Below are 55625 nucleotides of genomic sequence, written 5' to 3' on the forward strand. Positions count from 1 at the left end.
TGCGCGACCGCCTGCGGCATGGCCGCGCCACCGCCGCCGATGTAGCTCAGGCTGCTGAGGTCGAAGGTCGCGAAGTTCGGGCTGCCCATCAGGTCGATCACCATGGTCGGGATGTTGGTCCAGCTGGTCACCTTGCGTGTGGAGATCAGCCGGCCAGCCACCTCGCGGTCCCAGCGCGGCATGACCACCAGCGTGGCGGCGCACAGGATGGCGGTGTGCATCATGCTCACTACACCGGTGATATGGAACATCGGCACCACCGCCAGCACCACCATCTCCGAGGAGCCTGCGCCCCACAACTGGCTCGCCACGGCGTTGTGCATCAGGCTCGAATGGTGGTGGATGCACCCCTTGGGCATGCCGGTGGTACCGCTGGTGTAGGGCAGCAGGGCCATGTCGTTGGCACCGACCGAATGCTCAGGCGGCACATCCGTGGTGGCCAGGGCGTCGACCCAGTGCACCACATGGCCATCGGCAAGCACGGGCAGCGGGTGGCGCGTGAGCAGCCAGTCGCGCCAGGCTGGCGCAGGCGCCTCGTCGCCGGAGATGTCGGCATCGAAGGCGTCGGTGAACTGGGTGACGATCAGGTGCGACAGCCGCTGTGCGGGCTCGAGCGCGTTGCTCGCCTTGGCCAGCTCGGCGGCGAGATCGCCGGTGGTGATGGCCACCTTCGCATCGGGATCGACGATGTAGTGCTTGAGCTCCTCGGCCCGGTTCATCGGATTGACCGGCACCACCACCGCATTGGCGCGCAGGATCGCAAAGTGTGCGATCACCAGCTGCGGGCAGTTCTGCATGTCGAGCACCACCCGGTCACCGCGGCGCACGCCCATGGCATGCAGCGCCGCCGCCAGGCGGTCGACCTGCGCGGCCAGCTCGCGGTAACTGGTTTCGCGACCGAAGAAAACCAGCGCCACCTTGTCCGGGTAGCGCGCTGCGGCAGTGGCGAGGTTGTGCCACAGCGAGGTGGCGGGCACGGTGATGGCGCGCGGCAGACGCGACGGCCAGAACTTGTAATGCGGACGATCCATGAACACTCCAGACGAGACCCGTCAGCCTACGCCGGGCGGCCCCGCTGCAGCATGGGGGAAGCACCCACGCCGTCACCTTGGGGACGCGCCCGAGGCACCAGAGGCACCCATAGCCCGCGCAGGCCACACCGGTGCCTGGCGGCACCGCTTTGGCGATCGTGTACGCCGCTTTGGTGCATCTGGCTTGCATACCAGCAGGCACGAAAACTGCTCGCTGTCAGGACAATGTCCAATCCAGCGTCCGAAATCAGTGCACGTATCGTCGAAGCGGTGATGGCGCGCAAGCTCGCACCGGGTGCGCGCCTGGGCGAGCAGCAGCTCGCCATGTTGTTCGATTGCAGCCGAACCATCGTGCGCGAAGCGCTCACGCGGCTGGCCGCGCGCGGCATCGTCACCGTCAGCGCACGCCGGGGCTGGTTCGTGATCGAACCCTCCGAGGACGAGGCGCGCGAAGCCTTCGAAGCCCGCCGCGTGATCGAGGTCGGCCTGATCCGCAGTGCGGCCGGCGGCATCGACAAGCAGGCGCTGCGCAAGCTCAAGACCCATCTGCAGCAGGAGAAAGCAGCCATCAAGGACACCGACGTCGGTGCACGCAGCTTTCTGCTGGGTGACTTCCACGTCTGCCTGGCCGAATGCCTGGGCAACACGCTGCTGGCAGACACGCTGCGCGACTTCACCGCGCGCACCACGTTGATCGCGATGCTCTACCAGAGCACGCATGACGCCGCCCAGTCGTGCGATGACCACGTGAAGATCGTCGAGGCGCTCGCGCGCGGCGATGCCGCCGAGGCCGAGGCGCTCATGGCCGCCCACATCGGCACCGTGCAGTCGGCGCTGCGCCTGCAGGTGCACACCGATCCGCTCGCCCAGCTGCGGGACGCGCTCGCACCGCTTCAGACCGCACCGCGCGCGGACAAGACTGCGGCACAAGACTTGCATACAAGTACGGCAAAGCGCCGGTCGCGGAAGGCACCAGCACCCGCATCGGCCACCCCCGACGAACCATCCACTTATCTAGGAGCTCTGTTATGACCTTGTCCAAACGCCACCTCACCCTCGGCCTGGCTTCGCTCGCCCTGTTCACCTGCCTGGGCGCCCACGCCCAGAACGCACTGGACAACGTCATGAAGTCGCGCACGATCAAGATCGCGGTGCCCACCGACTACCCGCCTTACGGCTCGGTCGACCGGAACATGACGCCCCAGGGCCTGGACATCGAAATGGCACAGCTCATCGCCACCAAGCTGGGCGTCAAGGTCGAACTGGTGCCCGTGACCAGCGCCAACCGCATTCCGTACCTGCAGACCAAGAAGGCCGACCTCGTGATCTCCACGCTCGGCAAGAACGCCGAGCGCGAGAAGGTCATCGACTTCTCGTCGGCCTACGCGCCCTTCTTCCAGGCCGTGTACGCCGCCAAGAGCATGAAGCTCGCGAGCTTCGCGGACATGGCTGGCAAGACGGTCGCCGTGACGCGCGGCGCCATGGAAGACCAGGAACTCAACAAGGTGGCACCGCCGAACGTCGACTATCGCCGCTTCGAGGACAACAACGCGACCATCGCCGCCTTCGTGGCGGGCCAGACGCAGACGATTGCCACCAGTGCAGCCGTGGCCGGCGACATGCTCGCCAAGAACCCGAAGGTCAGCGCCGAGTTCAAGCTGCTGCTCAAGGACAGCCCGTGCTTCGTGGGCATTGCGAAGAACGAGACGGCCCTCAAGGCCAAGGTCAACGAGATCATCGCCGCCGCCAAGAAGGACGGCACGCTCGACAAGATGTCGGTGAAGTGGCTGGGCAAGGCCGCCGGCGATCTGCCGGTCTGAGCCCTTCCCGAAGCGGAGAACCCAGATGGAATTCGACTTCGGCGCCGTGCTGGTCGATTGGCCGCTGCTCGCCAAAGGCGTGGCATGGACCATCGGCCTGACGGCGATCGCCACGCTCATCGGCATGGCCGTGGGCGTGGCCTGCGCGTGGGCGCGCACCAGTGGCGGGCTGGTGCTGCGCTGGGTCGTGGGCACCTACGTGGAGCTGATCCGCAACACGCCCTTCATCGTGCAGCTGTTCTTCATTTTCTTCGGGCTGCCGGCCGCGGGCGTCAAGCTCACGCCCGAGACGGCCTCGATCATCGCGATGGTGGCGAACCTGGGTGCCTATTCCACCGAGATCATCCGTGCGGGCATCGAGGCAACGCCCAAGGGCCAGATCGAAGCCGCAGTGAGCCTGGCGCTCAACAAGATGCAGGTATTCATGCGCGTGGTGCTGCCGCCTGCATTGAAGAAGGTGTGGCCGTCGATGGTCAGCCAGATCATCATCGTGATGCTGGGTTCGGCCGTGTGCGGCCAGATCTCGGTGGAAGAACTGAGCTACGCCGCCAACCTGATCCAGAGCCGCAACTTCCGTGCGTTCGAGGCCTTCATCATCGCCACGCTCATCTACCTGGCGCTGTCGGTCGGCTTGCGCCGGCTGCTGAACTGGGCAGGTCCGCGCTTTTTCTTCGGCCGCTGACCCAGGGAGCACACGAATGACCGATTTCTCCCTCTGGGACATTTTGCGCAACCTGCTGCTGGCGCTGCGCTGGACCGTCGTGCTGTCGCTCATCGCCTTCGTCGGCGGCGGGCTGGTGGGTGCGCTGCTGCTCTTCCTGCGGCTGCGTGCGGGCAAGGCGCTCGACCGGGCCATCGGGCTGTATGTGCAGCTTTTTCAGGGCACGCCGCTGCTGATGCAGCTGTTCCTGGCCTACTTCGGCATCGCGCTGCTGGGCGTGGACGTGTCGCCGTGGACGGCAGCCACGGTCGCGCTCACGCTCTACACGAGCGCCTTCCTCACGGAAATCTGGCGCGGCTGCGTGGCCTCCATTCCCAAGGGGCAATGGGAGGCTTCGGGCAGCCTGGCTCTGAGCTTTGGCGAGCAGATGCGCCACGTGATCCTGCCCCAGGCCGTGACCATCGCCACCGCACCCACCGTCGGCTTCCTGGTTCAGGTGGTCAAGGGCACCGCGCTGGCGTCGGTGATCGGCTTCGTGGAACTCACCAAGGCCGGCAGCATGATCTCCAATGCCACCTTCCAGCCCTTCGTGGTCTTCAGTTGCGTGGCACTGCTCTACTTTGCGCTGTGCTTCCCGATCAGCCTTTACGCCAAGCATCTCGAAAGGAAAGTCAATGTCCACCGTCGTTGAACCGCAGGCGCCGGCCGTCGCCGGCACCTTCGCACCGCCCATCGTCCAGATCACCGCGTTGCGCAAGTCCTATGGCACCAACGAAGTGCTCAAGGGCATCGACCTGACCGTCAAGCGAGGCGAGGTCATTGCCATCATCGGCAAGAGCGGCTCGGGCAAGAGCACGCTGCTGCGCTGCATCAACGGCCTGGAAGTCTTCCAGGAAGGTTCGCTCACCGTCGACAACAAGCCGCTGCTGCACGAGAGCGCCATGGCCATGCGCGAACTGCGCCAGCGCGTGGGCATGATCTTCCAGGGCTTCAACCTGTTCCCGCATCTCACCGTCGGCAAGAACGTCATGCTGGCGCCCACGCTGGTGAAAAAACGCGGCGCGGCTGAGACGGCCTCGCAGGCGCGCAAGCTGCTGCACCGCGTCGGGCTGGCCGAGAAGTTCGACGCCATGCCCGACCAACTGTCGGGCGGCCAACAGCAGCGCGTGGCGATCGCGCGTGCGCTGGCCATGGAACCTGCCGTGCTGCTGTGCGACGAAATCACCTCTGCGCTCGACCCCGAACTGGTGGGCGAGGTGCTGCGCGTGGTCGAGTCGCTGGCCGACGAGGGGATGACGCTGCTGATGGTCACGCACGAAATGAGCTTCGCGCGCAAGGTCAGCGACCGCGTGATCTTCATGCACCAGGGCCGCGTGCACGAGATGGGCCCGCCGGCCGACCTCTTCGGCAATCCGCAGACGCCGGAACTCAAGCAGTTCCTGTCGTCGTTGCACGACTGAAGCCCAGCGTCGCGCGCGCCCCAGGGTCACCTGAGGCGCCGCCGATCAGAAGTGAATGTCGGCGCGCAGCATGGGCGTCTTGGCCAGCGAGCCGGCCACGCTCGACGGGTTGCCGAACTTGTTGCGCCAGTACTGGTAACCCACGCCCACGCGGAACGCGTTCTTGCCCCAGCCCATCGGCGTGCCCACGTCGTACCAGAGCGCCGCATCGATGTTGGTTTCGGGCGCGGTCGGCCCGCCGTACTCGTTGGTGCCCTTGGACGCGATGTAGTTCATGAAGCCTTCGAACGAAAAGCCACGCCCGATCGGAATGCCCCAGGCGAGGTTGAGCATCGGATGCGTGTCGTAGGTGTAGCGTTCGGTCACGCCCACCGGACGATTGCTTTCGCGCAGCAGCAACAGGCTCGCGTTGAGGAAGCCCGGCACGTCCATCATGAGCGTCGGGCCGACCACCAGCATCTGCTTTCTCGATGCGTAGCCAGGGTCATTCTTGGTGTTCCAGTCGAAGCCCGCGGTCAGCCCCAGGCCGCGCACGGGGCCGAACTTGAAGTCCTTGCCGGTTACTTTGCCGAGGTCGAGCGTGTGGCGGTAGACCACATAGGCTTCCTGCGCATTGCTGTCGGTCCCGTCGGAATTGAGCAGATCGACGTTGAAGAAGTTCGTGCCGTACTGGTAGCCGTTGGAATAGGTGAAGTTGAGGATGTTCTTGCTGATGTCGCGGCCGTTGTAGGGCTCCTGGAACTGGGTTCCGTAGCGATAGCCGATGGAGGCGTCGCTCCATTCGACCGCGTGAGCGAACGGCAGGCCTGCGGTCAGGGCAATGGCAGCCAAGGCGCGCGCGGCGCCGGATCTGAATTTCATGGGGTTCTTTGTGTTGGGTTGAAATCGAGTTCCTTGCCGACGGGCCCTGTCTCCAACCCTCTTCGCTTCTTTGCTGCGCACCCATCGGCTGCCACTGCATCCTTTCGTTTGCAACGACGTGCGTCCTCTTGCAACATCTGTGCCGGAATGTCTGCGCCCGTGGGGGCCGTGCGCGGGGGTGGGGAACGAACCACGTGTGGCAAGCTCCCAGCGATATGACTCCACGCTCGACATCGCCCCTCCTGCCTTCGCGCCGTGCCACGCTGCTCGCGCTCGCCGGCATCGCCCTGGTGCAGGCGCCGCTGGCCGCCCGGGCGGGCTTCAACTTTTTCACCAGCGAGTACACCGTCAGCCGAGAGGAACTGCAGGCGCAGGTGGTGCGGCATTTTCCAGTGAGCCAGCGCTACGCGCAGATCTTCACGGTGAATCTGCGGGAGCCGCAACTGTCGCTCGATGCCGCGAACAACCGCGCGGCCATCACCGCGCTGATGACCATCGGCAGCGCGCTGCTGCAGCCTTCGTCCGTGGAGGGCGTGGTGTCGGTCAGCAGCGCCTTGCGCTACGACGCCGCCACCCGCGCGTTGCGGCTCGACAACCCGAAGGCCGACCGGCTCGAACTGCAGGGCATGACCGGACGCGACGCCGAGCGGCTCCAGCAGATCGGCGGCCTCGTCGCGCAGGAACTGCTGCGCGACTATGCGCTGCGCACCTTCACGGCCGAGGAACTCACGGTCGGACGCAAGACCTACGAGATCGGCGACATCACGGTGCAGCAACGCGACATCAAGGTGCAGCTCAAATGAAGCGCCGAGGGCCGGGAGCGGTCTCATAATCGGCCGCCATCTCCAACGAATCGATCGTGCCCTCCTTGTCTTCCTCTTCCTCCCCGTCCCCGTCCCCCAGCGGTGCCATCACCGACGTCGCCGGCATTGAAGTCGGTCATTTCAACGACACGCGTCGGCCGACCGGCTGCACCGTCATCCTCACGCGCGATGGCGCGGTCGGCGGCGTGGACGTGCGCGGTGCCGCGCCCGGCACGCGGGAGACCGACCTGCTCGCGCCCGGCAACCTCGTGCAGCAAGTGCACGGCATCATGCTGGCCGGCGGCAGCGCGTGGGGGCTGGCGGCCACCGAAGGCGCCATGCGCTGGCTCGAAGAGCGCGGCGTGGGCATGGACGTGCGCTTCGGCACCTTGCCCATCGTGCCGTCGGCCGTGCTGTTCGACCTGCCGATGGGCGACGCCCGCTTTCGTCCCGACGCCGCTTCGGGCTATGCCGCCTGCGAAGCGGCGTCGACCGCGCCACCGGCCGAAGGCAACGTGGGCGCCGGCGCCGGTGCGCTGGTGGGCAAGCTCTTCGGCGTCGACCGCGCGATGAAGGGCGGCATCGGCACCGCCTCGATCACCGTCGGCGGCATCACCGTCGGCGCGCTGATCGCCTGCAATGCGCTGGGCGACGTGATCGACCCCGACACGGCCCAGGTCGTCGCCGGCGCGCGCACGGCCGATGGCCTGCGGCTGCTCGACACCCGCCGCGCGCTGATGCGCGGCGAGCTGACCAAGCCACTGCTCGCGGGCACCAACACCACCATCGGCGTGGTCGCGACCGACGCCGTGCTGACCAAGGTGCAGGCCAACCGCCTGGCCATGACGGCGCACGACGGCCTGGCACGCAGCATCAACCCGGTGCACACCATGAGCGACGGCGACACGTTGTTCGCACTTGCCACCGGCCACGTGCCGCTGTCGGACGCCACACCGGGCATGACCGTGCTGTGCGCGCTGGCCGCCGAGGTCGTGGCGCAGGCCACGGTGCGTGCAGTGCGCGCGGCGCGCAGCGTGTCCGTGGGCGACCTGCACATTCCCTGCGCGGGCGACCTGGCCGCCCGCGGCTGAGGCCGTTCCCGCCACGGCCGCAGCCATGTCCATGCCCAAGACCCTGAAGCTCGTGCTGCTGTCGATCCGCGACCTCGTGGTCTCGCTCGGTCCGGTGGTGTTCCTCGTCATCGGCCTGCTGGTGGCAGCGTACTGGTGGCTTGACCCGCAACCGCCCCGGCAGGTGACGCTGGCCACCGGCCCGGCCGGCAGCGCCTACGCCGAGTTCGGCAAGCGCTATGCGCAGGCACTGGCCGCCGAAGGCATCACGGTGAACCTGCGACCGACCGAAGGCTCTTCGACGAATCTGCAGTTGCTCCGCAGCGGCGGCGCCGACGTGGCCTTCGTGCGCGGTGGCAGCGCCGATGCGGTGGTCGACGAGGCGGCGGGCCTGACCTCGCTGGGCAGCCTGTTCTATGAGCCGCTGTGGATCTTCTACCGCAGCGACGTCGCACGCCGGATCGACCGCAAGACCGGCACGCTGACGTCGATCGCACAGCTCAAGGGCCTTCGCGTGAACGTCGACCGGCCCGGCAGCGGTGTGCCGGAGATCGTTGACAAGATGCTGCGGGCCAATCGCATGGACGGCAGCGCGCTGCAACTGTCCAACCTGGAGCCGGCACCGGCCACGGAGGCCCTGCGCGCCGGCCTGCTCGATGCCATCGTGCTGGAATCGGCGCCGCAGTCGCCGCTCATCCAGCAGCTGCTGCGGGCCACCGACATCCAGCTGATGGAAATCGGTCAGGCCGACGCCTACACGCGGCACTTTCCCTTCTTCTCGACCGTGACCTTGCCGCGCGGCGTGATCGACATGGCGCGCGACCTGCCGCCCGCAGACGTACCCATGCTTGCCGCGACCACCTCGCTGCTGTCGCGCGACGGCACCCATCCGGCCTTGCGCCAATTGTTCGCGCAAAGCGCGCAGAAGCTGCACAGCGACGCGGGCTGGTTCAACCGGGCGCGCGACTTTCCCAACACACGCACCAGCGAACTGCCGGTGAGCCCGGAGGGCGACCGGGCCATCAACGGCACGCCGCCTTTCTGGCAACGCTACCTCCCCTTCTGGGCCAGCAACCTGGTCGAGCGCATGTGGCTGGTGCTCGGCGGCCTGCTGGTGCTCATGCTGCCCTTGAGCCGCGTGGTCCCGCCGCTCTACCAGTTCCGCGTGCGCTCGCGGGTGTTTCGGTGGTACGCACGCCTGAGGGACATCGAGCACCGGGTCGACGCCGGCGACGACGACCGCCAGGCGCTGGTCGAGGAGCTCGATGCGCTCGACCGCGTGGTCAACAAGGTGGCCGTGCCGCTGTCCTACGCCGACGAGCTGTACGCGCTGCGCAACAACATCCATTCCGTGCGCAACCGGCTGCTCGCACCCTCGGCGCCGTAAGGGCAGCGCACGTTCAATCGACCTTGATGTTGCTGGCCTTGATAAGCCGACCCCAGCGCTCGCGCTCTGCCTTGACATACGCCGCCATGTCCGCCGGACTGCCCGGCAGGCCTTCGACGCCCAGGGCAAGAAAGCGGGCCTTGACCGGGGTCGATTCGAGCGCATCGACCAGCGCCTTGTTCAGCCGCGCCACCGTGTCGGCCGACGTTCCAGCGGGCACCGACAGCCCCTGCCACGCATAGGCCTCATAGCCGGTCAGGCCCTGCTCGGCCAGCGTTGGCACGTCGGGCAGCGTGGCGATGCGCCGGGCGCTCGCCACACCGATGGCCTTGACCTTGCCGGCGAGGATGAACTGGTTGCCGCTGGCCGTGTCGACCAGCATGAAGGGCACCGAGCCGCCCAGGATGTCCTGCATCGCCGGTGCGGCACCGCGGTAGGCCACATGCGCCATCGGCAGGCCCGTGCGCTCACGCAGCAACTCGCCTGCCAGATGATGCGGACTACCGACACCTGCGGACGCGTAATTGACGCCACCGGGCTGCGCCTTGGCCCACGCGAGGAACTCCTTCAGGTTCGTGGCGGGTACCTGCGGACCGACCACCAGCACCAACGGAAATCGCGCCAGCATGCCAACGGGCGCCAGGTCCTTCTCGGCGTTGTAGCTGAGCTTGGAGAAGAGAAAGGGGTTGGCGGCCAGCGTGGCGAAATCCGCCGTGAGCACGACGTTGCCGTAGTCCCTGGAACGGGCCGCATAGTCGGCCGCGATGTTGGTCGCAGCGCCAGGCTTGTTGGTGATGACGATCGGCCGGCCCAGGTTTTTGGACATCGTCTCGGCCGCGATGCGCGCGACCGAGTCGGAGCCGCCGCCCGCCGCGTAGCCGACCACCCATTCGATCGGTTTGTCTTGTGCCTGGGCCAGCAAGCTGGCCGCCACCAGGGCGAGGCCGGCAATACCGGCGGAGAGAGTGCGAATCATGGATGGGTCTGCGTTGTTGTGTGTTTCGAGAGGAATGAGACGGTGCGCGCGGCTCAGCCGGGCCGGGCCGCATCGAAGGCCTGGCGCAGCACCGCAAGCGATCCCACATGGTTGGCCAGCACCAGGATCAGCCGCGCATTGAAGGCATGGCTTTCTTCGGTGGACAGGCCCTGGTGCGCCTCGATCAGCGCCTCGTAGAAATCGTCGGGTGCCACCAGGTTGGGCGTCGTGATCAGCGCGGTCTGGGAGGGGTGTGTCATTGCTGTGGGTTCCTCAGGCGTGGGCCAGCGCGCGATCCAGCGCACGGCGGATGTCGGTGGCTTGCGCCTGTCGCCAGCGGGCGCAGACGTGCTGGTCGGGCCTCAGCAGGTAAATGGTTCCTTCACGCGCGTCGTAGCGCTCCCGTGCCAACGCATGCGCGCCGTCGAGCGGCACGCGCACGACGTTGACCGCCACGCTGGTGCCGAGCGCCGCCTGCGCCACGGCCTGTGCGGCGCGATCCGACGCGTCGCCCGCGCCGAAGACCAGTGCGGTGAACCCGTCCCTGGCCGTCCGTTGCAGCAGCCAGCCCGCGACGCCTTCGGTCGACGTGAGCGGTGCATCGGCAGCCACGGCGCCAGGAACCATCCGGCCCTGGAAGTCGTCGGTATCGACCGTGTTCAGTACCGAGCCGTGCAACGTGGCAGGCACGGACAGCCGTCCGCTGTTGACCAGTGTCCTCGCAAAGGTGTGCCGCTTGGCGAGTTGCAGCACGGCGTCGCGGAACAATCGGCTGACGTCGCTCTTGGGCGTGATGAAATCGGTCGCGCGGGTCGAATGGAGAATGTTTTCGTCCGCGGCGTATTCACGTTCCTGTCCGTAGCTGTCGAGCAACGCGTCGGCTGCCCGACCCTGAAGCACGGCGGCGAGCTTCCAGGCCAGGTTTTCCGCGTCCTGCACGCCCGAATTGGCACCGCGCGCACCGAAGGGCGACACGCCATGTGCCGCATCGCCGGCAAAGAAGACGCGGCCTTGCCGGAAGGCATCCATGCGCAGGCAGGAGAAGGTGTAGACGCTCGCCCATTCGAGTTCGAACGGCGCATCGTCGCCCAGCAAGGCCTTGACGCGGGGAATGATCTTCTCGGGCTTCTTTTCTTCTTCGGGGTCGGCGTCCCAGCCGAGCTGGAAGTCGATGCGCCACACGTTGTCTGGCTGCATGTGCAGCAGCACGCTCTGGTTGCGGTGGAACTCGGGGTCGAACCAGAACCAGCGCTCGGCCGGACGGTCGAGCTTCATCTTCACATCGGCGATCAGGAAGCGGTCCTTGAACTGCCGGCCCTTGCTCTCCTGGCCCAGCAAACGCCGCAGGCTGGAGCGACCACCGTCGCAGGCGGCCACGTAGTCGGCCTGCAATAGGTAGGGCCCATCGGGGGTGTCCACGGTCAGCGTCACATGGTCGGCATGCTGCTCGATCGCGGACACGGCGTTCTTCCAGCGCACGTCGATCAATGGCAACTCAGCCGCGCGTTCCGCCAGAAAGCCTTCGACGTAGTACTGCTGCAGGTTGATGAAGGCCGGCCGCGCATGGCCGGCTTCGGGCAACAGGTCGAAGCTGTAGATCTGCTCGTTCCTGAAGAAAACCCGACCCACGTTCCACGACACCCCCTTGTTCACCATGCGCTCGCCGCAGCCCAGCCGGTCGAAGATTTCCAGCGTGCGCTTGGCAAAGCAGATCGCGCGAGATCCGGACGACAGGGCGTTGTCGTTGTCCAGCAGCACGACGGGGACGTCGCGCTGCGCGAGGTCGATGGCCAGCGCCAGCCCCACGGGCCCTGCGCCCACCACGACCACCGGCCGTCTGGCGGGGGCTGTGCGCTCCTGGTCCGCATGGCGGACATAGTCGAACACCAGCTTCTGGTAGTCGACCGCATCCCCCCTGCCCGCGGCAAGTTCGTTCAACTGCATCTTTGTCTCCGTTGGCGCTGTTTTTTTGGGGGTCACTGACCTTCGAGGGTCTTCCACATCTCCACATCGCGCTCGGCCGTCCAGATGCGCGGATCGGGGTACTGGGTCACTTCGTCGTAGCAACGCGTCACATCGAACGGCATGCAGTGGTCGAAGATCACCCAATGCCCGTACCGCGGCCGCAGCGCAGCGACCGTGTCCTGGTAGACGGCATGCAGGCCCTTGCCGGCGGCGACCCCCTTCTGCACATTGTTGTAGAGGTCCGCGATGAAGCCGCGCGTCTCACCCACGCCCTGGGCCACCTGCTCGGGCGTCGTCAACGCGGCACCGCGCCCGGGCACCACCACCTTGGGGCTCAGCGCCAAAAGGTTGTCGAGCGTCTGCGGCCAGTCCTTGAAGTACGCGTCGCCGGCATAGGGCGTGGCGCCGAACTCGACCAGGTCGCCCGACAGCAGCGCCTGTTCGCCCGGCAGCCAGACCACCGTGTCGCCCTTGGTGTGTCCACGTCCGAGCTGCAGCAGCTGCACTTCGAGCTTGCCCAGCCACAAGGTCATCTTGCCGGTGAAGGTCATCGTGGGCCAGGTCAGGCCCGCGGGCACCGACTCGACGTTCTGGAACAGGCGCGGAAAGCGGCCGATCTCGCTGGCCTTGTCGTACTCGCCACGCTCGACGATCAGGTCGCGCGTGTCCTGGCTGGCCAGGATGTGCTCGGCGCCGTAGGCACTGGCACCCAGCACACGCACCGCGTGGTAGTGGGTCAGCACCACGTACTTGATCGGCTTGTCGGTCACCTCCCGGATGCGGCGGATGACGTCGGCGGCCATGACCGGCGTGGCCTGCGTGTCTGCGACCAGCACCGCGTCGTCGCCGATGACGATGCCGGTGTTCGGGTCGCCCTCGGCCGTGTAGGCCCAGGCGTGCTCGGAGATCTGGCTGAAGGTGACCTTCTTCTCTTCGAGGTCGGCCTGGCTGGCGAATTTCTTGGTGGCGGCGGCGGTGGTCGTCATGGTCGGTCCTGCAACAAATAGGTTTGGCAATGGCAAATCTGTGGGCAGTATGCCCCTGTGATTTGCTATTTGCAAACTCATTTGCACCTAACGAACTTGGTGCTTTCCCTTAGCCCCGGTGCTCAGCGTGGGTGGCCATGCCTTTGCACGGCAGGTTTGGGAATGACAAAACGCTTTGCTCCAGACGAACTAGACTCTGAGCGCCTTCGGGCAGCGACCATGCAAACAGCCATTTCGGGAGAAGCAGCAGTGAAGGAAGAAAAAGAGCAGCGCGCCGTCCAGTCCATCGAGGTGGGCGGCCGCCTTTTGCTGGCACTGGCGAACAGCCCCACCCCGCTCACCCTGCGCGACCTCTCGAGCCTGTCGTCGCTGCCCGCGGCACGGGCGCACCCTTACCTGGTGAGCTTCGGCAAACTGGGCTTGATCGAACAGGAGGCCGACACGGGCCGCTACGCGCTCGGCCCCGCCGCACTGCAGCTGGGCCTGACCTGCCTGCATCAGCTCGATCCTGTGAAAGCCGCATGGCCGGTGGCGCAACAACTGGCGACCTCGACGGGGCACGCGGTGGCACTGGCCGTCTGGGGCAATTTCGGCCCCACCATCATCCGGATGATCGAAGCGGTGGAACCGCTGCATGTCGCCATGCGTGCCGGCACGGTGATGTCGCTGCTGGGCACCGCCACGGGCCGCGCGTTTGCAGGCGCGCTGCCTGCGGAGCGCATCGAGAAGGCGCTCACCGTGGCGTTGGGCGACATCCAGGCGCGTCCCGCCGCGCTGCTTCAGAACCAGGCGGAAGCGCTGGCAGAGGCGGTGGCCGAACTGCGCAGCCACGGGATCACACGCGCCAAGGGCAAACCGATTCCGGGGGTGAACGCATTCAGCGCGCCGGCTTTCAACCATGAAGGCGACGCCGTGCTCGTAATCACCGCGCTGGGCCACCAGGACCGCTTCGAAGCGCAGTGGACCTCCAGCATTGCACTGGCGGTGCGCGACGCGGCGAGAGACATCTCGACGCGCCTGGGCTGGCGCTGATATTCTGCCTTCACCCGGGCTGATCTTTTCGCAAGGGCCGCCGCGCCCGGCCGCCCGAAGCGGCCGGCCCGCCCCCGGCAGGGGGTAGGCGAAGGCCACACGCAGTGCGCCGCAGCCTGGGGGCGAGCCCTATTTCAAAGCCTTGTAGCGCATGCGCTTGGGCTTGGCGCCTTCTTCACCCAGGCGCTTCTTCTTGTCGGCTTCGTACTCCTGGTAGTTGCCGTTGAAGAAGGTCCACTGGCTGTCGCCTTCGGCCGCGAGGATGTGCGTGGCGATGCGGTCGAGGAACCAGCGGTCATGGCTGATGACCATCACGGTGCCGGCGAATTCGAGCAGCGCGTCTTCCAGCGCGCGCAGGGTTTCAACGTCCAGGTCGTTCGACGGTTCGTCGAGCATCAGCACGTTGCCGCCGGCAATCAGCGTCTTGGCCAGGTGCAGGCGGCCGCGCTCGCCGCCCGACAGCGTACCGACCTTCTTCTGCTGATCGGCACCGTTGAAGTTGAAGCGACCGGCATACGCACGGCTGGCCATCTGGAACTTGCCGACGTTGATGATGTCCAGGCCGTTGGAGATGTCTTCCCACACGGTCTTCTGGTTGGCCAGTTCGTCACGGTGCTGGTCGACGAAGGCAGCGCGAACGGTCGAGCCGATCACCACCTCGCCGCTGTCCGGCATCTCCTTGCCCGCCAGCAGCTTGAAGAGCGTGGATTTACCCGCGCCGTTCGGCCCGATGATGCCCACGATGGCGCCCGGGGGCACGGAGAAGCTCAGGTTGTCGATCAGCATGCGTTCGCCAAAGGACTTGCTGACACCATGGAACTCGAACACCTGCTGGCCCAGGCGCTCCGCCACAGGAATGAAGATTTCCTGCGTTTCGTTGCGCTTCTGGTATTCCATGTCGCTCAGCTCTTCGAAGCGGGCCAGACGCGATTTGCTCTTGGCCTGGCGCGCCTTCGGGTTCTGGCGCGACCATTCCAGTTCCTTCTTCAGCGCCTTGGCATGCGCTTCTTCGCTCTTCTGTTCCTGCGCCAGGCGCTCGCCCTTTTGCTCCAGCCACGTGCTGTAGTTGCCCTTCCACGGAATGCCGCGACCGCGGTCCATTTCCAGGATCCATTCGGCCGCGTTGTCCAGGAAGTAGCGATCGTGGGTGATGGCCACCACCGTGCCGGAAAAGCGCTGCAGGAACACTTCGAGCCACTCCACCGATTCGGCGTCCAGGTGGTTGGTTGGTTCGTCGAGCAGCAGCATGTCGGGCTTGGACAGCAGCAAGCGGCACAGCGCCACGCGGCGCTTCTCGCCACCCGACAGCAGCCCGATCTTCGCGTCCCAGGGCGGCAGGCGCAGCGCGTCGGCGGCGATTTCCAGCTGGTGCTCGGAATCGGTGCCGGCGGTGGCGATGATGGCTTCGAGCTCGGCTTGCTCGGCGGCCAGCGCATCGAAGTCGGCGTCTTCCGCGCCATAGGCGATGTAGACCTCTTCGAGGCGCGCCTTGGCCGCGAACACCGCGCCCATCGACTCCTCGACCGATTCGCGCACCGTATGCTCGTTGTCGAGCTTGGGTTCCTGCTCGAGGTAACCGATGGTCATGCCGGGCATCGGCAGTGCCTCGCCCTCGTACTCCTTGTCGACGCCGGCCATGATCTTGAGCAAGGTCGACTTGCCCGAGCCGTTGAGGCCGAGCACGCCGATCTTGGCGCCGGGGAAAAACGAGAGCGAAATGTCCTTCAAGAGCTGCCGCTTGGGCGGCACGGTCTTGCTGACGCGGTTCATCGAATAGACGTATTGAGCCATCTGTGCGTGTTTGCTTTTCTGGTGAGGTTGACGGTGCTCGGACGCCCCGGCACCAAAGTCGGTGCGGGACGCGGCAGACACCCGATTATCCGCCGAGTTCGATTCTCCGCATCTCGTGCGACAATACGCATCGTTGCCAGGTCCAGTTGCCTGCGACAGCGGCTTTCTGCCGGGGACAAGATAGCTCCAGCAAGTGCACACCCTGCACCTGCCCGGAGCTCTCGGCTCCCATCCCTGATTTCATCAGCCTTTACTGGCCTGGTCGCTTCAACAAAAAGCGCCACGGCGGGCCGATGCCAATGCGCCATGGAAGGCGCTCGATTCTTTCAATGACCTTTGATGATTTGATGTTGGCCCCGGCCATCCTGAAGGCTGTGCACGAGTACGGCTACGACACCCCCACCCCGATCCAGGCCCAGGCCATCCCGGTCGTGCTCGAGGGGCATGACCTGCTGGGCGGCGCTCAAACCGGCACCGGCAAGACGGCCGCTTTCACCCTGCCGCTGCTGCACCGCCTCACCATGGGCCGCAGCGCGACCAACAAGTTCGGCGGCACCGGCATTCGTGCCCTGGTGCTGACGCCCACGCGTGAACTCGCCGCCCAGGTCGAGGAATCGGTACGCACGTACGGCAAGTACCTGCAGCTGACGTCCACCGTGATCTTCGGCGGCGTGGGCATGAACCCGCAGATCAGCAAGCTCAAGAGCGGCATCGACATCCTGGTGGCCACGCCCGGCCGCCTGCTCGACCTGCAGCAGCAAGGCATGCTCGACCTGTCGCACGTGCAGATGCTGGTGCTCGACGAAGCCGACCGCATGCTCGACATGGGCTTCATCCATGACGTGAAGAAGGTCCTGGCGCTGGTGCCCAAGGAAAAGCAGAGCCTGCTGTTCTCGGCCACTTTCAGTGACGAGATCCGCGACCTGGCCGCCACGCTGCTCAAGAACCCGCAGAGCATCCAGGTGACGCCGCGCAACACGACCGTGCAGCGCATCACCCAGGTGATCCATCCGGTGGGCCGCGGCAAGAAGAAGGCGCTGCTCGCGCACATCATCAACGAACACAGCTGGAGCCAGGTGCTGGTGTTCACCCGCACCAAGTTCGGCGCCAACAGCGTGGCAGAGTTCCTGACGAAGAACGGCATCCAGGCGATGGCGTTGCACGGCAACAAGAGCCAGAGCGCCCGCACGCAGGCGCTGGCCGGCTTCAAGAGCGGCGACATCCGCGCGCTGGTGGCCACCGACATCGCAGCCCGCGGCATCGACATCGACGAGCTGCCGCACGTCGTGAACTACGAAATCCCCAACGTCAGCGAAGACTACGTGCACCGCATCGGCCGCACCGGCCGCGCGGGCAACAGCGGCGAAGCCGTGAGCCTGGTCTGCCTGGACGAAGAAGGCTTCATGCAGGAGATCGAGCGCTTCACCAAGCAGCAGATCCCGGTGAAGGTCGTCGAGGGCTTCGGCCCCGAAGAAGGCGAACGCGCCGAGCCGATCGCCATGGGTCGCCAGACGATCTGGGGCGGTGCCGGCCGTCCGCCGAGCCGCGACGTGATGCAGGCGGCCGCCAAGGCTGCCCGCACGGAAATGCTGCAGCGCATGCGTGAGAACAAGGCCGGCCAGGGCGAACGCTCGGGCGGTGGTGGTGGCAACGGCGGCGGTGGTGGCGGTCAGCGCCGCGGCGGTCCTGCGGGCGCACCCCAGGGCGCGCGCAATGGCGGCGGTGGCGGGCAAGGCCAGGGCCAGGGTCCGCGCGGCCAGGGCGCACGTCCGCCGCAAGGTGGCGGTCGCGGTCCGCAGGGTCCGGCGCGCGCGCCGCACCACGCGCCGCAAGGCCATCTGCCGCACGATGAGCGCCAACCGCGCCATCACGGCAACAGCCACAGCCCGACGCAGGCCAACCAGGTCGCGCACCTGCGCGCCGAAGCGGTCGCCGGGGGCGAAGGCCAGCCCGATCCGTTGCGCACCAGTGTCGACGCCTTCGGCGCCGGCCGCGGTCGTCGCGGTGGTGCAGGCGGTGGTGGCGGCTACGGCGGCAACCGCTCGGGCGGCGGTGGCCGTTCAGGTGGCGGCGGCGGTGGTGGCTACGGCGGTGGCGGCGGCGGCCGCTCCGGCGGTGGCGGTGGTCGTTCGTTCGGCCGCTGATCGCAGCCGCGGCAGCAGCATCCGCATCACATTCGACAAGGGCCCTTCGGGGCCTTTGTTGTTTTTGCACGCCCCATCAGGGGATGACCGGTTGTGGCGCAAGGCGATGTGTTGAAAGATTTGGCAACGCTTTCATCCATGTTCGCCAAAGGAAGTTCTGCCTTGTCCTCCATCCTTCAAAGTTTCAGCCTCGCCGGGCGCACCGCGCTGCTCACCGGCTCAAGTGCGGGCATCGGTCTCGCGTTGGCGCGCGGCCTGGCAGGCGCCGGCGCACGGGTCATCCTGAATGCGCGCAGCGTCGACAAGCTCGAACGCGCAGCCGCTGCGCTGCGCGCCGAGGGTGCACAGGTCGAGACCGCAGCATTCGACGTGACCTCTGGCGAGGCAGTGGCCGCGGCCGTCGCGCGCATCGAAGCCGAGGTTGGCCCCATCGACATCCTGGTCAACAACGCCGGCATGCAGCGGCGCGCGCCGCTCGACCAGTTCGCCGAAGCCGACTGGCACGAACTCATGAAGACCAACCTCGACAGCGTGTTCCTGGTGGGGCAGGCGGTCGCACGCCACATGATGACGCGCCGCCGCGGCAAGATCATCAACATCTGCTCGGTGCAAAGCGAACTCGGCCGCCCCGGCATTGCGCCGTACATGGCCAGCAAGGGCGCGGTGAAGATGCTGACCAAGGGCATGGCGATCGACTGGGGACCGCATGGCATCCAGGTCAACGGCCTCGGCCCCGGCTACTTCAAGACCGAGCTCACCCAGGCGCTGGTCGACAACACCGAATTCACGCAGTGGCTGGTCAACCGCACGCCGGCTCGGCGGTGGGGCGACGTCGAGGACCTGGTCGGTGCGGCCGTGTTCCTGTCCAGCGAAGCGTCGAACTTCGTCAATGGCCACGTGCTCTACGTCGACGGCGGCGTGACCGCTCAACTCTGAACCTGGAACGCATCACCACCATGGAAGCACTCGTCATTCACGCTCCCGGCGACCTGCGCACGGAAGAGATTGAGACCCCCGCGCTCGGCGCAGGCCAGCTGCAGGTGCGCGTGCGCTGCGGCGGCATCTGCGGCTCCGACCTGCACTACTACCAGCACGGCGGCTTCGGCACCGTGCGCATCAAGGAACCGATGGTGCTCGGCCACGAGGTGGCGGGCGTGATCGAAGCCGTCGGCGCCGATGTCGCTGGCTTCGCGGCCGGCGAACGCATCGCGATCAGCCCGAGCCGCCCCTGCGGCCAGTGCAGCTACTGCCAGCAAGGACTGCAGAACCACTGCCTGGACATGCGCTACTACGGCAGCGCCATGCGCAACCCGCACGTGCAGGGCGCATTCCGCCAGCAGATCGTGGTGGAAACGCACCAGGCGCATCGCCTGGCCGACAGTGTGAGCGATGGCGAAGGCTCGATGGCCGAGCCGCTGTCGGTGGCACTGCACGCCGTGCGCCGCGCCGGCTCGCTGCTGGGCAAGCGGGTGCTGGTGACCGGCTGCGGGCCCATTGGCGCGCTCGCCATCATTGCCGCACGGCGCGCAGGCGCGGTGCACATCGTCGCCACGGACGTGGGTTCCTACACGCTGGGCAAGGCCCTCGCGGTCGGCGCCGACGAAGTGGTCAACGTGGCCGAATCACCCGACGGCCTGGACTGCTTCAAGGCCGGCAAGGGCAGCTTCGACGTGTTGTTCGAGGCCAGCGGCAATGCCCGCGCGCTGGTCGGCGCCTTCGATGCGCTGCGCCCGCGCGGCATCATCGTGCAACTGGGACTGGGCGGCGAGATGACGTTACCGATCAACACCATCGTCGCCAAGGAGTTCGACCTGCGCGGCGCCTTCCGCTTCCACGAAGAGTTCGCGATGGCCGTGGAACTGCTCAACAAGGGGCTGGTGAACGTGAAGCCGTTGATCTCGGCCACGCTGTCGTACCGCGATCCGGCACGCGCGTTTGCCCTGGCAGCCGATCGCTCGCAGGCGATGAAGGTGATCCTGAACTTCGACTGACCGCAGTTTTCCAGGAGATTGTTCACCCGACGATTCCCACGGTGGGCATCCAAAGGTCGAATGCATTCGGTGCAAGAGATCCGGCGTTGCGGCGCTTAGAGATCGCTCAGCCGTGCCAGCGCGTGGGCGAGGTCTTCGTCGTGATCAGAGCGCAGCGCATGAACATAAGCTTTTCCTGAGCCGCGCACATGCTCCACGACGAGCGCCGCGAAGGCCGCTAAATCGCCCTTGATGAAAAGTCGTACGAATTTCTTGTGCTCTTCGAACGACTCCGGGCGCTCTACATCAAGAGGCGCACTGAGATTGGTGCGCAAGGCCGCGATCTTGCCCGCCGCGAGCCGGTAGGCCTCCTGCAAATAGACATTGCCGCAATTTTCGAACAACGCGTCGTGCAGCGCAGTGTCTGCATGGCCGTACGAGACCGTGTCGTGTCGCGCGAGCGCTGATTCCATCGATTCGATGGATTGCTCCATGGCTTCGACGGTAGCGAACTTGGCATTTGAGTAAGCCAGTTCGGCAGCCTTTGGCTCGATGACACAGCGGAACTGGCACAGCGCGGCCACGTCGTCAGCGCTGGGCCGGAAGACGAAGCTTCCCACCTGTGGTCGGACATAAACCAACCCTTGCAGCTGCAGCTGATTGATGGCTTCGCGCACTGGCGTCCGGCTGACGCCGAAGGACTCAGCCAGCGCCTCCTCCGGGATCAACGCCCCCAGCGCCAGCTCGCCTTCGATGATCGCTTGCCTCAAACGCACGGCGACCTGCGTTGCCAACGAATTCGTGGGCTGCAGGCGCATTGCCTTCAGTGGCGCTTTTGCCGAACTGGCACGGGTGCTTATTTTCACAACGTTCATTTTCGCTTGTTCATCAAGCCAACAGATGCCCTAAGGGTTGGACCCGATGTCGATATGTGCCTTACATACAAGAATATCAGCAACACAAGGCTTATCGATTTATGGAAACCCTTCAGTCGCCAGTCATTGGCGCACTTCTTGACCGGCTCGGCTCTGTGGCTGTCTTGAGCGGCCCGGACATTCCCGAGCGCAACACCAACGACTGGGGTCCGCATGGGCCTGTGCGACCGCTCGCGGTGGTGCGGCCTTCAGAGCCTGCTGGTGTAGCGGCAGCAATGCAGATCTGCCACCAACACGGCATCGCGGTCGTTCCTCAAGGTGGGCTGACCGGCCTGTGCGGCGGTGCCCGACCGATCGCGGGAGCCATCGCGCTGTCGCTGGAACGCCTGGTGGGCATCGAAGAGATCGATCCCGCGGCCAGCAGCATGACGGTCCTGGCCGGCACGCCGTTGGAAGTGGTACAGCGCGCGGCGGAGGCGGCCGGTTTCTTCATGCCGCTAGACCTGGGCGCGCGTGGCTCCTGCGCCATCGGTGGAAACCTCTCAACCAACGCGGGGGGCAACCGGGTAATCCGCTACGGCATGGCGCGCGACATGGTGCTGGGCATCGAAGTCGTGCTGCCGGACGGGACGCTCGTCACTTCGCTCAACAAGCTGCTCAAGAACAATGCCGGCTACGACCTGAAGCACCTCTTCATCGGCAGCGAGGGGACGCTGGGCATCATCACCCGCGCGGTGCTGCGGCTGCATCCCAAGCCGGCCAGCACGATGGTGGCGATGTGTGCCCTGTCGGACTACGCGGGCGTGCTGGCGTTGCTGGCGGCGGCGCGTCGCGAGCTGGGCCCGCTGCTGTCCGCTTTCGAAGTGATGTGGCCGGACTACTGGAGTGCCGCGACCGGCGAAGTGCCCAACGTGCGCAATCCCTTTGCCGGAGACACGACGCCGTACGGCGCCTATGTGCTGGTCGAAGCGCTGGGCACCGATCCGGCGGTCGACATGCCGCGCTTCGAGGCCTGGTTGGAGCGCCGCCTGGAGGTGGGCGACGTGCCCAACGCGGTGGTCGCGCAGTCGATGGCCGAGGTCGCGCAGTTGTGGGGCGTGCGCGATGCCTGTTCGGAGTTCGTGTCGGTGTTCGGCCCGCACATCCCCTTCGACGTCGGACTGCCGACCGGCCGCATGGACGAATTCGCCGAACGCTGCGCCGCTGGCCTTCGCGCACGACTCCCCGGCTGCCGCAGCCTTTATTACGGCCACATCGGCGACGGCAACCTGCATCTGGTGGCCTGGGTCCCCGGTGCGCCCAGCCAGCCCGAGCATGAGATCGAGCAGGTGGTCTACGGCCTGGTGCGTGAATTCGGCGGCAGCGTGTCGGCCGAGCACGGCATCGGGACGCTGAAGAAGCCCTGGCTGGGACACGCCCGTTCGCCGGAAGAAATCGCGCTGATGCGCACGCTCAAGCACGCGCTCGATCCGACCGGGATCCTCAACCCCGGCAAGGTCGTCTAGATACCAAACCTCAGGAGACAAAAATGAAAAACCCGACCCAACGCCTCACCCGGCTTGCCGCCGCCGCATGCCTTTGCCTGGGCTTCGCCGCCCACGCCCAGAACATCGACTGGAAGCACTTCGACGGCGAATCGATCAACGTGCTACTGAACAACCACCCTTGGTCGAACGCCATCCGCGACATGGCGCCGGAGTTCACCGCCAAGACGGGCATCAAGCTTCGCGTCGAACTGCTCAACGAAGATCCGCAGCGTGCACGCCTGGGCACGCTGCTGCAAGCCAAGTCGCCGGACATCGACGTCTTCAACTCGCTGCAGATCCGCGAAGGCGCGGTGTATGCCAAGGCGGGCTGGTATGCCGACCTCATGCCCCTGCTGGGCAACAAGACACTGACCGCACTCGACTTTAACTACGAGGACTTTGGTGAAGGCTTGCGCAAGGCGACAACCTTCAATGGCAAGGTGGTCGCACTGCCGATCAACGTCGAAGGCCCGCTCTTCTACACGCGCTCGGACATCTTCGCGCGCTGCAAGGTCGAGGTTCCCGCCTATCTGGAAGACATCCCCGCTGCTGCCGCCAAGCTCAAGGCCTGCGACCCCGCTCAAGGCGTATGGGACGCACGGGGGGTGCGCAACGCCATCCCGTATTCGATGGCTTCCTTCGTCTTCAACAGTGGCGGCGACTTCAAGTCGGCCGACAAGAAGCAGCCCGGCCTGTGCCAGCCCAAGACCATCGCCGGCATGGCGATGTACGCCGACCTGCTGAAGAACTACGGCCCGGTCGGTGCCATCAACCATAGCTTCCCGCAGGTGGTCGAGTTGCTGGGCCAGGGGAAGATTGCCATGACGCACGAATCCTCCAACGAGTTTTCGAACATCATGAAGTACCCGGGCCGCGACAACGACATCCAGGTGCGCGTGCTGCCCAAGGGACGCGAAAGCGGCATCTCCAAACCTGTCGCCTTCGGCTTTGGCCTGTCGATCTCGGCGTATTCGAAGAAGAAGGACGCCGCCTGGTACTTCCTGCAGTGGGCCACTTCAGCCGAGGTCGAAAGCAAACTGGTCAGCAAGGGTGTCGCGCCACCGCGGGCCTCGGTCTTCGACGGTCCGGCAATGAGGACCTGGGCGAGCGAGAAGCCGGTTCGCCAGCAGTGGGTCGATGCCCTGCGCGAGATCAGCCGTACCGGCACCGGCGACTATGCGTCCCCGACCGACCGCGTGCCCGAAACGCGTGAAATCATCGGCCGTGCGGTCCAGGAGATGGTGCTGGGCGAGAAGAGTCCGAAGGATGCTGCCTGTGCTGCCGACGCAGACCTGGCCAAGCTGCAATGAGCTCACGTAGCAGCCCTGCCTTGAACCCGGCGCTGCCGATCGAAGCATCGGCCACGGGCGGCGCGCAGAGGCGGTCGTCTGCAGGATCACCTGCGGCGCGCGCCCAGCGCGCCCTGGCCTTCACCTGGATGATGTGGCCGGCCATCGGTTTCGTGGCTGCCATGATCGTCTTCCCATTGGTCTATGCCGCGTGGTTGTCGCTGTACGACGCGTCGCTGGGCAGCGAGCCGCGTTTCGTCGGCATCGACAACTACCTGGGCCTGCTCACCGACCGCGAATTCCGCAATGCTTTCTGGGTCACATGGGCGCTGTACGGCGGCGCCCTGGCGATGCAGATGGTGCTGGGTACGTGGCTCGGCATCGTGCTCAACAACGTGAAGTGGGCCCGCAACCTGGTCTGCACCATCGCCATCACGCCCTTCATGCTCCCGCCGGTGGTGGTGGCCATGATGGCGATGGTGCTGCTGGACCCGTCCGTCGGCATCGTGAACTGGGTGATCGGCCTGCTCGGCATCCCGCCGCAGTTGTGGCTGGCCCATCCGAAATGGGTGTTGGCGACCGTGGCGCTCATCGACACCTGGCAGTGGGCGCCCTTTGTCGCACTGCTGGTGCTGGGTGGCCTGCAGTCGCTGCCCACCACCGTGTTCGAGGCCGCAGAGGTTGATGGCGTGGTGGGCTGGCGCCGCCTCGTCTACATCACCATTCCGTTGTTGGGTCCCACGCTGTTGACCGCGGCGGTGCTGCGCTCGGTAGATCTGCTGCGTTTCTTCGACCTGGTCTTCATCGCCACTCGTGGCGGGCCCGGCAATGCCTCTACCACCCTGAACATGTATGCCTACCAGCAGGGCTTCGAGTTCTCTCGCTTCGGCTGGGCTTCGGCCTCCATGATTACCCTGTCGCTGGTTGTGCTGTGCACGGTCATCGTGTTTGCGCGGCTACGTCGCGCCGTTGCCTGGTGAGGTCCGCGATGAAAAACATGTCCCGCCACGATCGTCCCGGCCTGCGCTGGCTGATGCGACTGCAACTACTGGCCGTGCTGTGCATCGTGCTGCTACCCATCGGCTGGATGGTGCTGTCGTCGTTCAAGCACAGCGTCGACGTAATGCGCCTGCCACCGGTACTGCTGTCGAGCCCGACGCTGGACAATTACCGCGAGCTGTTCGGCCGCACCGATTTCCTGCACAACACCTGGAACAGCCTGGTGGTGGCCATCGGCTCGACCTTGTTGGGCCTCGTGTTGGCGGTGCCGGCGGCCTTCGCTATCTCGTGGCACCGCCTTACCTGGCCGGCCACGCTGACGCTGTTCGCCCGCATGGCGCCTGGCACGCTGTTCCTGCTGCCCTGGTTCGTGCTGTTCTCCAAGCTGGAACTGGTGGGAAGCTACACCGCGCTGATCCTGGCCCATAGCGCGATCACCGTGCCGGTGGCGTTGTGGACCCTGCTGCCGTACTTCGACGGCCTGCCGCGCGCGCTGATCGAATCTGCACAGATGGATGGGCTGCGGCCGCACGGCATTCTGCTGCGCATCGCGTTGCCACTGGTGGTGCCAGGCGTGGTGGTGGCGGCCATCCTCTGCTTCGTGTTCACCTGGAACTACTTTCTCTTCGCGCTGGCGCTATCGGGGTTCGACACCAAGACTGCCATTGTCGCGTCGTTCAATTTCATCGGCGAAGGCGTGACCAACTGGGGTGCACTCATGGCGGCGGCTTCGATGATCGCCCTGCCTCCGCTGGTGCTCGCCCTGCTGGTGCAGCGCCGCCTGGTGTCCGGCCTCGCCGTCGGTGCCGTCAAAGGATAAGAAAAGAAAATGACTCAACTCTCGATACGAAACGTCGTCAAGCGCTACGGCGATGCGGAAGTCATCCGTCGGCTGAGCTTCGACATCCAGCCCGGCGAGTTCGCGGTCTTCGTCGGCCCTTCGGGCTGCGGCAAGTCCACCCTGCTGCGCATGATCGCGGGCCTGGAGGAATTCCACGAAGGCGAGATCGCCATCGGCGGCCGGGTGGTCAACGCGCTCGCACCCTCGCAGCGCGACATTGCCATGGTGTTCCAGGACTACGCGCTGTATCCGCATATGACGGTGCGCTCGAACATCACGCTCAGCCTCAAGGTGGCGGGCATGGCCAAGGCGGAAATCCAGCGCAAGCTGGATCATGTCGCCGGTGTTCTTCAGATCGGCCACCTGCTCGAACGCAAGCCGCGAGAGCTCTCGGGCGGTCAGCGCCAGCGTGTGGCCATGGGCCGTGCGATGGTACGCGACCCGAAGATATTTCTGTTCGACGAGCCGCTCTCCAACCTTGACGCCAAGCTGCGGGTCGACATGCGCGCCGAGATCAAGCAGTTGCACCAGCGTCTGGGCGCCACCATGGTCTACGTGACGCATGACCAGGTCGAAGCGATGACACTCGCCGATCGCATCGTGGTGCTGCGTGACGGCCGCATCGAGCAGGTCGGCACGCCGGCCGAGCTGTATGCACAGCCAGTGTCGAAGTTCGTCGCCGGTTTCATCGGCTCGCCCGCCATGAACTTGCTGTCGGTCGACATCGTGCAGGGCAACATCGCGTTGCCGGGTAGCAGCCGCTGGTCGCCCGAGGGTGTTGCCTCCCACGTCAACATAAAGGCAGACCTCGGCCTGCGGCCCGAGCACCTGACCCTCTCCGACGATGGCCCGGGTTTGCAGGGCCGCATCACATTGATCGAGCCCCTCGGCGCGGACACCCTGGTCACCGTAGCGGTGGCCGACACGCCTCTGGTGGCGCGGCTGCCGGGCGACACAGTGCTGCAGCTTGACGCTCCGATCCGCTTGGCCTTCAACCCGGCCAAAGCGGTGTTGTTCGGCACCGATGGCCTGCGGCTGGGCGCTGCCGCCGCCGCACAGACAACGTACGTTCATTGAAACCCACCCCCCCTATACCGAAATTCAGCCATGACCATCCAAACCACATCCTTCAAGGGCATCTGGCCCGCACTGCTCACACCGCTGACCGAAGCGTTGGACATCGACAAGAACCGCTTCGCCGCCCATGCCAAGAGCCTGCTGGCCGCCGGCTGCCAGGGCGTGACGCCCTTCGGCACCACCGGCGAGGGCCCCTCGTTCTCGATGAGCGAGCGCATCGAAGCCGTTGACGCACTGGTGGCCGGCGGGGTGCCGGCAGATCGCATCCTGGTGTCGACGAGCTGCGCCGCGCTGCCCGAGACGCTGGCATTGACCCGGCATGCGCTCGACATCGGCGCGCATGGCTGCCTGATGCTGCCGCCGTATTTCCTCAAAGGCGTATCCGACCAGGGCGTGATCGACAGCTACCGCTGGGTCATCGACAAGGTGGCCGATGCGCGCCTGCGCCTGTACCTCTACAACATCCCCCAGGTCTCGGGGGTGGCGCTGAGCCATTCGGTGATCGGCCAGCTCAAGGAGCTTTACCCGCAGACCATCGTCGGCATCAAGGACAGCGCCTGCCAGCGCGACGCGTCCGTGGCGCTGGCCCATGCCTTCATCGACCGTGTGATGGTCTATGTGGGCAACGAGCCCGACCTGCAGACCCTGTCGGCGCTCGGCAGCGCCGGTGCCGTGAGCGGCCTGGCCAACATGGTTCCGCGCCTGGTGCAGCGGTTGGTGACGCCAACGGCCAGCCCGGATGCGGTCCTCGATCAGGACCGCGTGCTGGCACTGCTCAATATCCTGGGCGGCTATGCACTGATCCCGGCGCTCAAGGGCGTGATGGCCGTACTCAGCGGCGACACCGCCTGGCTGCGCGTGCGCCCGCCTCTGGTTGCCATGGATCGACTGGCCTGCGAAGCACTCGCCGCGCAGGTCCGGGCGTTCGGCATCGACTCGCGCGCCGACTGACAGCGCAGGCAGACCGACCATGCCCAGCGTCATCCGTGGTGCGCTCGAGGCCCAGTCGCCGCAGCGCGACGAGACCGTACCATCGTCATCCTTCGATATGCCGCCCGGCAGCAAGGTTTCCGACGCAGCCGCGATTCGACATTGGGACCGCCTGGGCAACGGTGGCCTGGACTTTTCCCGCCTCGGCCTCGGCACCGCGCCGCTCGGGAACCTGTACCGGGCCATCGGCGACGTCGAAGCCAGCGCCACCCTGCAGGCCGCCTGGGACCAGGGCATGCGCTACTTCGACACCGCTCCACAGTATGGCCTGGGCACTGCAGAACGCCGTCTGGGCCGCTTCCTGTTCGAACGGCGTACCCAACCCTGTGTGCTGTCGACCAAGGTCGGTCGCCTGCTGCGACGCTGCGCTCCGGCGGAGCGCACCGGTCTGGGCAAGTTCTTCGAGGTTCCTTCGCGTCAGGAAGTTTTCGACTACAGCTACGACGGTGTCATGCGCTCCATGGAGTTCTCGTTGGAACGCATGGGCGTGGATCGCATCGACGTGCTGTACGCCCACGACCTCGATGTCTTCAGTCATGGCAGCGTGGAGCGGCGCGATCATTTCATCGACCAGTTCATGGCGGGCGGCTACCGCGCGTGCCTGGCACTGCGTGACCAGGGCGTAATCAAGGCGTTCGGTGCAGGCGTGAACGAAGCCCGCGCCTGCGAGATCCTTGCCGAGCGTGGCGACTTCGACCTCTTCCTGCTGGCTGGCCGCTACACGCTGCTCGAGCAAGCGCCGCTCGACACCTTGCTGCCGCTGTGCCTGCGACGGGGCATCGGTATCGTGCTGGGCGGTGCATTCAACTCGGGCATCCTGGCCACCGGCGCTCGACCCGGCGCCTTCTACAACTACGACCTGGCACCCCAATCGGTGCTGGACCGCGTGTCCGCCATGGAAGCCGTGTGCCAGCGCCATGGTGTGCGCCTGATCGAGGCCGCGCTGCAGTTCCCGCTGGCGCATCCGGCGGTAACCACGTTGATCGTGGGTGCCCAGCGTCCGGACGAGGCGGCGTCGGCCACCGGCTTGGTCGACCAAGCCATCCCTGCCATGTTCTGGCAGGAACTCAAATCGCTCGGCCTGCTGCGGGCCGATGCACCGGTGCCGGAGGGCCAATGACCACGCGTGTTCCCCTGCATGCCGCCCTGTTCGGTGAGCGCGAACGCTTGGTCGTCAAAGCACCGGGCTTCGTGTGCACGGCCTTTTGCTTCGACTCCGGCGTGCCAGCGCTTCGCATCGGCAATACGCGCGGCGAAGTGGTGATGCTTCCTTTTCGTGGCCAGCAGATCTGGAGCGCCAAATTCGACGGCCGCGACCTGACGATGCGCTCCATGTTCGACCAGCCCGCGCGTTCCGCCGACTACCTGCGCACCTACGGCGCATTCTTCCTGCACTGCGGGCTGAGCGGCGTGGCAGCACCTGGCCCTGGCGACACGCATCCCTTGCATGGCGAGTTGCCCAACGCACGCTTCGACGAGGCGTGGATCGACGTCGACGAGGCGGGTGGCAGGCTGTCTGTCGGCGGCAGCTACCGCCACACCCTGGCTTTTTCGACCGACTACCGCGCCACCGCCAACATGCGCATGGCGCCCGACTCGGCCCTGTTGGACGTGTCGCTGGAAGTACGCAACCTCAAGCGCACGCCGATGGAACTGTTCTACATGGGCCATGCCAATTTCAGGCCGGTCGACGGGGGAAGGCTGATCTACAGCGCGCCGTACACACCGGAGGCGGTGAGAGTGCGCCGCTCCATTCCCGCGCACATCGTGCCGCAGCCCGGCTACGCCGAACTGCTCGACGCGCTGGCCACCGACCCGTTGTCGCACCATCTGCTGCGGGCTGACGTGGCCTATGACCCGGAGGTGGTCTTCGCGCTGGCCATGGCTGCCGACGCGCAGGGTTGGGCGCATGCGCTGCAGGTGCATCCGAACGGCGGTGCTGACTATGCGGCGCATCGGCCTGAACAGGCGCCATGCGCCGTGCGCTGGCTATGTCGAACGGCCGATCAGGATGCGCTCGGGCTGTGCATGGCCGCCACCTGCGGCGTCGAAGGCCGCAGCGCGGAGCGCGCCGCTGGCCGCGGCGTCGTACTGGACAGCCAGGAGGATTGGCGCATCGACCTGCGCCTGGGTCTGCTCACTGCGCAGGAAACCGAACGGCAAGAGCAGCACATCGAACAAGCCATGGGACGCGCCTGACAAGCGCCCCGATTCCCGGGAATTGTCTCCACTCCATGAAACCTCTCAACCTCCTGGACGCAATCCCTGTCAATGCCAACGGTGCCCCGATGACAGAGGGAATTTCGGCGCCATGAGAATCGACGCGCACCAGCACTTCTGGCGCCCCGAGCGCGGTGACTACGACTGGCTGGACCATGCCGACAAAGCGCTGCGCAGGCCATTTCTGCCCGCCGAACTGCAGCCTCTGCTATGCGCCCACGACGTGGACGCCACGGTGCTGGTGCAGGCCGCACCGTCCACCGACGAAACTCACTACCTACTCGGCATCGCGGACGCTTGTGACTGGGTGGCTGGCGTGGTCGGATGGATCGACTTCGAGGATCCTGCCCAATCCCGCCAGCTCGAGCGTCTGGCAGCCCATCCGCGCCTGGTGGGCCTGCGGCCGATGGTGCAGGACATGGGCGACGATCGCTGGGTCTTGTCCCCTTCACTTGACTGGGCATTCAACGCGATGCGAGAACGAGGCCTGTGTTTCGACGCACTCGGCCTGCCACGCCACGCCCCTCATTTCCTGGCATTGGCCGAGCGGTACCCCGATCTGAGAATGGTACTGGACCATGGTCTGAAGCCCGACATACGCCATCAGGCGTTCGATACCTGGGCGGACGATATGCAACTGCTGGCCGCCAATACCGGCGCCTGTTGCAAACTATCGGGGCTTGTCAGTGAGGCTGGGCGGGCTGTGTCGCTGGATGGACTGCGTCCCTACGTCGAGCATCTGCTGCACTGCTTCGGCCCAGACCGCCTGATGTGGGGGTCGGACTGGCCCGTGCTGACCGCCACGATGCCTTACGGCGATTGGCTGCACGCCTGCGAATCGCTGCTGTCGGGCTGCGACGACGCCGCCCGACAGAACATCTTCGGTTTCACTGCAAAGCGGTTCTACACCTTGGCGCAAAGTGGCTTGCCCGTGGCCACTGGTTGCGCGTGACCGGTGTCGCTTGGCAGCAGGTGGGCACTGTCGTGAGCGGGCAACCTGCTGCCGGCCTCCGAGTGCAGCGGCACGCACGCCCACTCAGTGGGCAGCAACTACGGCTGCACCGCTGTCGATGCGCGCCGTGCTGGCGCTGTCGAACACATGGGCCTTGGCAGTGTCGAGCGTCAGATAGACCGTGTCGTCGGGCTTGACGTCTGCGCGGCCGTGCATCACGAGCACGATCTTCTCTTCTCCCACGCGCAGCAGCAGTTCGGTTTCAGCGCCCGTCGGCTCGACCACCACGACCTGGGCCGCGATCCCGGCGCCCGAAGCCGAGAGCTCCAGATCGGTCGGACGCACGCCGTAGTGCACGGCCTGGCCATCGGTCACGCGGGCGTCGGCCGCCAGTGGCCAGTGCGCACCTTGCGCCTCGACCACAGGCCGACCCTCGACGAACCGGACCTTTCCAGCCAGCACGTTCATGGAGGGCGAGCCGATGAACTGCGCCACGAACAGGTTGCGCGGGCGGTCGAACAGTTCGAGCGGCGTGCCGATCTGCTCGATGATGCCGTCATGCATGACCACGATGCGATCGGCCATGGTCATGGCCTCGATCTGGTCGTGCGTCACATAGACGGTGGTCGTCTTCAGGCGCTGGTGCAGCGCCTTGATTTCGGCGCGCATGGCCACCCGCAGCTTGGCATCGAGGTTCGACAGTGGCTCGTCGAACAGGAACACCTTGGGGTCGCGCACGATCGCGCGCCCCATGGCCACGCGCTGGCGCTGGCCACCCGAGAGCTCGCGCGGATAGCGGTGCAGCAGCGCGCCGAGATCCAGGATCTTCGCCGCGCGTGCCACCCGTGCTTCGGTGTCGGCTTTGTCGGCATGGCGCAGCCGCATGCTGAAGCCCATGTTCTCGCCCACGGTCATGTGCGGGTACAGCGCATAGCTCTGGAACACCATCGCGATATCGCGGTCCTTCGATTCGAGGTCGTTGACCACGCGGTCGTCGATCAGGATCTCGCCACCGCTGATGGCCTCCAGCCCGGCCAGCATGCGCAGCAGCGTCGACTTGCCGCAGCCCGACGGGCCGACCAGCACGACGAATTCGCCGTCGGCGATGTCGAAACTCAGGCCCCGGAGAATGTCCACCTTACCGAAGGACTTGCGGATGTTCTTGAATGAGACGGTTGCCATGAATTACGTTCCTGCCCTGCTCAGCTCTTGACCGCGCCGGCCGTCAGGCCGCCGACCATGTAGCGTTTGAATGCGTAATAGATCGCTGCCGGCGGCAGCGCGTAGATCAGCCCCGTGGCCATCAGAAGTTCCCACGGCGAATCGTCGGCCGAGAGGAAATTGCCCAGTGCCACGGCCAGCGTCACGCTCCTGTCGTTGGACAAGAGCAGGAACGCATAGAGGTACTCGTTCCAAGCCAGCAGCAGTGAATAGGTACCGACCGCCACCAAAGACGGCACCATGAGCGGGAGGTAGACCAGCCGGAACAGCTGAAGTGGCGACGCACCGTCCATGCGCGCGGCCTCGTCGAGCTCGTAGGGCAACTTGTCGGAAGCCTGCTTGAGCACCCAGATGCAGTACGGCGACGCGATGGTGACCATCGCGAGAATCAGCGCCCACTGGCTGTTGAGCAGGCCGTAGTTGCCCATGGTCTTGTACATCGGCACGGCCAGGAAGGCCGCGGGGATGAAGTACGTGAACAGCGCCAGGTTCATCACCGTGCGCCCGCCACGCACACGCAACCGGCTGATGGCAAAAGCCGCCGTCGTTGCCACGAACAGGGTGAGCGCGCCGACCGTCACCGCAATGAACAGCGAATTGCCCAGCTGCGTCCAGAAGTGGTTGAGGTAGAAATGCTTTTGCTGGAAGACGATCGAGAAGTTGTTCAGCGTCGGATGCGTGGGCCACAGGTTGCCCGAAGTCGCCGAGTCCTTCGGCGAGATCGCGAACAGCACCATGTGGTAGATCGGGATCAGGGTCCAGAGCAGGACCGGGATGCCGATGAGCAGCAGCTTGGCTTCGGTGGCCACCGCCTTGAGCTTCATTTGGACAGCCTCTTCATCATGAAATAGACGAGCGGCAGCACCAGCGGCATGGCCACGACGATGGAGGCCATCGACAGGTCGACCTGGTCAAGGCGCAGGTAGCGGATGCCCAGCGTGGCGAGCACATGTGTCAGGTCGGCAGGGCCGCCGCCGGTCAGGAGATAGACGCTGTTGAAGTCACCCAAGGTCCAGATCATCGAGAGGATCGTGGAGGTGAGGAACAGCGTGCGCAGCGACGGCCAGCTGATGAACCGGAACTTCTGCCAGGAGCTTGCGCCGTCCACCGACGCTGCTTCGTACTGGTCGCTCGGAATCGCCAGCCTTCCGGCCAGCAGGATCAGCGTCCAGAACGGCAGCGACTTCCAGATGTGCACCAGCATCGCGAAGCCCAGCGCCAGCGTCGGGTCATTGAGCCAGTTGGGCCCGTCGGCGCCCGTCAGGCGAAAGATGGTCGTGTTGATCACGCCCCACTCGGGGTTGAGCATGAAGCGGATCGACAGGATGGTTGGAATCGACGGCATCGCCCACGGCAGGATGAAGATCGCCGAGACGATCTTGATCCACCAGCGCGACTGCACGAAGAAGCCCGACAGCACGAGCGCCACGACCATCTTCACGTTGATCGCCACCACGAGGAAGACCACCGTGTTGATGACCGAGCGAAAGAAGATCGGGTCTTCGACCAGCTTGACGTAGCTCTGCGGATGGCGCGCCAGCCACAGCCCGTAGCCCACCGGATAGAGCACGAACACCAGGAAGATCAGAAGATAGGGCAACACCATCAGAGTGCCCCAAAGCTCCCAGCGCGTGAACACCGGCGACGGCTTCGCGCGCGCCTGTCCGGCGTCGATGGAGGTGGCAACAGCGCTCATCGCAGAGTTCCCGGCCTCAGCGGGCCACGGTCTTGATGCGCTCGATCATCTCGTCGACCGCCTTGTCCACCGGCACCTTGTCGGTCACGATGCGGCTCATCGCCTTGGCCCAGACGTTCTCGTTGTTGATCACGGTGAACTTGTAGTTCTTCGTGAATTCGAAGGTCACCGTACCGGCCGCGTACTGGTTGAAAACCGAGCGGCGGTGCGGATCGGCCTGCCAGAAGTCACGCGCCTGTGCAGCCTTGGTCACCGGGAACCAGCGGCCCAGCGAGCCCTCCACATACGGCGTGAGGTTTTCCTCCTGCAGCAGGAAGGCCACGAACTCCTTGGCACGCTGCTTGTTCTTCGCGTCTTTGAACACCACACCGGTCTTCACCGCAGTGCGGTAGACCATCTTGCTGCCATCGGGCTTGTTCGGGAAGCCAGCCGTGCGGATTCGCTCGCCGTAGTTCTTCTTCGCTTCTTCGCGCTGCTCGGGGGTCAGCGACGCATTGTTGGAATCGTCGAGCCACTTGGCCGCGATCGAGATCGTCGCGTTGTGGGTCATCACAGTCGTCTTGTTGTGGAAGGCGACGTTGTTGTCCGGGTCCTTCCAACTGGTCGACGACGGTGGCGTGCAACCCTTCTGGTACGGCGCCACATAGTCGGTCATGGCGCCGATCAGGCCCTCACGCACCTTCGGGTCGTCCACCAGCAACTTGCCGCTGTCATTGACCAGCTGCACGTTGTAGGCATCCATGAAGGTCAGGAAGGAATAGAAGGCGTCACTGGAGTCGACGCCCATCGGCTGGCCGATGCCGAAGGTGCGCTTGCCGGTCTTCTGGCGGCTCGCTGGCTGCACTTTCTCGCACCAGAAGGACCAGTAGCCCTTCCAGTCGGTGGGAATGTCGGACTCCTTGAAACCCGCGTCGGTGAGCATGTCGAGCCAGTACTCGATGTGCATCGTCTGCTGCTTGATCGGGAACGCGTAGTAGGCACGCGTCTTGTCCTTGTCGTTGTAGAGGAAGGTGGTCTCCAGCGTGTTGGGCGCAAAGCGCGCACGCATCGGAGAGAGCACGCTGCTGATGTCTTCGAGCTTGCCGTCGAAGGCCCATTTGCCCGTGACCTGGAAGTCGTAGACGTCGGAGTAAGCGACATCGGGCGGGCTGCCGGAATCGAGCGCCGACACGGTCTTCGGAATCATGTCCTGCACCGGATACTGCGACAGCTCGACCTTCACGCCCTTGTGCTTGTCCTCGAATTTCTTGATGGCGGCGAACAGTGCATCGTCCTCTGCCTTGTAGAAGCCCTTGACCCACCAGACGGTGAGCTTTTCCTGGGCCAGGACCTGGCCGGAGGCAATCAGCCCCAGCGCAAGCAGCGTGGGTGTGATCAGCGATCTGAGTTTCATGGTTGCTGTCTCCTTTGTAGTAATCGTCGTCGTTGTCTTGCGCGCGAGCCGTTAGCGTAGGGAGAAAGCAGCCGCGCCATAAAGCGTGTAAACGCTTAGTCGTTTCGTTTCAGGCCGCTTTCAATTGCAGTGGTGGCCTGCTCAGGCGTGGCAGGCGCCGACGTGAACCCAGCACTTCCTCGATGTCCTTGCGCGCGCCGTCGATGAGGCGGATCACCGCGCGCTCGGCGCCTTCGGGGTCGTGTGCGATGACCGCATCGAGCACCGCGCGATGCAACGGCAACGACAGCTTGGGGCCATCCTTGCGCGAGGTCGAAATCTCGAAGCTGGTGCGCAGCAACGCACCGAGTGCCTTGCTCATCTGCGTGAGCATGCGGTTGCCCGCCGCACGCAAAAGGCCGTTGTGGAATCGCAGGTCAAAGGTCACATAGTCGCCCCCATGCTCGACCGCCTGCTTCATGCCGGCGTAGGCTGCCTCGATCTCGTCGATGTCGGCCTGGGTGGCACGCTCGGCCGCCAGGCGCACGGCCGCGGGCTCGACCACGCGGCGCAGGTCCTGCAGGTCGCGCAGGAACTCCGGCGTGAGCCCGGCGCGGGCCTGCCAGGTGATGACATCGGGGTCGAACCAGTTCCACTGGTCGGACGGCAGCACCCGCGTGCCCAGCTTCGGGCCGGTGATGATGAGGCCCTTGGCCGCCAGCGATTTGACGGCCTCGCGCACCACGGTGCGGCTCACACCCAGCTCCTCGCAGAGCATCGGCTCAGGCGGCAGCGAAGCGCCCACGGCATAACGGCCGGTGATGACCGCCTCGCCGAGCAGCTCGACGGTGTGGCCATGGAAATTCTTGGCGAGGCCCATGGCAGGTGTCAGCCGCCCACGGGCGTGAGCAGTGGCCGCCCCGCGAAGTGCGCAGCCAGGTTGTCGAGCATCAATTGGCCCATGGCCTCGCGCGTCTGGCGCGTCCCGCTGGCCATGTGCGGCGAGAGCACCACGTTGTCCATGGCCATCAATTCCGGCGGCACGTTCGGTTCGTCGACGAAGACGTCGAGCGCCGCACCCGCGATCACGCCGTCGCGCAGCGCAGCGATCAACGCTGGCTGGTCCGCCACCGAGCCACGGGCCACGTTCACGAAAAAACCATCCGGACCGAGCGCCTGCAGCACCTGGGCGCTGATCAGGCCGCGCGTGGCGTCGCCGCCTGGCGTGATGGCCACGAGGAAATCGACTTCGGCCGCGAGCGTTGCCGCATCGGGGCTGTAGCGATAGGGCAGGTCCGCGCGAGGCGTGCGCGTGGTGTAGGAGATCTGCATGCCGAAAGCCTCGGCGCGGCGGGCGATGGCCTGGCCGATGCGGCCCATGCCCACGATGCCGATGCGCGCACCACTGACCTTGCGCGTGAGCGGCATCGGACCCTGTGGCCACTTGCCTTCGCGCACGAAGCGGTCGGCCTGTGGCACGCGTCGCGCTATGGCCAGCAGCAAGGCGATGCCCAGGTCGGCCACGTCGTCGGTGAGCACGTCCGGTGTGTTGGTCACCGGAATGCCGCGCTCGTGTGCGGCCGGCACGTCGACACCGTCGTAGCCCACGCCGAACACGGTGACCACTTCCACCGCCGGCAGGCGGTCGAGCAGTGCGCGCGGCACCTTGGCCTCGCCGTTGGCGGCAATGGCGCGAATGCGTGGCGCGGCCTCTTCGAACGCGGCGACCGACGCCGGGTCCGTGGCGAAGTGGGTGCGGTCATGCACCTGATAGTGCTTGCGCAGCTGCGCCATGACCCACGGCATCAAAGCCGCAACCACCAGCACTTGGGGACGCTCATCCTTGTCGATCGGCATAGAAGAAACCCTTGTCTGCAGACCCCTGCATGAACTTATCATATGACCATTGGAAACGGCATCCGGCAGGACAAACCCTGATCCGCCGGGGCTCGCAATCCCCATGGAGACCCACCCGATGAGCGACCCGCACGACGAAGATCCCACCCCTCCCGCACGCCTGCTGCGCAGCCAGCAATGGTTCGGCCGCAACGACCGCGATGGCTTCATCTACCGCAGCTGGCTCAAGGGCAAGGGCCTGCCGCACGACCAGTTCGACGGCCGCCCGGTCATCGGCATCTGCAACACCTTCAGCGAGCTGACGCCCTGCAATTCGCACTTCCGCACGCTCGCCGAGCAGGTGAAGATCGGCGTGTACGAGGCGGGGGGCTTTCCTCTGGAGTTTCCGGTGATGTCGCTGGGCGAGACGCTGATGCGACCCACCGCCATGCTCTACCGCAACCTGGCGAGCATGGACGTGGAGGAAAGCATCCGCGCCAATCCGCTCGACGGCGTGGTGCTGCTCATGGGCTGCGACAAGACCACGCCCGCACTCATGATGGGTGCCGCCAGCGTCGACCTGCCGACCATCGGCGTATCGGGGGGCCCGATGCTCTCGGGCAAGTGGCGCGGCCAGGAACTGGGCTCAGGCACGGGTGTGTGGCAGATGAGCGAGCAGGTGCGTGCCGGCACGCTGAAGCTGCAGGACTTCTTCGAGGCCGAAAGCTGCATGCACCGCAGCCATGGCCACTGCATGACCATGGGCACGGCCAGCACGATGGCCTGCATGGTCGAATCGCTGGGCATCGGCCTTCCGGGGAATGCGGCCTATCCCGCCGTGGATGGCCGGCGCAACGTGCTCGCGCGCATGGCCGGCCGGCGCATCGTCGACATGGTCAAGGACGACCTGGTGATGTCGAAGATCCTCACCCGGCAAGCCATCGAGAACGCGATCAAGGTGAATGCGGCCATCGGCGGCTCGACCAATTTCGTGATCCACCTGCTGGCCATTGCAGGCCGGCTGGGGCTGGACCTCACGCTGGACGACTTCGACCGCCTGGCCGCCGACCTGCCCTGCCTGGTCAACCTGCAACCCTCGGGCCAGTTCCTGATGGAAGACTTCTGCTACGCCGGTGGCCTGCCGGTGGTCATGAAGGAGATTGCAGAACATCTGCACAAGGACATCGTCACGGCCAGCGGGCAGAGCGTGTGGGAGAACATCCAGGACGCAGTCAACTACAACCCGCAGGTCATCCAGCCGCTCGCGGACCCCTTCAAGGAAAAGGCGGGCATCTGTGTGCTGCGCGGCAACCTGGCGCCCAACGGCGCCATCATCAAGCCGAGCGCGGCCACGCCGGAACTGCTGGTGCACAAGGGCCGCGCGGTGGTGTTCGAAAGCTCCGAAGACCTGCACAAGCGGATCGACGACGAGAACCTGGACATCGACGAGCACTGCATCATGGTGCTCAAGAACTGTGGCCCCAGGGGCTACCCCGGCATGGCCGAAGCCGGCAACATGCCGCTGCCGCCGAAGGTGCTGCGCAAGGGCATCACCGACATGGTGCGCGTCAGCGACGCGCGCATGAGCGGCACGGCCTACGGCACCGTGGTGCTGCACACGGCGCCGGAAGCCGCGGCCGGTGGCCCGCTGGCGCTGGTGCAGGACGGCGACATCGTGGAGCTCGACGTTCCACGCCGGCTGCTGCAACTGCATGTGAGCGACGAGGAGCTGGCGCGCCGTCGCGCGAAATGGGTGGCACCTACCGCGCCGCTCGACTCGGGCTACTGGAAGCTCTACGTCGACACCGTGCTGCAGGCCGACCAGGGGGCCGACCTGGCCTTTCTGCGCGGCAAGCGCGGCTCCTTCGTCCCCAAGGACAATCACTAGCATGACGTGGATCGCAGTCGATTGGGGAACGAGCGCGCTGCGCGGCGCACGGCTGGACGACGAGGGCCGGGTGATCGAGGAGCGCAGCGCGGCCCGCGGCATCCTCTCGGTGCCGGCAGGCGGCTTCCCGGCGGTGTTCGAGGAACTCTTTGGCGACTGGATGCGGGCGCCCAATGCCCGTTGCCTCATCTCCGGCATGGCCGGAAGCCGGCAGGGCTGGATCGAGGCCCCTTACTGCGCCTGCCCGGCCGGATTGCAGGACGTTGCCGCGCACATCATTCCAGTTGACGGCGAACGCGTGCGCATGGTGCCCGGCCTGAGCGCCGAGCACGACGGCGTGCCCGACGTGATGCGCGGTGAAGAGGTGCAGATCCTCGGCGCCATGGCCCTCACCGGACGGCGCGACGGCCTGTTCGTGCTGCCCGGCACCCACAACAAGTGGGCCACGGTGGCAGAGGGCCGCATCGTCGGTTTTCGCACCTTCATGACGGGGGAGTTCTATGCGCTGCTGAGCCAGCACTCGATCCTCGCGCGCACGCTCGATGCGGCCGCGTCGCTTGACGAAGCCGCCTTCCTGCAGGGCGTGACGCGTGCGGGCAACGGCCAGGGCCTCCTGCACAACGCCTTCGGCGCACGCACGCTGGCCCTGTTCGAACGCATGCCGCAGGCAGGACTCGGCAGCTACCTTTCCGGTCTCCTGATCGGAGAAGAACTGCGCACCGCATCGCTGCGTGCCACGGGCGAGGTCGTGCTGATCGGCTCGCCCGCCCTGACGCAACGCTATGCTCTTGCCCTGCATGCCAACGGCGCGGCCACGCGCACGCTTGGCGCCGAAGCCGCCTGGGCCGGCCTGCACGCCCTCGCACACACCGCTTGACCATGACCCCCTACGACAAGTTCAACGCCGCCATGCGGCAGCTCCCCCTGGTCGCCATCCTGCGCGGCCTCACGCCGGCCGAAGCGGCGGACGTCGGCGACGCGCTCGTGCAATCGGGCTTCTTGCTGCTGGAGGTGCCGCTGAACTCACCCCAGCCGCTCGACAGCATCACGCAACTGTGCAAGCGCTTTCCCGACGCGCTGGTGGGTGCAGGCACGGTGCTCAGTGCGCAGCAGGTGCGCGATGTGCAAGCGGCTGGCGGCGAGCTGATCGTCTCGCCCAACTTCAATGCGGAAGTGATCGCCGAAGCCGCCCGGCTCGGCATGGTCTGCCTGCCTGGCGTGATGACGCCCACCGAAGCCTTCGGCGCGCTGGCCGCCGGCGCCACCGGCTTGAAGCTGTTCCCGGCCGAACTCGCATCGCCGGCCGTCGTCAAGGCACTGCTGGCGGTGTTGCCGCGCGGCACGCCGCTCATGCCCGTCGGCGGCATCGCGCCTGACAACATGCAGCGCTGGCGCGCCGCGGGCGCGGCAGGCTTTGGCATCGGATCGGCACTCTACAAGCCGGGCAAGGCCGCACAGGCAGTGCGAGACAATGCGGCGCGCTTCGTCTCGGCGTGGCACGGAACCCTGCTGGCCTGATACCTGCATGCCGCAGACAGGGCGCGACGCCACGGCGCCGCGTGCCTCCATCCCATCCATATCCTTCCCACGATACCGATACCCCCATGTCCGCCGCCATCGACTACAACAGCACCGAAGTGCGCACGCTGCGCGAAGACCTCGCCCTGGCCCTGCGCGCCGCCGCGCACCACGGCCTTTCTGAAGGCGTCTGCAATCATTTCAGCGTGCTGCTGCCCGGCGCGCAGGACCGCTACCTCATCAACCCGCGCGGGCTGCACTGGAGCGAGGTTGGTGCCGACGACATCGTGCTGATTGACGTGCACGGCGAGGTGCTGGCCGGACGCCACCGCGTGGAACCGACCGCCCTCTTCATCCACGGTGCCATCCACCGGCTGACCGGTCACGCGGTGGTGCTGCATGTGCACGCGCCCTACGCGACCGCGCTCACCCTCACCGCCGACCGCGCCCTCGACCCGACCCTCAGCCAGAATGCCATGCGCTACATGGGACGCATCGCCATCGATGCCGACTACAACGGCCTGGCGCTCGACGACGCGGAAGGCGAGCGCATCGCGCAGGTGATGGTGGGCAAGGACGTCGCCTTCCTGGCGAACCACGGCGTGGTGGTGGCCGGCGCCACCATCGCGCATGCCTACGATGACCTTTACTACCTGGAGCGTGCCGCGCTGCATCAGGTCATTGCACAATCGACCGGCCGCCCGCTGGTGCCCGTGGCACCCGCCCTTGCGGCACGCGTGGCCGCGCAGATCCAGGGCGAGCGCGAGCAATCGGACCTCTTCTTCGAGGCACTGCGGCGCCTGCTGCCGGCGCCCACACGCTGACCGGTCGGCGCGGCCAGGCCGTCAGGCCGGTACTGCAGCGTAGGCAGGCGTGGCCGACGACAGGCTTGCCTTGACCTGACGGCTCGGCTCGTCGGCCAGCACCTCGAACAACCCGGCCTCGACGCCTTCGAGCGCGATTCGCGCCACATCGGCGGGCGCCGACTTCACCGCTTCCATGCCGTGTGTCATGTCGGTATCCATGTACCCGACGTGCAGGCTGGTCACTTGGGTGCCCTGCGCCAGCAACTCGTTGCGCAAACCGTTGCTCAGCGACCATGCCGCCGACTTGGAGGCGCTGTAGGTGGCCACATCCGCAAAGGTGACCCACGCCAGCACCGACAACACGTTCACCACGGCACCGCCGCCATGGGCCTTGAGCACCGGCGCAAAAGCCCGTGCCAGCAGCCATGGCCCGAAGAAGTTGGTCTCCAGTTCGGCACGAGCCGCCTCGATGGCATCGTCGGCCAGCAGGCGGCTGCCGCGCGAGATGCCCGCATTGTTGATGAGCAGCGTGACGTCGCCACAGGCGCGCGCCGCGGCCTCGACCTGTGCCGCGTCGGTGACGTCGAGCGCCACCGGCTGCACGCCGGCGAGCGTGATGCTCGCCGGATCGCGCGCAGCCGCATAGACCTTGCGTGCACCGGCGGCCAGGGCCGCCTTCGCGAAGGCGAGACCAAGACCGCGGTTGGCGCCGGTCACGAAGACAACGGAATCCCTGATTTGCATGAGAGCGTCTTTCGGTGGGTTGAGATCAGGAGGAAGAAGATGAGGATGATGCAGAAAGCGCAGCCGGCTGCAAGCGCGCCAGCAGCCCGCGCGGACTGCGCGGCCAGCCGACCGGCCCGAACCAGGCGCCGCCGGCAATCGCTGACGCAATGACCACGCCGTAGACCACCAGCGCAACGCCTTGTGCCACGAACACATGCTGCAACTGGCCACCCCAGCGCAACGCCAGCCAGCCTCCGATGCCGGCGACTGCCAGCCGCGCGAGGTTGCCCAGCACCGGCCACAGCAGCCGGCCCGCGCCCTGCGAAGCAAAGTACAGCACCAGCCCGACGCCGAAGAAGCCATAGAGCGGGCCGACGGCGCGCAGGTACTGCGTGCCGGCCTCCAGCATCGCCGGGTCGGAGCCAAAGAGCATCAACCACGGGCGCGGGAACAGCGCAGCGGTCAGCCCGATGAGTTCGGTCAGCGCGAAGGCGATCGCTGCACCCGCCCAGGTGGCGCGCAGGGCCCGCTCGCGCTGGCCCGCACCGATACAGGTGCCGACCATCGCGACCAGCGGTGCGCCCAGGCCGAACACCAGTGGTACCAGCAGATACTCCAGCCGCGATGCCGTGCCATAGCCGGCAATGGCGCCTGAACCGAAATGCCCCGCCAATGCGGTCGTGATGCCGATCGCGCAGTTGGTCGCCACGGTCGACACCGCACCGACCAGGCCGATGCGCAGGATGTCGCGAAACAGCGGCCAGCGCAGCCGCCATTGGGCGACATGCAGGCCGAGCAGGCTGCGGGGCGAGCGCAGGTAGGCGATGAGCGCGAGCGAGCCGACCAGGTAGTAGACGAGCAGCGCGATCGCGCCGCCCGCAATGCCCATGCCCGGCAAAGGCCCCCAGCCGAAGATCAACAGGGGCGACAGCGGCACCAGGAAGACCACGCCCACCACCGTCACATTGGCCGGCACGGCCATGTTGCCGGTGCCACGGATCAGCGCGGCCAGCGAGTTGAAGAGCCACACCAGCACGGCGCCGGCGAAAACCCAGTGCGAATAGGTCAGCGCGGCCTCCAGCGCCGCACCGCTGCCGCCCATGGCTGTGTAGAGCGCGCGCCCACCCAGCAGCAGCGCCAGCGTGAACGCCAGCCCGAAGCCCAGCGCAATGACCAACGCATGGCCGACCAGCGCCTGCGCGTCGTTGCCGCGGCGCGCGCCGAGCGCACGGGCGACGGCCGATGCGATGCCGCCGCCCATGGCACCGGCAGAGGTCATCTGCATGAGCATGACGATCGGGAACACCAGCGCCATCCCAGCCAGCGCATCGGTGCCCAGCTTGCCGACGAAGTAGGTCTCGATCAGGCCGACGGCCGCCTGGGCCACCATCACGAGCACGTTCGGTGCGGCCAGGCGCAGCAGCGTCGCAACGATGGGGGCCTCCAGCAGGCGGCGCGTGCGGGGGTCGATGTCGGTGGAGGCAGTGGTCATGGCGGGTGGAGCCTCAGGCTCGGGCTGCGGCAGCGGGCGCTGTCTTGGCGGGTGTGCCGGGCCGGCGGATCGCCATCACGACCACCGCAGCCAGCAGGCAGGCTGCACCGGCCGTGTAGAGCGCCGGGGTGTAGGTCAGCAGCAGCGTGCGGGCAAAACCCGCGCCATAGGCTGCGGTGGCGGCGCCGAGCTGATGGGCGGCAAACACCCATCCGAACACCAGCCCCACCTTCTGCGGACCGAAGGTGGCACCGGCGAGCTTGACGGTGGGCGGCACGGTGGCAATCCAGTCGAGTCCGTAGAACATCGCGAACAGGCCCAGGCCATAGATCGTGAACTCCGAATGCGGCAGCCAGAACAGCGACAAACCGCGCAGGCCGTAGTACCAGAAGAGCAGCTTGCGGTTGTCATAGCGGTCCGACAGCCAGCCCGAGAGGATCGTGCCCACGAAGTCGAAGGCGCCCATCATCGCCAGCACCGAGGCCGCCGGCACGGCACCCAGGCCGTTGTCACCGCACAGTGAGATGAAGTGCGTCTGCACCAGCCCGTTGGTGCTCAGGCCACAGATGAAGAAAGTGCCGGCGAGGATCCAGAACGTGCGACTGGCGGAGGCCTCCCGCAGCACCACGAAGGGCGTGCGCCAGTTCATTGCCACGGGCACTGCGGCAGCGACCTTGGACGCCTCGGCCGGTGTCTGGCCGTACGGCAGCAGCCCGAGATCGGACGGTCGGTTGCGCACGAACAGCAGGCACAGCAGCGCGATCAGCGCAGCGCCGACGAACACCGGCGCAACGGCCGAGCGCCAGCCCCAATGCTCGATCATCCACGCGGCCACAGGCAGGAAGGCGAGCTGGCCGGTGGCGGAGCTCGCGGTCAGCATGCCGACGACCAGCCCGCGGCGCGCAACGAACCAGCGGTTGGCCACCACCGCCCCGAGCACCAGCGCGGTCATGCCGGTGCCCACGCCGAGCATCAGGCTCCAGACGATGAACAGCTGCCACAGCTGCGACGCGAACGTGACCAGCGCCATGCCCGAGCCGACCAGCGCGAGCCCGACGCACATCACTGCGCGCAGTCCATAACGCTCCATCAGCACCGCAGCGAACGGCCCCATGAGCCCGAAGAGCGCAAAGCGCAGTGCCAGGGTCGACGACACCTGCTCGGTGCTCCAGCCGAATTCCCTGCCCAGCGGCTGCATCATCGCGCCCGGCAGGCCGAGCGCAGCCGACATGGTCAGCATGGTCAGGAAGGTGATGGCGGCGACGACCCAGCCATAGTGGATGCCACGGCGCTGCAGCCAGGGAAAGACGCGGGAGGCGAACATGGGGGCCTTTGAGAAAACGTGGAACTTGGGGAGCGGCGAACGCGTGAACGTCAGTGCGAACGGCAACGGTCAGCCATCAGCTCCCGCTTCCGGCTCAGGCCCCAGCAGGCCCATGGCGTCGTCGATGAGCGCATGCAGCGCCAGCACCCGGTCCACGCCGAGCTGCTCGTTGAGCTTGTTCTGCGCGACTTTCCAGTGCTTCTGGCCTTCACGCCGCTTGGCAATGCCCGCCTCGGTGATGTGCACCAGCCGGCTGCGCGCATCGGCACCCGCACCCAGCGTGAGCCAGCCTGCAGCAATCAGCGGCTGAAGGTTGCGGCTGAGTGTGGAGGGCGTCATCTTCATCGCCGCAGCCAGGTCGACCGGACGCAGCGGGCCCAGGCTCATCACGTGCGAGAGCAGGGAGTACTGCGTGGTCTTCAGTCCGCTCTGAGACACCTCGAGGTCGTAGTGCTGCGAAATGCGGCGCATGAGCTGCCGCACCTTGAAACTGGTACAGCCCTGCGGTTTGGCATCGGTGGTCATGCCAATGATTGTAGCTACAATCATTGCATATGCAACTTTAATCGGAGATGATGATGACGCAGGAAACGATGGACCGCTGGCTGGCCGACGAACGCGACGTGCTGGCCCGGCTGGAGGCCGGTCCGGGCCCCGGGCTTGCGCGGCCCGAACAGATTGCCGGCAAGACCGGCCTGGAAGTCATGCAGGCCATGCTGGCCGGAGAGATTCCGTTCGCGGCGATCGCGCAGACACTGGACTTCGTGATCGTCGAGGTCGACCAGGGACGTGCCGTGTTCCAGGGAACACCGCTCGCACGGCACCTGAACCCGCTGGGCACCATCCACGGTGGCTGGGTCGCGACGCTGCTCGACTCGGCGCTGGGCTGCGCCGTCCATACCATGCTGCCGCCGGGCCGCGGCTACACCACCGCCGAGCTGGGCGTGAACTACGTCAAGGGCCTCACACCGAAGGTGCAGCGCGTGCGCGCCGAAGGCAAGGTGATCCATTGCGGCCGCCAGCTCGCCACGGCCGAGGCTCGCGTTGTCGGCGCCGACGGCACGCTGTATGCGCATGCGACCACCACCTGCCTGGTGTTCGAGGCGCCGGCTGCGCAGCGCTGAATCACGGGGGTCCGAGGGGGCTGCAGGGCTGCAATAGGCCTCGGCCGGGTAAGCGCTTTGCACGCTGGCGCGCAGGTGCTGGTTGATAATTATTCGCGTCTACGCCGTCGCTTGCAGGCGGCCACATCGCTACACCACACCTTGTTTTTCCGGAGGATCTCCCCCATGAACGCTGTCCTGTGCGCACCCGCGCATGCCGCCCGTGCACTGAGCTGCGCCGCCCTTGCCGTGTCGGGACTGGCATTCGCCGTGCCGGCCCATGCTGCCGGCGAACTCACGCTCTACACGACGCGCGAGCCGGCGCTCATCCAGCCGCTGATCTCGGCGTTCAGCGCGCAGAGCAAGATCCAGGTCAACACCGTCTTCGTGAAAGACGGCCTGCTCGAACGCGTCAAGGCCGAGGGCACCCGCTCGCCGGCGGACCTGCTGATGACCGTCGACGTCGGCAATCTGCTCGACCTGGTCGAAGGCGGGGTGACGCAGCCGGTGAAATCGAGTGCGCTCGAGTCCGCCATTCCGGCCAACCTGCGCGGCGCCGACGGTCAGTGGTTCAGCCTGTCGATGCGCGCGCGCGTGCTGTACGCCGACAAGTCGCTGCCGCTGACAAGCTTCCGCTACGAAGACCTGGCGGCCCCCCAATGGAAGGGCAAGGTCTGCATCCGCGCCGGCCAGCACCCCTACAACACCGCGCTCGTGGCCGCACTCATCGCGCACGACGGCGAGGCGAAGGCCGAGCAGTGGCTGCGCGGCGTCAAAGCCAACCTGGCACGCAAAGCCACCGGCGGCGACCGCGACGTGGCACGCGACATCCTGGGCGGCATCTGTGACATCGGCGTGGCCAACTCCTACTATGTCGGCCAGATGAAGGCCGCCAAGGAAGGCAGCGACGCGCGCAAGTGGGGCGATGCGATCAAGGTGTTGAAGCCGACGTTCGCCAGCGCCAGGAGCGGTGGCACGCACGTGAACATCAGCGGTGCGGCCGTGGCCAGGAACGCGCCGAACCAGGCCAACGCAGTCAAGCTGCTGGAGTTCCTGGTCTCCGAACCGGCGCAGGCGCTGTACGCACAAGCTAACTACGAATACCCGGTGCGCAAGGGCGTGGCGCTCGACCCGATCGTGGCGTCGGCCATCGGTGAACTCAAGGTCGACCCTCTGCCGCTGACCGAGATCGCGCGCTATCGCAAGCAAGCCAGCGCGCTCGTGGACAAGGTCGGTTTCGACCAGTGATTCCCTGGCGCAGGCCTGTGGGCCTGCCTCCCGTCGGCCCCACCTGGCGCATCGCCTCGCTGGCGATCGCGGTTGGGGTGCTCGCGCCGGTCGTGAGCCTGGCCTGGATCGCGCTCGGCTCGGGACTGGGCCACTGGACGAATCTCCTGCAGAACGTGCTGCCCCAGGCAGCGCTGAACACGGCCCTGCTGCTGGCAGGCGTCGGAGCGATGGTGCTGCTGATCGGCACCGGTTGCGCCTGGCTGGTCACGGTGTGCGACTTTCCCGGCCGCGGCATGCTGCACTGGGCACTGCTGCTGCCGTTGGCCATGCCGACCTACATCGTCGCCTTCGCCTACCTCGACCTGCTGCACCCGATCGGGCCGGTGCAGGGTGCCATACGCTGGCTGACGGGCTTCGAGAGCCCGCGCCAGTTCCGCCTGCCCGACCTGCGCTCGCTGCCCGGCGCCATCCTGGTGCTCGGCTTCGTGCTCTATCCCTACGTCTACATGACGGCGCGCGCGATGTTCATGACGCAGCCCGCGCACTGGATGGAGGCCGCGCGCACGCTGGGTGAAGGACGTGCGGGCGCCTTCTTCCGTGTCGCACTGCCGCTCGCGCGCCCGGCGCTGGCCGTCGGGCTGAGCCTGGCGCTGCTGGAGACGCTCAACGACATCGGCGCCTCGGAATTCCTCGGCGTGAACACGCTGACGGTGGCGGTCTACACCACATGGATCACACGTTCCGATCTGGCCGGTGCCGCCCAGATCGCCTGCGCGATGCTGGTCGTGGTGGTGGCATTGGTGGGGCTGGAACGACATGGGCGCCGCCACCAGCGCTTCGGCTCGGCGCAGCGCATGCACGCGTTGCAGCCCAGGCGTCTGCAGGGCGCGGCCGCCTGGCTTGCGACCACCGTGGCAACGCTCCCGGTGCTCATCGGTTTCGTCGCGCCGGCGCTTTACCTGGTGTGGGAAACGGTCAAGCGGTTGCGCCTGGGGCACGGTCTGTCGCCGGGCCTGATCGGCAGCCTGGGCAACACGCTGGGTCTGGCCGCGGGCGTGACCACCGCCGCAGTGGCCGGTGGCCTCATCGTGGCCTGGGCGACGCGGCAGTCAGGCTCCACCCCGACGCGTACGCGCTGGCAGGCGCGCGCGGCGTCGCTGGGCTATGCCGTGCCGGGGACCGTGCTGGCGATCGGGCTGCTCACGCCCGCGCTGGCGTTCGACGCCGGTCTGGCCACGCTGCTGGGGCTGCCCGGCCTGCCGCTGATGGCCGCGGGCGTGGTGCTGGTCGCGGCCTGCACGCTCCGCTTCCTGGCCATGCCGGTGGGCGGCATCGAGGCCGGCCTCGCACGCCTGCCGCCTGCGCTCGAACAGGCGTCCCGGCTGCTGGGCGAGAACCCGGCCGGCACGCTGCGCCGCGTGCACCTGCCGCTGCTTCGGCCCGCGCTGGCCGCGGCGGCGCTGCTGGTCTTCGTCGATGCGATGAAGGAACTGCCAGCCACGCTGCTGCTGCGGCCCGCAAATTTCGACACGCTCGCGACCTGGCTGTATGCCGAGGCGGCACGTGGCACCTACGAAGAAGGCGCGATCGCCGCGCTCGGGATCGTGCTGGCCGGACTGCTGCCGGTGGTGCTGCTCGCGCGTACACAACTCGCCGGTGCTGCGACAGCGCCTCGCCACGGACACCCATCCTCATGACGCCTCTGCTGAGTTCGACCCTGCGCCTGGACGAGGTCCGCATCGCCTACGACGGCGGCCGAGGCCGGCACGTGGCGGTCGACCAGTTCTCGCTCGCCCTCGATGCCGGCCAGATCGCTTGTCTGCTGGGCCCGTCGGGCTGCGGCAAGACCACCGTGCTGCGCGCCATTGCTGGCTTCGAGCCGGTACGCGCGGGCCGCATCAGCCTGGGCGAAGTCACGCTTTCCTCCGCCACGGTGCACCTGCCGCCCGAACGGCGGCGCGTGGGCATGATGTTCCAGGAATACGCGTTGTTCCCGCACCTCACGGCCGCGCAGAACATCGCCTTCGGGCTGCGCCGGCAGCCACGTGAAGCGCAGCATGCGCGCGCCAAGGAACTGCTCGCCTTGGTCGGGCTGGCAGAGGCCGGCGGACGCTATCCGCACGAGCTCTCGGGCGGCCAGCAGCAGCGCATTGCGCTGGCGCGTGCGCTGGCACCCTCCCCCGCGCTGCTGCTGCTCGACGAGCCCTTTTCCAATCTCGACGTCGACACGCGCGAGCGCCTGACCGCGGAGGTGCGCGACATCCTCAAGCACGCCGGCCAGACCGCCTTGCTGGTAACCCACAATCAGGCCGAAGCCCAGGCGATGGCCGATCACGTCGGCCTGATGCACAACGGACGCCTCGCGCGCTGGGACGGCGTCACGCGGACCTGAGGCCATTCAGTCGGGCGCCATCAACCGCCACAGCGCTTCGGCCGCCGCGGACATTTCCGCGGGCTGGCGGTACAGGCGAATCTCCACCGGCACACGCCAGTGCGCCGCGCCCCCCTCCACCAGCCGCCCTTCGCGCAGGTCGTCGGCGACCAGGCTCAGGGGCAGCCAGGCCAGCCCCCGACCTTCGAGGGCCAAAGTGCGCAGCAGCACCGCGTGGTGGGCCGTGAAGACCACGGGGAAGGCCGGCGCCGCTACGTTGTCGACCCCGTTGCTCGCGGCATTGGCCGGCGCGTTGGCCGCGTGGGCGTTGAGCACGGTGCGCACGATCCGGCCCAGGCCGGAGGCCTCGCTGTAGGCCAGCACGGCGGGGTCCTCCATCGCACCCGGGCGCGCCGAAGCATCCAGCGCATGCAGCGGTTCGCCGCCCGGTCCCGGCGCGCTCACCGGCATCAGCACGTCATCGCTCAGGCGATGCGTCGGGTATGCCGCGTCGTCCAGCCGGCCGGGCACTGCCGCATGACCATGGCACAGCACGAACTGCACGCGCCGTTGCAGCATCAGGTCCTCGCAGGCGTGCGAACTGTCCGACAGCGTCTGGATCGGCCCGAGCCGCAACTGCGCCTCGATGCCCCCGAGCCATCGCGGGAAAAAGGTGAGCGACAGGACGTGCGTGGCTGCAAAGCTCAGGCTTGCCGCATCGCGTTCATGGGCCGCGCGGGCCTGCGTGCGGGCAGCCTGCAAACCGGCCAGCGTTTCCTGCAGTAAGGGAAGAAAGCGCGCACCCGCCGCCGTCAACGCCGCCGGGTGCGCACTGCGATCGAACAGTGCCACGCCCACCCATTCCTCCAGCCCGCGGATGTGGCGGCTGAAGGCAGGCTGGGCGATCGAGCGCGCCTGCGCGGCGCGCGAGAAATTGCCGCAGTCGGCCAGTGCCAGGAAATCCTCCAGCCATTCGAGGTCGAGGGGACGGTTGCCGGGGCCCATGTCTGCGGTCGGGAATAGTTGTATGCGATTCGGGTATTGGACGGCGGCAGTCCCCACGGAAAAAGATGCACGCCTTCCCTTTCATTATCCCTGCGCCACCGCAGCCTGCCCGCTCATGAAAATCGTCAACATCCTTGAATCGACCCGGCCCATCAAGTCGGACATTCGCAACGCCTACATCGACTTTTCGAAGATGACGCTGAGCCTGGTGGCCGTGGTCACCGACGTGGTCCGCGACGGCCGGCCCGTGATCGGCTACGGCTTCAACTCCAACGGGCGCTATGGCCAGGGCGGGTTGATCCGCGAGCGCTTCCTGCCACGCCTGCTCGAGGCCGAGCCTGCCTCGCTGTGCAACGAGACCGGGGACAACCTTGACCCGCACAAGATCTGGGCGCGCATGATGATCAACGAGAAGCCCGGCGGCCACGGCGAGCGCTCGGTGGCCGTGGGCACCATCGACATGGCGGTATGGGACGCCGTCGCCAAGATCGCGGGCCAGCCGCTCTACCAACTGCTGGCAGAGCGCTACGGCAACGGCACGCCGAACCCGCGCGTGTTCGTCTACGCGGCAGGCGGCTATTACTACCCCGGCAAGGGCGTCGACGGCCTGCAGCGCGAAATGGCCAGCTACCTGGAGCGCGGCTACTCGGTCGTGAAGATGAAGATCGGCGGTGCCACGCTGGCCGAGGACTGTGCGCGCATCGAATCGGTGCTGAAGATCCTCGGCCCGGGCCAGCAACTGGCGGTGGACGCCAACGGCCGCTTCGACCTGCCCACCGCGATCGCTTACGGCCGCGCCCTCTCGCAGTACCCGCTGTTCTGGTACGAAGAAGCCGGCGACCCGCTCGACTACGAGCTGCAGGCCCGGCTCGGCGAGGTCTACCAGGGTCCGATGGCCACGGGCGAGAACCTGTTCTCGATGCAGGACGCGCGCAACCTGATTCGCCACGGCGGCATGCATCCCGAACGCGACTGGCTGCAGTTCGACTGTGCCTTGAGCTACGGGCTGGTCGAATACCTGCGCACGCTCGACATGCTCAAGACGTACGGCTGGTCGCCGTCACGCTGCATCCCCCATGGCGGCCACCAGATGTCGCTCGCCATTGCGGCCGGCCTGGGGCTGGGTGGCAACGAAAGCTACCCCGACCTGTTCCAGCCCTACGGCGGCTTTCCCGACGGCGTGAAGGTGAAGGACGGACACGTGGTGCTGCCGCCGCTGCCAGGCATCGGCTTCGAAGGCAAGGCCGACCTGATCGCCGAAATGCACGCGCTCGCGCGCTGAGTGGCCTGTAAGGATTCCACGCGGCCAGCCCGACGGGCGGCCGCATCTGCGCGGAAAATGGAGGCATTCCATATTCCTCTGCCCCACGGACCCCGCCATGAGACTTCTCCATACCATGCTGCGCGTTGGCGACCTCCAGCGCTCGATCGACTTCTACACGCAGGTGCTCGGCATGAATTTGCTGCGCACCTCGGAGAACCCCGAGTACAAGTACAGCCTGGCCTTCGTCGGCTTCGACAAGGGCAACCCCGACCAGGCCGAGATCGAGCTGACCTACAACTGGGGCACCGAGAGCTACGAACTCGGCACCGCCTATGGCCACATCGCCCTCGGCGTGCCCGACGCCTACGCGGCTTGCGAGAAGATCAAGGCAGCCGGAGGCAACGTGACCCGCGAGGCCGGCCCCGTCAAGGGCGGCAGCACGGTGATTGCTTTCGTGACGGATCCGGACGGCTACAAGATCGAATTGATACAAGCAAAATCAACGACTGGTGAAGCAAGCCGCCAGTCAGACGCCGACAACGCCGATCCGCTACGAAGCGTTTAGCAGAGGAGCGACAGCATGCCGCGTAAGGTCGTTGTAATCGACATGGACGCTGACGCTCAGCCACCGAACCTGTGCTCTGCGATTCCTCGCACTCCGAGGTCGTGGATCGCGAACAGGCTGCCGCCCTGCACGCCGTCCACTGGAAAGCGCGGCAGCGGCGGCTTGGCCATCGAGGTCACGTAAAGGATGTCCAGGTTCGGCCCGCCGAAATTCACGCTGGTCACCTTCTTCACTGGCATCTCGATGACGCGGTCAACGGTCCCGTCGGGCGCATAGCGGATCAGGCGGCCGTCGTAGACCTGCGCATTCCAGAGAAATCCCTCGGCATCGACCGTCGAACCATCGGCTGCACCGCCTGTCGACATGTCAAGTTTCGTGAAAGTGCGTCGGTTCGACACATTCCCGGTGTCCAGGTCATAGTCGTAGGCCCATATCTCGCCCGACCAGGTGTCGGCGAAATAGAAGGTGCGGTCATCGGGGCTCCAGCAGGGTCCGTTGGAGCAAATGATGTGGTCATCCAGCTTGTGCAGCGACAGGTCGGTGTCGAGCCGGTAGAGCGCGCCGTTGGGGCCCTCCTCCTTGGTGTCCATGGAGCCGGCGATGAAGCGGCCGCGCCGGTCGACCTTGCCGTCGTTGAGCCGGTTGGCGGGCTTGTCGGGCTCCGGATCGACGATGAGCTGCGTCTCGCCGGTCTTGAAGTCGAGAAAGTGAAAGCCATTGGCCAGCGAAAGGACGGCACCACCGCTGCTTCGAAGCGCCATCGAGCCGATGCGCTCCGGCACGTCCCAGGCCCTGATCTCCCGGCCATCCGCCGTGCAGCGGAAAACTTTCCTGCCGAAGCTGTCGATCCAGTAGAGGCGTTGTTCCTCGACGTCCCAGACGGGGCCTTCGCCCAACTCTGTCTTGACGTCGACGAGGATTTCGATTCGCATGAATGTCTCCTACGTTCTCAGATGCAAAAAACGACCGCGTGCGTTCAACGACGCTCACGCAGCCCGATCACGGCCACAAGCACCACGACGCCGAACAGGATGGCCCTCGACGCATAGGGCAGTGTGGTGCCCGACAGCAAGGTCTGGAGCGCCGTCAGCAGCAGTACGCCGCCCAGCATGCCGAGATAGTGCCCTCTCCCGCCGACGATCAGCGTGCCGCCAATGAGCACCACGGCGATGGAGGGCAGCAGATAGTCGTCCCCCATGCCCAGGCTGGCCTGGCCGGACAGCCCCGTGAGCAGCACCGCCGCAATCGCCGAACACACCCCGGAGAGCACATAGACGCCGATCAGCGTCGGCCCGACGCGCACACCCGACAGCTGTGCGACGCGCTGCCCATTGCCTACCGCATACACCGAGCGACCGAAGCGCGTCCGCCCCAGCAGCAGCATGGCGACAACGGCAAACACGACGACGAACAGCACCACCGGCGTCACGCCGAGCACGCGATCCGTCATGAAAGCGCGCAGCATGGGAGACGCAAAGCCGTCGGGTGTGCCGTTCGAATAGATCAGCGCGATGCCCTGCAGGATGCCGTTCATCGCCAACGTGACGACGATGGGAGAGACACCCAACATGACGATACCCGCCCCATTCAACAGGCCGATGAGCGCGCCGATGCCGATCGTCAGAGGCAAGGCATAGATCAGCGCCGCATCGGAGCCTTTGACGGTACCCGCCAGCACGATGCCGGTCAGCGCAATCGTCCAGGGCAACGACAGGTCCAATCCGCCCGTAAGGATGACGGCGCCCTGCCCCAGCGCCAGAACGGCCAGGCAGGCGCCCAGCACCAGCAGCGAGTTGTAGTAGCCCCAGCTCGTCAGAGAGTGTCCAAGCACACCCTGCGTGACGAGCAGGATGACCGCGAAGCCGACATAGGCAGGCACCGCGAATCGCAGGGTGTCGGCATGCCTTCGGAAGAAGGTTGGCGCCTGCGACGACTTGCGCGCATCGGTCGTCGCAGCGAGCCTGACAGCAGGTACCACAGCCTTGCGCCGCGAGACCAGGACACCGGCACGCCGGGCCTGCCACCAGCGCCGCGCCTTCGTCAGGTTGCGCGCCAGCGGCGCCTTCGCGCCGAGCGAACCAGCCAGCACGGCGAGCATGAGGATGCCGCCCTCCGCAATCGTGGAGAAGTAGGCCGACACGTTGAGCACCAGGAGGATGTTGACCACCATCATCAGCACATAGGCGCCGAATACCGTGCCCAGCAGGCCCCCGCGGCCGCCGCCCAGAAGGGTGCCGCCGACCACCACCGCCGCGAAGATCTGCAGCAGCATTGGCGCGCCAATGAGCGGGTCGCCCGAACCGGTCTGCGCGCTGATGAAGACGCCCGCCATGCCATAGAGGCCACCTGCGATCAGGTAGACGAAGAACTGGATGCGCCGCGTCGGCACGCCGGCCGCGTGTGCCGCATGAAAGTCGCTGCCGATCGCATAGATGGCCATTCCGAAGCGGGTTCGTTTGAGCCAGGCCCACAGCACCAGAATGACCGCGATCAAAAGCACCGGCTTGGGCAGCAGGCCGGGAATGGCATCGCCGAGCAGCAGCGCGCCGACGTCGGCGGGCACCGCGCCGCCCGGCTTGTCCATCACAAGCAAGGTGATGCCCTGCAGGATGAACATGGTCGACAGCGTCACCACGATGGGCTGCATCCGAAGCAGGGAGATGAACAGACCGTTGAAGGCGCCGGCCGCCATGCCAATGCCGACGCCCAACGCCATCACCACCCAGGCCGAGGCACTGGGATCCACGAATCCCGAGGCCACCACCACATTGACCAGCGAAACCACCGCGCCCGCCGACAGGTCGAACCCGCCCGACAGGATCACCACCGTCTGCCCGAGACCGGCGATGGCCAGCGTCGCACCAGTGGTCGCGACCGAGGAGAGGTCGTAGTAAGTGAGCTGGGTGTTTCCGACGCTGGTGATGCCGAGCAGCAGCGCGAAGAAGGCCGCAATGGCGATCAACAGGCCGCTGTGCCGCTGAAGGCTTCGGTAGGCCGTTGCGCCGCTGGTGGATGCGCGGCGGGCCGGCTGCGGGCCTGGATGAATGAAGGCAGTCGTCATGCGGCAAGTTCCAGATGGGCGGCGGGTGAGCCAAGCGCCGCGCGCAACAGCGCTTCTTCGCTCAGATCGGCTGCAGCGATCTCGGCGGCGATCCCGCCGCCGTAGAACACCATGGCGCGGTCCGCCAGATGGACCAGTTCGGGGATTTCAGTCGAGTAGAAAAGCACGGCGCCGCCGGCATCGGCGTAGTCGCGCATGAGGCGGTAGATCTGGTTCTTGGTCCCGACGTCGATGCCGCGCGTCGGGTCGTACAGCAGCAGCACACGGCTTTCGGCCAGCAGCCACTTGGCAATTGCGATCTTCTGCTGATTGCCGCCAGAGAACGCACCGGCGCGCGTCCACAGCGCACGTCGGTCGATCTCCATGCGATCTAATACACGCCCCACAGTCTCTTCTTCGAGCTGCGTGTCGATCAGCATGC

General features: G+C 66.3%; 53 protein-coding genes (2 of these 53 only partly in view). 31 read left to right on the plus strand and 22 right to left on the minus strand.

Features of this window, described 5'->3' with window-relative positions; all coding sequences use genetic code 11:
- Positions 1-1031, minus strand: the 5' portion of a protein-coding gene (locus J2W36_RS07555) for a long-chain fatty acid--CoA ligase (protein WP_307689083.1). Its footprint begins 658 nt before the window's first position; only the first 1031 of its 1689 coding nucleotides appear in the window; its start codon is at positions 1029-1031; its stop codon lies off the left edge, out of view.
- 225 nt (positions 1032-1256) lie between these two features.
- On the opposite strand from J2W36_RS07555, the gene J2W36_RS07560 reads away from it, so the two are divergent.
- From J2W36_RS07560 to J2W36_RS07580, 5 genes are read left to right on the plus strand one after another with little or no spacing between them, the layout of a single operon-like run.
- On the plus strand, positions 1257-2063 hold the full coding sequence (locus J2W36_RS07560) for a GntR family transcriptional regulator (RefSeq protein ID WP_307689084.1): 807 nt from the start codon (positions 1257-1259) through the stop codon (positions 2061-2063).
- Complete coding sequence (locus J2W36_RS07565) at positions 2060-2851, plus strand: transporter substrate-binding domain-containing protein (protein ID WP_307689085.1); 792 nt, start codon at positions 2060-2062, stop codon at positions 2849-2851. Before J2W36_RS07560 ends, J2W36_RS07565 begins: the two co-directional genes overlap by 4 nt.
- Positions 2852-2876: 25 nt before the next feature.
- Entirely contained in the window at positions 2877-3533 is a 657-nt protein-coding gene (locus tag J2W36_RS07570) for an amino acid ABC transporter permease (protein ID WP_307689086.1), read from the plus strand.
- A 16-nt stretch (positions 3534-3549) separates the two neighbouring features.
- On the plus strand, positions 3550-4203 hold the full coding sequence (locus J2W36_RS07575) for an amino acid ABC transporter permease (RefSeq protein ID WP_307689087.1): 654 nt from the start codon (positions 3550-3552) through the stop codon (positions 4201-4203).
- Positions 4187-4972 (plus strand): amino acid ABC transporter ATP-binding protein, encoded by a 786-nt coding sequence (locus J2W36_RS07580; RefSeq protein ID WP_307689088.1) that lies wholly within the window; start codon positions 4187-4189, stop codon positions 4970-4972. The genes J2W36_RS07575 and J2W36_RS07580 overlap by 17 nt, the downstream gene beginning before the upstream one ends.
- A gap of 45 nt (positions 4973-5017) precedes the next feature.
- Here the strand turns inward: J2W36_RS07580 and J2W36_RS07585 are convergent, their stop codons facing one another.
- On the minus strand, positions 5018-5833 hold the full coding sequence (locus J2W36_RS07585) for an outer envelope protein (protein WP_307689089.1): 816 nt from the start codon (positions 5831-5833) through the stop codon (positions 5018-5020).
- Positions 5834-6048: 215 nt separating this feature from the next.
- Here J2W36_RS07585 and J2W36_RS07590 point away from each other — a divergent pair, with 215 nt between their 5' ends.
- Genes J2W36_RS07590 through J2W36_RS07600 form a run of 3 tightly spaced genes read left to right on the plus strand, consistent with a single transcriptional unit; the run spans position 6049 to position 9093 of the window.
- The gene (locus J2W36_RS07590; protein WP_307689090.1) at positions 6049-6636 is read left to right on the plus strand and encodes a DUF1439 domain-containing protein; all 588 of its coding nucleotides are present in this window, start codon (positions 6049-6051) and stop codon (positions 6634-6636) included.
- A gap of 56 nt (positions 6637-6692) precedes the next feature.
- On the plus strand, positions 6693-7727 hold the full coding sequence (locus J2W36_RS07595; RefSeq protein WP_307689091.1) for a P1 family peptidase: 1035 nt from the start codon (positions 6693-6695) through the stop codon (positions 7725-7727).
- A gap of 25 nt (positions 7728-7752) precedes the next feature.
- Positions 7753-9093, plus strand: a complete 1341-nt coding sequence (locus J2W36_RS07600) for a TAXI family TRAP transporter solute-binding subunit (protein WP_307689092.1) — start codon at positions 7753-7755, stop codon at positions 9091-9093.
- Between the two features lie 13 nt (positions 9094-9106).
- Here J2W36_RS07600 and J2W36_RS07605 read toward each other — a convergent pair whose 3' ends face one another.
- The 4 genes from J2W36_RS07605 to J2W36_RS07620 are packed head-to-tail and all read right to left on the minus strand — an operon-like array spanning position 9107 to position 13020.
- A complete protein-coding gene (locus J2W36_RS07605) occupies positions 9107-10069 on the minus strand; it encodes a Bug family tripartite tricarboxylate transporter substrate binding protein (RefSeq protein WP_307689093.1) in 963 nt (320 codons plus the stop codon).
- Positions 10070-10122: 53 nt separating this feature from the next.
- The gene (locus tag J2W36_RS07610) at positions 10123-10329 is read right to left on the minus strand and encodes a DUF2783 domain-containing protein (protein WP_307689094.1); all 207 of its coding nucleotides are present in this window, start codon (positions 10327-10329) and stop codon (positions 10123-10125) included.
- Positions 10330-10342: 13 nt separating this feature from the next.
- Positions 10343-12013: an FAD-dependent oxidoreductase gene (locus tag J2W36_RS07615; RefSeq protein ID WP_307689095.1), complete on the minus strand. Its 1671-nt coding sequence runs from the start codon at positions 12011-12013 to the stop codon at positions 10343-10345.
- A gap of 32 nt (positions 12014-12045) precedes the next feature.
- Positions 12046-13020 (minus strand): MBL fold metallo-hydrolase, encoded by a 975-nt coding sequence (locus J2W36_RS07620; protein ID WP_307689096.1) that lies wholly within the window; start codon positions 13018-13020, stop codon positions 12046-12048.
- 219 nt (positions 13021-13239) lie between these two features.
- Between J2W36_RS07620 and J2W36_RS07625 the strand changes: the two genes are divergently transcribed.
- Entirely contained in the window at positions 13240-14052 is an 813-nt protein-coding gene (locus J2W36_RS07625) for an IclR family transcriptional regulator (RefSeq protein WP_307689098.1), read from the plus strand.
- 129 nt (positions 14053-14181) lie between these two features.
- Here the strand turns inward: J2W36_RS07625 and ettA are convergent, their stop codons facing one another.
- A complete protein-coding gene (gene ettA / locus J2W36_RS07630; RefSeq protein ID WP_307689099.1) occupies positions 14182-15843 on the minus strand; it encodes an energy-dependent translational throttle protein EttA in 1662 nt (553 codons plus the stop codon).
- A 329-nt stretch (positions 15844-16172) separates the two neighbouring features.
- On the opposite strand from ettA, the gene J2W36_RS07635 reads away from it, so the two are divergent.
- The 3 genes from J2W36_RS07635 to J2W36_RS07645 all read left to right on the plus strand — a co-directional run bounded on the left by J2W36_RS07635 (position 16173) and on the right by J2W36_RS07645 (position 19978).
- A complete protein-coding gene (locus tag J2W36_RS07635; protein WP_307689100.1) occupies positions 16173-17987 on the plus strand; it encodes a DEAD/DEAH box helicase in 1815 nt (604 codons plus the stop codon).
- A 138-nt stretch (positions 17988-18125) separates the two neighbouring features.
- Positions 18126-18923 (plus strand): glucose 1-dehydrogenase, encoded by a 798-nt coding sequence (locus J2W36_RS07640; protein ID WP_307689101.1) that lies wholly within the window; start codon positions 18126-18128, stop codon positions 18921-18923.
- A gap of 20 nt (positions 18924-18943) precedes the next feature.
- On the plus strand, positions 18944-19978 hold the full coding sequence (locus tag J2W36_RS07645) for an L-idonate 5-dehydrogenase (protein WP_307689102.1): 1035 nt from the start codon (positions 18944-18946) through the stop codon (positions 19976-19978).
- A gap of 95 nt (positions 19979-20073) precedes the next feature.
- Here the strand turns inward: J2W36_RS07645 and J2W36_RS07650 are convergent, their stop codons facing one another.
- On the minus strand, positions 20074-20832 hold the full coding sequence (locus tag J2W36_RS07650; RefSeq protein WP_307689103.1) for a GntR family transcriptional regulator: 759 nt from the start codon (positions 20830-20832) through the stop codon (positions 20074-20076).
- Between the two features lie 101 nt (positions 20833-20933).
- Here J2W36_RS07650 and J2W36_RS07655 point away from each other — a divergent pair, with 101 nt between their 5' ends.
- The 9 genes from J2W36_RS07655 to J2W36_RS07695 all read left to right on the plus strand — a co-directional run bounded on the left by J2W36_RS07655 (position 20934) and on the right by J2W36_RS07695 (position 30726).
- Positions 20934-22337, plus strand: coding sequence for an FAD-binding oxidoreductase (locus tag J2W36_RS07655; RefSeq protein ID WP_307689104.1), 1404 nt, complete (start codon positions 20934-20936; stop codon positions 22335-22337).
- Between the two features lie 23 nt (positions 22338-22360).
- Complete coding sequence (locus tag J2W36_RS07660; RefSeq protein ID WP_307689105.1) at positions 22361-23668, plus strand: ABC transporter substrate-binding protein; 1308 nt, start codon at positions 22361-22363, stop codon at positions 23666-23668.
- Complete coding sequence (locus J2W36_RS07665; protein ID WP_307689106.1) at positions 23665-24627, plus strand: carbohydrate ABC transporter permease; 963 nt, start codon at positions 23665-23667, stop codon at positions 24625-24627. Before J2W36_RS07660 ends, J2W36_RS07665 begins: the two co-directional genes overlap by 4 nt.
- A gap of 8 nt (positions 24628-24635) precedes the next feature.
- Positions 24636-25466, plus strand: a complete 831-nt coding sequence (locus J2W36_RS07670) for a carbohydrate ABC transporter permease (protein WP_307689107.1) — start codon at positions 24636-24638, stop codon at positions 25464-25466.
- 9 nt (positions 25467-25475) lie between these two features.
- Entirely contained in the window at positions 25476-26564 is a 1089-nt protein-coding gene (locus J2W36_RS07675) for an ABC transporter ATP-binding protein (protein WP_307689108.1), read from the plus strand.
- Between the two features lie 30 nt (positions 26565-26594).
- Positions 26595-27515, plus strand: a complete 921-nt coding sequence (locus J2W36_RS07680) for a dihydrodipicolinate synthase family protein (protein ID WP_307689109.1) — start codon at positions 26595-26597, stop codon at positions 27513-27515.
- A 19-nt stretch (positions 27516-27534) separates the two neighbouring features.
- On the plus strand, positions 27535-28674 hold the full coding sequence (locus J2W36_RS07685) for an aldo/keto reductase (RefSeq protein ID WP_307689110.1): 1140 nt from the start codon (positions 27535-27537) through the stop codon (positions 28672-28674).
- Entirely contained in the window at positions 28671-29753 is a 1083-nt protein-coding gene (locus tag J2W36_RS07690; RefSeq protein ID WP_307689111.1) for a DUF4432 family protein, read from the plus strand. The genes J2W36_RS07685 and J2W36_RS07690 overlap by 4 nt, the downstream gene beginning before the upstream one ends.
- A 112-nt stretch (positions 29754-29865) precedes the next feature.
- Positions 29866-30726: an amidohydrolase family protein gene (locus tag J2W36_RS07695; protein WP_307689112.1), complete on the plus strand. Its 861-nt coding sequence runs from the start codon at positions 29866-29868 to the stop codon at positions 30724-30726.
- 84 nt (positions 30727-30810) lie between these two features.
- Here J2W36_RS07695 and J2W36_RS07700 read toward each other — a convergent pair whose 3' ends face one another.
- From J2W36_RS07700 to J2W36_RS07725, 6 genes are all read right to left on the minus strand, one after another.
- Positions 30811-31908: an ABC transporter ATP-binding protein gene (locus J2W36_RS07700; protein ID WP_307689113.1), complete on the minus strand. Its 1098-nt coding sequence runs from the start codon at positions 31906-31908 to the stop codon at positions 30811-30813.
- Between the two features lie 20 nt (positions 31909-31928).
- Positions 31929-32771, minus strand: coding sequence for a carbohydrate ABC transporter permease (locus tag J2W36_RS07705; RefSeq protein ID WP_307689114.1), 843 nt, complete (start codon positions 32769-32771; stop codon positions 31929-31931).
- On the minus strand, positions 32768-33643 hold the full coding sequence (locus J2W36_RS07710) for a carbohydrate ABC transporter permease (protein WP_307689115.1): 876 nt from the start codon (positions 33641-33643) through the stop codon (positions 32768-32770). The genes J2W36_RS07705 and J2W36_RS07710 overlap by 4 nt, the downstream gene beginning before the upstream one ends.
- A gap of 16 nt (positions 33644-33659) precedes the next feature.
- Entirely contained in the window at positions 33660-35036 is a 1377-nt protein-coding gene (locus tag J2W36_RS07715) for an ABC transporter substrate-binding protein (protein WP_307689116.1), read from the minus strand.
- Between the two features lie 109 nt (positions 35037-35145).
- Positions 35146-35895 (minus strand): FadR/GntR family transcriptional regulator, encoded by a 750-nt coding sequence (locus J2W36_RS07720; protein WP_307689117.1) that lies wholly within the window; start codon positions 35893-35895, stop codon positions 35146-35148.
- 8 nt (positions 35896-35903) lie between these two features.
- A complete protein-coding gene (locus J2W36_RS07725) occupies positions 35904-36872 on the minus strand; it encodes a 2-hydroxyacid dehydrogenase (protein WP_307689118.1) in 969 nt (322 codons plus the stop codon).
- 118 nt (positions 36873-36990) lie between these two features.
- Here J2W36_RS07725 and J2W36_RS07730 point away from each other — a divergent pair, with 118 nt between their 5' ends.
- The 4 genes from J2W36_RS07730 (at position 36991) to J2W36_RS07745 (ending at position 41081) form a co-directional block, all read left to right on the plus strand.
- The gene (locus J2W36_RS07730; RefSeq protein WP_307689119.1) at positions 36991-38739 is read left to right on the plus strand and encodes an IlvD/Edd family dehydratase; all 1749 of its coding nucleotides are present in this window, start codon (positions 36991-36993) and stop codon (positions 38737-38739) included.
- Between the two features lies 1 nt (position 38740).
- Positions 38741-39616 (plus strand): 2-dehydro-3-deoxygalactonokinase, encoded by an 876-nt coding sequence (locus tag J2W36_RS07735; RefSeq protein WP_307689120.1) that lies wholly within the window; start codon positions 38741-38743, stop codon positions 39614-39616.
- A gap of 2 nt (positions 39617-39618) precedes the next feature.
- Positions 39619-40257 (plus strand): 2-dehydro-3-deoxy-6-phosphogalactonate aldolase, encoded by a 639-nt coding sequence (locus J2W36_RS07740; protein WP_307689121.1) that lies wholly within the window; start codon positions 39619-39621, stop codon positions 40255-40257.
- Positions 40258-40343: 86 nt separating this feature from the next.
- Positions 40344-41081: an aldolase gene (locus tag J2W36_RS07745; RefSeq protein WP_307689122.1), complete on the plus strand. Its 738-nt coding sequence runs from the start codon at positions 40344-40346 to the stop codon at positions 41079-41081.
- 21 nt (positions 41082-41102) lie between these two features.
- Here J2W36_RS07745 and J2W36_RS07750 read toward each other — a convergent pair whose 3' ends face one another.
- From J2W36_RS07750 to J2W36_RS07765, 4 genes are all read right to left on the minus strand, one after another.
- Positions 41103-41807, minus strand: a complete 705-nt coding sequence (locus J2W36_RS07750) for an SDR family oxidoreductase (protein ID WP_307689123.1) — start codon at positions 41805-41807, stop codon at positions 41103-41105.
- Positions 41808-41832: 25 nt separating this feature from the next.
- Complete coding sequence (locus J2W36_RS07755; protein ID WP_307689124.1) at positions 41833-43281, minus strand: MATE family efflux transporter; 1449 nt, start codon at positions 43279-43281, stop codon at positions 41833-41835.
- 13 nt (positions 43282-43294) lie between these two features.
- Entirely contained in the window at positions 43295-44605 is a 1311-nt protein-coding gene (locus J2W36_RS07760) for an MFS transporter (RefSeq protein WP_307689125.1), read from the minus strand.
- A gap of 69 nt (positions 44606-44674) precedes the next feature.
- On the minus strand, positions 44675-45130 hold the full coding sequence (locus J2W36_RS07765; protein WP_307689126.1) for a MarR family winged helix-turn-helix transcriptional regulator: 456 nt from the start codon (positions 45128-45130) through the stop codon (positions 44675-44677).
- A 53-nt stretch (positions 45131-45183) separates the two neighbouring features.
- On the opposite strand from J2W36_RS07765, the gene J2W36_RS07770 reads away from it, so the two are divergent.
- The 4 genes from J2W36_RS07770 to J2W36_RS07785 all read left to right on the plus strand — a co-directional run bounded on the left by J2W36_RS07770 (position 45184) and on the right by J2W36_RS07785 (position 49330).
- Complete coding sequence (locus tag J2W36_RS07770) at positions 45184-45729, plus strand: PaaI family thioesterase (protein ID WP_307689127.1); 546 nt, start codon at positions 45184-45186, stop codon at positions 45727-45729.
- Positions 45730-45894: 165 nt separating this feature from the next.
- Positions 45895-46956: a Fe(3+) ABC transporter substrate-binding protein gene (locus J2W36_RS07775; protein ID WP_307689128.1), complete on the plus strand. Its 1062-nt coding sequence runs from the start codon at positions 45895-45897 to the stop codon at positions 46954-46956.
- A 17-nt stretch (positions 46957-46973) separates the two neighbouring features.
- Complete coding sequence (locus tag J2W36_RS07780) at positions 46974-48635, plus strand: ABC transporter permease (protein ID WP_307689129.1); 1662 nt, start codon at positions 46974-46976, stop codon at positions 48633-48635.
- A complete protein-coding gene (locus tag J2W36_RS07785) occupies positions 48632-49330 on the plus strand; it encodes an ABC transporter ATP-binding protein (protein ID WP_307689130.1) in 699 nt (232 codons plus the stop codon). Before J2W36_RS07780 ends, J2W36_RS07785 begins: the two co-directional genes overlap by 4 nt.
- 6 nt (positions 49331-49336) lie before the next feature.
- On the opposite strand, the gene J2W36_RS07790 is transcribed toward J2W36_RS07785, so the two are convergent.
- Entirely contained in the window at positions 49337-50314 is a 978-nt protein-coding gene (locus tag J2W36_RS07790) for a LysR family transcriptional regulator (RefSeq protein WP_307689131.1), read from the minus strand.
- 115 nt (positions 50315-50429) lie between these two features.
- Between J2W36_RS07790 and J2W36_RS07795 the strand changes: the two genes are divergently transcribed.
- Together J2W36_RS07795 and gloA are read left to right on the plus strand one after the other, a co-directional pair.
- The gene (locus J2W36_RS07795) at positions 50430-51596 is read left to right on the plus strand and encodes a mandelate racemase/muconate lactonizing enzyme family protein (protein ID WP_307689132.1); all 1167 of its coding nucleotides are present in this window, start codon (positions 50430-50432) and stop codon (positions 51594-51596) included.
- Positions 51597-51693: 97 nt separating this feature from the next.
- The gene (gene gloA, locus J2W36_RS07800; RefSeq protein ID WP_307689133.1) at positions 51694-52143 is read left to right on the plus strand and encodes a lactoylglutathione lyase; all 450 of its coding nucleotides are present in this window, start codon (positions 51694-51696) and stop codon (positions 52141-52143) included.
- 56 nt (positions 52144-52199) lie between these two features.
- Here gloA and J2W36_RS07805 read toward each other — a convergent pair whose 3' ends face one another.
- The 3 genes in view from J2W36_RS07805 to J2W36_RS07815 are tightly spaced (at most 44 nt apart) and all read right to left on the minus strand, a layout consistent with a single transcriptional unit that may run on beyond the window.
- Positions 52200-53075, minus strand: a complete 876-nt coding sequence (locus tag J2W36_RS07805) for an SMP-30/gluconolactonase/LRE family protein (protein ID WP_307689134.1) — start codon at positions 53073-53075, stop codon at positions 52200-52202.
- 44 nt (positions 53076-53119) lie between these two features.
- Positions 53120-55204: an ABC transporter permease gene (locus tag J2W36_RS07810; RefSeq protein WP_307689135.1), complete on the minus strand. Its 2085-nt coding sequence runs from the start codon at positions 55202-55204 to the stop codon at positions 53120-53122.
- Positions 55201-55625, minus strand: the final stretch of a protein-coding gene (locus J2W36_RS07815) for a sugar ABC transporter ATP-binding protein (RefSeq protein ID WP_307689136.1). It continues 1132 nt past the right edge of the window; only the last 425 of its 1557 coding nucleotides appear in the window; its start codon lies off the right edge, out of view; its stop codon occupies positions 55201-55203. The genes J2W36_RS07810 and J2W36_RS07815 overlap by 4 nt, the downstream gene beginning before the upstream one ends.

Origin of the sequence: Variovorax ginsengisoli, from assembly GCF_030811835.1 — a bacterium.
Lineage (GTDB): Bacteria > Pseudomonadota > Gammaproteobacteria > Burkholderiales > Burkholderiaceae_C > Variovorax > Variovorax ginsengisoli_C.

What these genes read in the sequence shown, in the direction of transcription:
- J2W36_RS07560 (WP_307689084.1), top strand. Translation starts at nt 1,257, where the DNA reads ATGTCCAATCCAGCGTCCGAAATCAGTGCACGTATCGTCGAAGCGGTG.
- J2W36_RS07565 (WP_307689085.1), top strand. Translation starts at nt 2,060, where the DNA reads ATGACCTTGTCCAAACGCCACCTCACCCTCGGCCTGGCTTCGCTCGCC.
- J2W36_RS07570 (WP_307689086.1), top strand. Translation starts at nt 2,877, where the DNA reads ATGGAATTCGACTTCGGCGCCGTGCTGGTCGATTGGCCGCTGCTCGCC.
- J2W36_RS07575 (WP_307689087.1), top strand. Translation starts at nt 3,550, where the DNA reads ATGACCGATTTCTCCCTCTGGGACATTTTGCGCAACCTGCTGCTGGCG.
- J2W36_RS07580 (WP_307689088.1), top strand. Translation starts at nt 4,187, where the DNA reads ATGTCCACCGTCGTTGAACCGCAGGCGCCGGCCGTCGCCGGCACCTTC.
- J2W36_RS07585 (WP_307689089.1), bottom strand. Translation starts at nt 5,833, where the DNA reads ATGAAATTCAGATCCGGCGCCGCGCGCGCCTTGGCTGCCATTGCCCTG.
- J2W36_RS07590 (WP_307689090.1), top strand. Translation starts at nt 6,049, where the DNA reads ATGACTCCACGCTCGACATCGCCCCTCCTGCCTTCGCGCCGTGCCACG.
- J2W36_RS07600 (WP_307689092.1), top strand. Translation starts at nt 7,753, where the DNA reads ATGTCCATGCCCAAGACCCTGAAGCTCGTGCTGCTGTCGATCCGCGAC.
- J2W36_RS07605 (WP_307689093.1), bottom strand. Translation starts at nt 10,069, where the DNA reads ATGATTCGCACTCTCTCCGCCGGTATTGCCGGCCTCGCCCTGGTGGCG.
- J2W36_RS07610 (WP_307689094.1), bottom strand. Translation starts at nt 10,329, where the DNA reads ATGACACACCCCTCCCAGACCGCGCTGATCACGACGCCCAACCTGGTG.
- J2W36_RS07615 (WP_307689095.1), bottom strand. Translation starts at nt 12,013, where the DNA reads ATGCAGTTGAACGAACTTGCCGCGGGCAGGGGGGATGCGGTCGACTAC.
- J2W36_RS07620 (WP_307689096.1), bottom strand. Translation starts at nt 13,020, where the DNA reads ATGACGACCACCGCCGCCGCCACCAAGAAATTCGCCAGCCAGGCCGAC.
- J2W36_RS07625 (WP_307689098.1), top strand. Translation starts at nt 13,240, where the DNA reads ATGCAAACAGCCATTTCGGGAGAAGCAGCAGTGAAGGAAGAAAAAGAG.
- ettA (WP_307689099.1), bottom strand. Translation starts at nt 15,843, where the DNA reads ATGGCTCAATACGTCTATTCGATGAACCGCGTCAGCAAGACCGTGCCG.
- J2W36_RS07635 (WP_307689100.1), top strand. Translation starts at nt 16,173, where the DNA reads ATGACCTTTGATGATTTGATGTTGGCCCCGGCCATCCTGAAGGCTGTG.
- J2W36_RS07640 (WP_307689101.1), top strand. Translation starts at nt 18,126, where the DNA reads ATGTTCGCCAAAGGAAGTTCTGCCTTGTCCTCCATCCTTCAAAGTTTC.
- J2W36_RS07645 (WP_307689102.1), top strand. Translation starts at nt 18,944, where the DNA reads ATGGAAGCACTCGTCATTCACGCTCCCGGCGACCTGCGCACGGAAGAG.
- J2W36_RS07650 (WP_307689103.1), bottom strand. Translation starts at nt 20,832, where the DNA reads ATGAACGTTGTGAAAATAAGCACCCGTGCCAGTTCGGCAAAAGCGCCA.
- J2W36_RS07655 (WP_307689104.1), top strand. Translation starts at nt 20,934, where the DNA reads ATGGAAACCCTTCAGTCGCCAGTCATTGGCGCACTTCTTGACCGGCTC.
- J2W36_RS07660 (WP_307689105.1), top strand. Translation starts at nt 22,361, where the DNA reads ATGAAAAACCCGACCCAACGCCTCACCCGGCTTGCCGCCGCCGCATGC.
- J2W36_RS07665 (WP_307689106.1), top strand. Translation starts at nt 23,665, where the DNA reads ATGAGCTCACGTAGCAGCCCTGCCTTGAACCCGGCGCTGCCGATCGAA.
- J2W36_RS07670 (WP_307689107.1), top strand. Translation starts at nt 24,636, where the DNA reads ATGAAAAACATGTCCCGCCACGATCGTCCCGGCCTGCGCTGGCTGATG.
- J2W36_RS07675 (WP_307689108.1), top strand. Translation starts at nt 25,476, where the DNA reads ATGACTCAACTCTCGATACGAAACGTCGTCAAGCGCTACGGCGATGCG.
- J2W36_RS07680 (WP_307689109.1), top strand. Translation starts at nt 26,595, where the DNA reads ATGACCATCCAAACCACATCCTTCAAGGGCATCTGGCCCGCACTGCTC.
- J2W36_RS07685 (WP_307689110.1), top strand. Translation starts at nt 27,535, where the DNA reads ATGCCCAGCGTCATCCGTGGTGCGCTCGAGGCCCAGTCGCCGCAGCGC.
- J2W36_RS07690 (WP_307689111.1), top strand. Translation starts at nt 28,671, where the DNA reads ATGACCACGCGTGTTCCCCTGCATGCCGCCCTGTTCGGTGAGCGCGAA.
- J2W36_RS07695 (WP_307689112.1), top strand. Translation starts at nt 29,866, where the DNA reads ATGAGAATCGACGCGCACCAGCACTTCTGGCGCCCCGAGCGCGGTGAC.
- J2W36_RS07700 (WP_307689113.1), bottom strand. Translation starts at nt 31,908, where the DNA reads ATGGCAACCGTCTCATTCAAGAACATCCGCAAGTCCTTCGGTAAGGTG.
- J2W36_RS07705 (WP_307689114.1), bottom strand. Translation starts at nt 32,771, where the DNA reads ATGAAGCTCAAGGCGGTGGCCACCGAAGCCAAGCTGCTGCTCATCGGC.
- J2W36_RS07710 (WP_307689115.1), bottom strand. Translation starts at nt 33,643, where the DNA reads ATGAGCGCTGTTGCCACCTCCATCGACGCCGGACAGGCGCGCGCGAAG.
- J2W36_RS07715 (WP_307689116.1), bottom strand. Translation starts at nt 35,036, where the DNA reads ATGAAACTCAGATCGCTGATCACACCCACGCTGCTTGCGCTGGGGCTG.
- J2W36_RS07720 (WP_307689117.1), bottom strand. Translation starts at nt 35,895, where the DNA reads ATGGGCCTCGCCAAGAATTTCCATGGCCACACCGTCGAGCTGCTCGGC.
- J2W36_RS07725 (WP_307689118.1), bottom strand. Translation starts at nt 36,872, where the DNA reads ATGCCGATCGACAAGGATGAGCGTCCCCAAGTGCTGGTGGTTGCGGCT.
- J2W36_RS07730 (WP_307689119.1), top strand. Translation starts at nt 36,991, where the DNA reads ATGAGCGACCCGCACGACGAAGATCCCACCCCTCCCGCACGCCTGCTG.
- J2W36_RS07735 (WP_307689120.1), top strand. Translation starts at nt 38,741, where the DNA reads ATGACGTGGATCGCAGTCGATTGGGGAACGAGCGCGCTGCGCGGCGCA.
- J2W36_RS07740 (WP_307689121.1), top strand. Translation starts at nt 39,619, where the DNA reads ATGACCCCCTACGACAAGTTCAACGCCGCCATGCGGCAGCTCCCCCTG.
- J2W36_RS07745 (WP_307689122.1), top strand. Translation starts at nt 40,344, where the DNA reads ATGTCCGCCGCCATCGACTACAACAGCACCGAAGTGCGCACGCTGCGC.
- J2W36_RS07750 (WP_307689123.1), bottom strand. Translation starts at nt 41,807, where the DNA reads ATGCAAATCAGGGATTCCGTTGTCTTCGTGACCGGCGCCAACCGCGGT.
- J2W36_RS07755 (WP_307689124.1), bottom strand. Translation starts at nt 43,281, where the DNA reads ATGACCACTGCCTCCACCGACATCGACCCCCGCACGCGCCGCCTGCTG.
- J2W36_RS07760 (WP_307689125.1), bottom strand. Translation starts at nt 44,605, where the DNA reads ATGTTCGCCTCCCGCGTCTTTCCCTGGCTGCAGCGCCGTGGCATCCAC.
- J2W36_RS07765 (WP_307689126.1), bottom strand. Translation starts at nt 45,130, where the DNA reads ATGACCACCGATGCCAAACCGCAGGGCTGTACCAGTTTCAAGGTGCGG.
- J2W36_RS07770 (WP_307689127.1), top strand. Translation starts at nt 45,184, where the DNA reads ATGACGCAGGAAACGATGGACCGCTGGCTGGCCGACGAACGCGACGTG.
- J2W36_RS07775 (WP_307689128.1), top strand. Translation starts at nt 45,895, where the DNA reads ATGAACGCTGTCCTGTGCGCACCCGCGCATGCCGCCCGTGCACTGAGC.
- J2W36_RS07785 (WP_307689130.1), top strand. Translation starts at nt 48,632, where the DNA reads ATGACGCCTCTGCTGAGTTCGACCCTGCGCCTGGACGAGGTCCGCATC.
- J2W36_RS07790 (WP_307689131.1), bottom strand. Translation starts at nt 50,314, where the DNA reads ATGGGCCCCGGCAACCGTCCCCTCGACCTCGAATGGCTGGAGGATTTC.
- J2W36_RS07795 (WP_307689132.1), top strand. Translation starts at nt 50,430, where the DNA reads ATGAAAATCGTCAACATCCTTGAATCGACCCGGCCCATCAAGTCGGAC.
- gloA (WP_307689133.1), top strand. Translation starts at nt 51,694, where the DNA reads ATGAGACTTCTCCATACCATGCTGCGCGTTGGCGACCTCCAGCGCTCG.
- J2W36_RS07805 (WP_307689134.1), bottom strand. Translation starts at nt 53,075, where the DNA reads ATGCGAATCGAAATCCTCGTCGACGTCAAGACAGAGTTGGGCGAAGGC.
- J2W36_RS07810 (WP_307689135.1), bottom strand. Translation starts at nt 55,204, where the DNA reads ATGACGACTGCCTTCATTCATCCAGGCCCGCAGCCGGCCCGCCGCGCA.